General features: G+C 45.4%; 54 protein-coding genes, 5 tRNA genes and 1 pseudogene (1 of these 60 only partly in view). 45 read left to right on the top strand and 15 right to left on the bottom strand.

Going from position 1 to position 57671, the window contains the following annotated elements:
- Positions 1 to 96 precede the first annotated feature (96 nt).
- The 11 genes and pseudogenes from ETP43_RS13140 (at position 97) to ETP43_RS13095 (ending at position 10537) form a co-directional block, all read left to right on the top strand.
- On the top strand, positions 97 to 534 hold the full coding sequence (locus ETP43_RS13140) for a DUF4869 domain-containing protein (protein WP_022400165.1): 438 nt from the start codon (positions 97 to 99) through the stop codon (positions 532 to 534).
- 15 nt (positions 535 to 549) lie between these two features.
- A complete protein-coding gene (locus ETP43_RS18105; protein ID WP_330546538.1) occupies positions 550 to 1065 on the top strand; it encodes a Fis family transcriptional regulator in 516 nt (171 codons plus the stop codon).
- Between the two features lie 45 nt (positions 1066 to 1110).
- Complete coding sequence (locus ETP43_RS18100) at positions 1111 to 1557, top strand: hypothetical protein (protein WP_330546537.1); 447 nt, start codon at positions 1111 to 1113, stop codon at positions 1555 to 1557.
- Positions 1558 to 1765: 208 nt separating this feature from the next.
- Positions 1766 to 3168 (top strand): annotated as a pseudogene (locus ETP43_RS13130) (transposase).
- A 542-nt stretch (positions 3169 to 3710) separates the two neighbouring features.
- Positions 3711 to 4994, top strand: coding sequence for an MFS transporter (locus ETP43_RS13125; protein WP_129258553.1), 1284 nt, complete (start codon positions 3711 to 3713; stop codon positions 4992 to 4994).
- Positions 4995 to 5420: 426 nt separating this feature from the next.
- Positions 5421 to 5912, top strand: coding sequence for a hypothetical protein (locus ETP43_RS13120; protein WP_164979714.1), 492 nt, complete (start codon positions 5421 to 5423; stop codon positions 5910 to 5912).
- A 157-nt stretch (positions 5913 to 6069) separates the two neighbouring features.
- Positions 6070 to 6555: a sigma-70 family RNA polymerase sigma factor gene (locus ETP43_RS13115; protein WP_129258549.1), complete on the top strand. Its 486-nt coding sequence runs from the start codon at positions 6070 to 6072 to the stop codon at positions 6553 to 6555.
- A complete protein-coding gene (locus ETP43_RS13110) occupies positions 6552 to 7973 on the top strand; it encodes a DUF4367 domain-containing protein (protein ID WP_129259616.1) in 1422 nt (473 codons plus the stop codon). The genes ETP43_RS13115 and ETP43_RS13110 overlap by 4 nt, the downstream gene beginning before the upstream one ends.
- A 572-nt stretch (positions 7974 to 8545) precedes the next feature.
- Complete coding sequence (locus ETP43_RS13105; protein ID WP_207668925.1) at positions 8546 to 9217, top strand: stage II sporulation protein R; 672 nt, start codon at positions 8546 to 8548, stop codon at positions 9215 to 9217.
- 38 nt (positions 9218 to 9255) lie between these two features.
- A complete protein-coding gene (gene murI, locus ETP43_RS13100) occupies positions 9256 to 10074 on the top strand; it encodes a glutamate racemase (RefSeq protein ID WP_129258545.1) in 819 nt (272 codons plus the stop codon).
- 4 nt (positions 10075 to 10078) lie between these two features.
- The gene (locus tag ETP43_RS13095) at positions 10079 to 10537 is read left to right on the top strand and encodes a DUF1934 domain-containing protein (protein ID WP_129258543.1); all 459 of its coding nucleotides are present in this window, start codon (positions 10079 to 10081) and stop codon (positions 10535 to 10537) included.
- 138 nt (positions 10538 to 10675) lie between these two features.
- On the opposite strand, the gene ETP43_RS13090 is transcribed toward ETP43_RS13095, so the two are convergent.
- A complete protein-coding gene (locus ETP43_RS13090; RefSeq protein WP_022400182.1) occupies positions 10676 to 11131 on the bottom strand; it encodes a hypothetical protein in 456 nt (151 codons plus the stop codon).
- 275 nt (positions 11132 to 11406) lie between these two features.
- Between ETP43_RS13090 and ETP43_RS13085 the strand changes: the two genes are divergently transcribed.
- The 7 genes from ETP43_RS13085 to ETP43_RS13055 all read left to right on the top strand — a co-directional run bounded on the left by ETP43_RS13085 (position 11407) and on the right by ETP43_RS13055 (position 18486).
- Positions 11407 to 12885, top strand: coding sequence for a polysaccharide deacetylase (locus ETP43_RS13085; RefSeq protein WP_243114284.1), 1479 nt, complete (start codon positions 11407 to 11409; stop codon positions 12883 to 12885).
- Positions 12886 to 12943: 58 nt separating this feature from the next.
- Positions 12944 to 14296, top strand: coding sequence for a hypothetical protein (locus ETP43_RS13080; protein ID WP_129258541.1), 1353 nt, complete (start codon positions 12944 to 12946; stop codon positions 14294 to 14296).
- Positions 14297 to 14395: 99 nt separating this feature from the next.
- Positions 14396 to 15589 (top strand): trigger factor, encoded by a 1194-nt coding sequence (gene tig / locus ETP43_RS13075; protein ID WP_022400185.1) that lies wholly within the window; start codon positions 14396 to 14398, stop codon positions 15587 to 15589.
- A gap of 154 nt (positions 15590 to 15743) precedes the next feature.
- Entirely contained in the window at positions 15744 to 16181 is a 438-nt protein-coding gene (locus ETP43_RS13070) for a GatB/YqeY domain-containing protein (RefSeq protein WP_129258539.1), read from the top strand.
- Positions 16182 to 16206: 25 nt separating this feature from the next.
- Positions 16207 to 16737, top strand: a complete 531-nt coding sequence (locus ETP43_RS13065; protein WP_106491729.1) for an O-acetyl-ADP-ribose deacetylase — start codon at positions 16207 to 16209, stop codon at positions 16735 to 16737.
- 101 nt (positions 16738 to 16838) lie between these two features.
- Positions 16839 to 18227 carry an MATE family efflux transporter gene (locus tag ETP43_RS13060; protein ID WP_129258537.1) on the top strand — a complete coding sequence of 463 codons (1389 nt, stop codon included), beginning with the start codon at positions 16839 to 16841 and terminating at the stop codon, positions 18225 to 18227.
- Position 18228: 1 nt separating this feature from the next.
- The gene (locus tag ETP43_RS13055; RefSeq protein ID WP_022171054.1) at positions 18229 to 18486 is read left to right on the top strand and encodes a hypothetical protein; all 258 of its coding nucleotides are present in this window, start codon (positions 18229 to 18231) and stop codon (positions 18484 to 18486) included.
- A gap of 321 nt (positions 18487 to 18807) precedes the next feature.
- Here the strand turns inward: ETP43_RS13055 and ETP43_RS13050 are convergent, their stop codons facing one another.
- A complete protein-coding gene (locus tag ETP43_RS13050; protein WP_022171055.1) occupies positions 18808 to 19188 on the bottom strand; it encodes a 4Fe-4S binding protein in 381 nt (126 codons plus the stop codon).
- 116 nt (positions 19189 to 19304) lie between these two features.
- The gene (locus tag ETP43_RS13045) at positions 19305 to 19769 is read right to left on the bottom strand and encodes a GNAT family N-acetyltransferase (RefSeq protein ID WP_243114283.1); all 465 of its coding nucleotides are present in this window, start codon (positions 19767 to 19769) and stop codon (positions 19305 to 19307) included.
- Between the two features lie 532 nt (positions 19770 to 20301).
- Here ETP43_RS13045 and spoIIID point away from each other — a divergent pair.
- From spoIIID to ETP43_RS12970, 15 genes are all read left to right on the top strand, one after another.
- A complete protein-coding gene (spoIIID, locus tag ETP43_RS13040) occupies positions 20302 to 20556 on the top strand; it encodes a sporulation transcriptional regulator SpoIIID (protein WP_181951947.1) in 255 nt (84 codons plus the stop codon).
- 128 nt (positions 20557 to 20684) lie between these two features.
- Positions 20685 to 21650 (top strand): phosphotransferase, encoded by a 966-nt coding sequence (locus ETP43_RS13035; RefSeq protein ID WP_164979711.1) that lies wholly within the window; start codon positions 20685 to 20687, stop codon positions 21648 to 21650.
- Between the two features lie 144 nt (positions 21651 to 21794).
- Positions 21795 to 22070, top strand: a complete 276-nt coding sequence (locus ETP43_RS13030; RefSeq protein WP_022171059.1) for an HU family DNA-binding protein — start codon at positions 21795 to 21797, stop codon at positions 22068 to 22070.
- Positions 22071 to 22077: 7 nt separating this feature from the next.
- A complete protein-coding gene (locus ETP43_RS13025; protein WP_022171060.1) occupies positions 22078 to 22317 on the top strand; it encodes an RNA-binding S4 domain-containing protein in 240 nt (79 codons plus the stop codon).
- Between the two features lie 88 nt (positions 22318 to 22405).
- Positions 22406 to 22684: a sporulation protein YabP gene (gene yabP / locus ETP43_RS13020; protein WP_129258529.1), complete on the top strand. Its 279-nt coding sequence runs from the start codon at positions 22406 to 22408 to the stop codon at positions 22682 to 22684.
- Positions 22685 to 23170 (top strand): spore cortex biosynthesis protein YabQ, encoded by a 486-nt coding sequence (yabQ, locus tag ETP43_RS13015; RefSeq protein ID WP_129258527.1) that lies wholly within the window; start codon positions 22685 to 22687, stop codon positions 23168 to 23170.
- 7 nt (positions 23171 to 23177) lie between these two features.
- Positions 23178 to 23435 carry a septum formation initiator family protein gene (locus ETP43_RS13010; RefSeq protein WP_164979709.1) on the top strand — a complete coding sequence of 86 codons (258 nt, stop codon included), beginning with the start codon at positions 23178 to 23180 and terminating at the stop codon, positions 23433 to 23435.
- 156 nt (positions 23436 to 23591) lie between these two features.
- Complete coding sequence (locus ETP43_RS13005) at positions 23592 to 25070, top strand: SpoIIE family protein phosphatase (RefSeq protein WP_129258524.1); 1479 nt, start codon at positions 23592 to 23594, stop codon at positions 25068 to 25070.
- Positions 25071 to 26525, top strand: coding sequence for a tRNA lysidine(34) synthetase TilS (gene tilS, locus ETP43_RS13000; RefSeq protein WP_129258522.1), 1455 nt, complete (start codon positions 25071 to 25073; stop codon positions 26523 to 26525).
- Positions 26518 to 27054, top strand: coding sequence for a hypoxanthine phosphoribosyltransferase (hpt, locus tag ETP43_RS12995; protein ID WP_129258520.1), 537 nt, complete (start codon positions 26518 to 26520; stop codon positions 27052 to 27054). Before tilS ends, hpt begins: the two co-directional genes overlap by 8 nt.
- Before the next feature lie 118 nt (positions 27055 to 27172).
- Positions 27173 to 29041, top strand: a complete 1869-nt coding sequence (ftsH, locus tag ETP43_RS12990; protein ID WP_279222202.1) for an ATP-dependent zinc metalloprotease FtsH — start codon at positions 27173 to 27175, stop codon at positions 29039 to 29041.
- Between the two features lie 409 nt (positions 29042 to 29450).
- Complete coding sequence (locus tag ETP43_RS12985) at positions 29451 to 30110, top strand: YczE/YyaS/YitT family protein (protein WP_129258518.1); 660 nt, start codon at positions 29451 to 29453, stop codon at positions 30108 to 30110.
- 112 nt (positions 30111 to 30222) lie between these two features.
- Positions 30223 to 32391: a glycoside hydrolase family 13 protein gene (locus tag ETP43_RS12980; RefSeq protein ID WP_129258516.1), complete on the top strand. Its 2169-nt coding sequence runs from the start codon at positions 30223 to 30225 to the stop codon at positions 32389 to 32391.
- Between the two features lie 97 nt (positions 32392 to 32488).
- Positions 32489 to 32570: transfer RNA gene (locus ETP43_RS12975), tRNA-Tyr, on the top strand.
- Positions 32571 to 32790: 220 nt separating this feature from the next.
- Positions 32791 to 32876: transfer RNA gene (locus ETP43_RS12970), tRNA-Leu, on the top strand.
- 83 nt (positions 32877 to 32959) lie between these two features.
- Here the strand turns inward: ETP43_RS12970 and ETP43_RS12965 are convergent.
- The 3 genes from ETP43_RS12965 to ETP43_RS12955 form a co-directional block, all read right to left on the bottom strand.
- On the bottom strand, positions 32960 to 34216 hold the full coding sequence (locus tag ETP43_RS12965; RefSeq protein ID WP_129258514.1) for a tyrosine-type recombinase/integrase: 1257 nt from the start codon (positions 34214 to 34216) through the stop codon (positions 32960 to 32962).
- Entirely contained in the window at positions 34209 to 35042 is an 834-nt protein-coding gene (locus tag ETP43_RS12960; RefSeq protein ID WP_181951946.1) for a rolling circle replication-associated protein, read from the bottom strand. Before ETP43_RS12960 ends, ETP43_RS12965 begins: the two co-directional genes overlap by 8 nt.
- Positions 35043 to 35185: 143 nt before the next feature.
- Positions 35186 to 35506, bottom strand: a complete 321-nt coding sequence (locus ETP43_RS12955) for a hypothetical protein (RefSeq protein WP_005330993.1) — start codon at positions 35504 to 35506, stop codon at positions 35186 to 35188.
- A gap of 162 nt (positions 35507 to 35668) precedes the next feature.
- On the opposite strand from ETP43_RS12955, the gene ETP43_RS12950 reads away from it, so the two are divergent.
- The 4 genes from ETP43_RS12950 to ETP43_RS12935 all read left to right on the top strand — a co-directional run bounded on the left by ETP43_RS12950 (position 35669) and on the right by ETP43_RS12935 (position 38410).
- Positions 35669 to 36085 (top strand): helix-turn-helix domain-containing protein, encoded by a 417-nt coding sequence (locus ETP43_RS12950; RefSeq protein WP_055150624.1) that lies wholly within the window; start codon positions 35669 to 35671, stop codon positions 36083 to 36085.
- 255 nt (positions 36086 to 36340) lie between these two features.
- Positions 36341 to 36718: a hypothetical protein gene (locus tag ETP43_RS12945; protein ID WP_105309479.1), complete on the top strand. Its 378-nt coding sequence runs from the start codon at positions 36341 to 36343 to the stop codon at positions 36716 to 36718.
- 114 nt (positions 36719 to 36832) lie between these two features.
- The gene (locus ETP43_RS12940; protein WP_117657612.1) at positions 36833 to 37675 is read left to right on the top strand and encodes a MerR family transcriptional regulator; all 843 of its coding nucleotides are present in this window, start codon (positions 36833 to 36835) and stop codon (positions 37673 to 37675) included.
- A 216-nt stretch (positions 37676 to 37891) separates the two neighbouring features.
- Entirely contained in the window at positions 37892 to 38410 is a 519-nt protein-coding gene (locus ETP43_RS12935) for a hypothetical protein (protein WP_129258512.1), read from the top strand.
- 52 nt (positions 38411 to 38462) lie between these two features.
- On the opposite strand, the gene ETP43_RS12930 is transcribed toward ETP43_RS12935, so the two are convergent.
- From ETP43_RS12930 to ETP43_RS12920, 3 genes are all read right to left on the bottom strand, one after another.
- A tRNA-Gly gene (locus ETP43_RS12930) sits at positions 38463 to 38534 on the bottom strand.
- A gap of 24 nt (positions 38535 to 38558) precedes the next feature.
- Positions 38559 to 38629: transfer RNA gene (locus ETP43_RS12925), tRNA-Gly, on the bottom strand.
- A gap of 115 nt (positions 38630 to 38744) precedes the next feature.
- Positions 38745 to 38817 (bottom strand) — tRNA-Phe (locus ETP43_RS12920).
- Between the two features lie 182 nt (positions 38818 to 38999).
- On the opposite strand from ETP43_RS12920, the gene ETP43_RS12915 reads away from it, so the two are divergent.
- The 5 genes from ETP43_RS12915 to trmL all read left to right on the top strand — a co-directional run bounded on the left by ETP43_RS12915 (position 39000) and on the right by trmL (position 44807).
- Positions 39000 to 40745: a B12-binding domain-containing radical SAM protein gene (locus ETP43_RS12915; protein WP_129258510.1), complete on the top strand. Its 1746-nt coding sequence runs from the start codon at positions 39000 to 39002 to the stop codon at positions 40743 to 40745.
- Between the two features lie 21 nt (positions 40746 to 40766).
- Complete coding sequence (locus ETP43_RS12910; protein WP_022398543.1) at positions 40767 to 41495, top strand: 3'-5' exonuclease; 729 nt, start codon at positions 40767 to 40769, stop codon at positions 41493 to 41495.
- A gap of 127 nt (positions 41496 to 41622) precedes the next feature.
- Complete coding sequence (locus ETP43_RS12905; protein WP_129258508.1) at positions 41623 to 43293, top strand: VanW family protein; 1671 nt, start codon at positions 41623 to 41625, stop codon at positions 43291 to 43293.
- A 20-nt stretch (positions 43294 to 43313) separates the two neighbouring features.
- Complete coding sequence (locus tag ETP43_RS12900) at positions 43314 to 44300, top strand: AIR synthase family protein (protein WP_129258506.1); 987 nt, start codon at positions 43314 to 43316, stop codon at positions 44298 to 44300.
- A gap of 6 nt (positions 44301 to 44306) precedes the next feature.
- Positions 44307 to 44807 carry a tRNA (uridine(34)/cytosine(34)/5-carboxymethylaminomethyluridine(34)-2'-O)-methyltransferase TrmL gene (trmL, locus tag ETP43_RS12895; protein WP_022398547.1) on the top strand — a complete coding sequence of 167 codons (501 nt, stop codon included), beginning with the start codon at positions 44307 to 44309 and terminating at the stop codon, positions 44805 to 44807.
- A gap of 33 nt (positions 44808 to 44840) precedes the next feature.
- On the opposite strand, the gene ETP43_RS12890 is transcribed toward trmL, so the two are convergent.
- Genes ETP43_RS12890 through ETP43_RS12880 form a run of 3 tightly spaced genes read right to left on the bottom strand, consistent with a single transcriptional unit; the run spans position 44841 to position 49373 of the window.
- On the bottom strand, positions 44841 to 46259 hold the full coding sequence (locus ETP43_RS12890; protein ID WP_129258504.1) for a HAMP domain-containing sensor histidine kinase: 1419 nt from the start codon (positions 46257 to 46259) through the stop codon (positions 44841 to 44843).
- Positions 46259 to 46960, bottom strand: coding sequence for a response regulator transcription factor (locus ETP43_RS12885; protein WP_022398549.1), 702 nt, complete (start codon positions 46958 to 46960; stop codon positions 46259 to 46261). The genes ETP43_RS12890 and ETP43_RS12885 overlap by 1 nt, the downstream gene beginning before the upstream one ends.
- A 34-nt stretch (positions 46961 to 46994) precedes the next feature.
- The gene (locus tag ETP43_RS12880; protein WP_129258502.1) at positions 46995 to 49373 is read right to left on the bottom strand and encodes an endonuclease MutS2; all 2379 of its coding nucleotides are present in this window, start codon (positions 49371 to 49373) and stop codon (positions 46995 to 46997) included.
- Between the two features lie 243 nt (positions 49374 to 49616).
- Here ETP43_RS12880 and ETP43_RS12875 point away from each other — a divergent pair, with 243 nt between their 5' ends.
- The 3 genes from ETP43_RS12875 (at position 49617) to rlmD (ending at position 53564) form a co-directional block, all read left to right on the top strand.
- A complete protein-coding gene (locus tag ETP43_RS12875) occupies positions 49617 to 50921 on the top strand; it encodes a S1C family serine protease (protein WP_164979708.1) in 1305 nt (434 codons plus the stop codon).
- Positions 50922 to 51053: 132 nt separating this feature from the next.
- On the top strand, positions 51054 to 51998 hold the full coding sequence (locus ETP43_RS12870) for a 3'-5' exoribonuclease YhaM family protein (RefSeq protein WP_129258498.1): 945 nt from the start codon (positions 51054 to 51056) through the stop codon (positions 51996 to 51998).
- 15 nt (positions 51999 to 52013) lie between these two features.
- Positions 52014 to 53564, top strand: coding sequence for a 23S rRNA (uracil(1939)-C(5))-methyltransferase RlmD (rlmD, locus tag ETP43_RS12865; RefSeq protein WP_129258496.1), 1551 nt, complete (start codon positions 52014 to 52016; stop codon positions 53562 to 53564).
- Positions 53565 to 53652: 88 nt separating this feature from the next.
- On the opposite strand, the gene ETP43_RS12860 is transcribed toward rlmD, so the two are convergent.
- The 3 genes from ETP43_RS12860 to ETP43_RS12850 all read right to left on the bottom strand — a co-directional run.
- Positions 53653 to 56301, bottom strand: a complete 2649-nt coding sequence (locus tag ETP43_RS12860; protein ID WP_129258494.1) for an ABC transporter permease — start codon at positions 56299 to 56301, stop codon at positions 53653 to 53655.
- Positions 56302 to 56316: 15 nt separating this feature from the next.
- A complete protein-coding gene (locus ETP43_RS12855; RefSeq protein ID WP_129258492.1) occupies positions 56317 to 56988 on the bottom strand; it encodes an ABC transporter ATP-binding protein in 672 nt (223 codons plus the stop codon).
- A 135-nt stretch (positions 56989 to 57123) separates the two neighbouring features.
- Positions 57124 to 57671 carry the 3' portion of a sensor histidine kinase gene (locus tag ETP43_RS12850; protein WP_129258490.1) on the bottom strand. Its footprint extends 352 nt past the window's final position, so the window shows 548 of its 900 coding nt (coding positions 353–900); the start codon falls outside the window, past its right edge; it ends in the stop codon at positions 57124 to 57126.

The raw sequence follows: 57671 nt of genomic DNA, 5'->3' as shown, positions 1-57671 counted from the left end.
CACCGAAGGTTTAAATGCATTTTGGCTCGTAACTGTGAAGGTACTGAACAGTTACGTTGCAGGAAAGGTTTACATGCAGAAAAAGGAGACAATCGTATGCTGAATATTTTTTATGGTGATATGAAAGAAGCTGTGTATAATACGGCAGCTTATTTTAAATATGATTACGAGGACAGCTGGATCATAGATCCGTTTGTGAAAGAAATGATTCAGGATGTCGATCGGTCGACGGTCTTAGACAGTGGAGTCATCGACAGTCCGGTCCTTGGGAAGATACCACCAACCGGGCTATCCGGTGGAGTGAAAACATTGATTCTTGTTAAATTTGAAAAAGATAAGATTTTTAATGCTTCGACATGCGGTGACAATTGCGCAAAATGGTTGTTGAAAATTGCTGCATCGCAGGATCGCACAATTAATCTGCATCATTTGATGGAATTTGGGGAAGAACCATTTCAGATCCGTATTCTGAATACGGATCAGGTGGTGTGTTCCATGAGAGAACTGATATCGATAGCCGGTGAATTTGTCTGACAGGAGATAGGGAGAATGAAGGGAAAACATAAAATTGTTGTTTCAACCAAACGCTTAAAATATGAGTTTGAACTGCACCGCAATCTGACTGTCATTCGTGGAGACAGTGCAACCGGAAAAACCACGCTGGTAGATATGATTCGGGATCATATCAATAACCCGTCTGGCACACCGGTGGAGCTGGTTTGTGATAAAACATGCTATGTGCTGGAGGGAAACTTATGGAAAGCACAGTTATCGGAGATCTCAGATGGTATCGTATTCATAGATGAAGGTAATGAATTTATCAAAACAGAAGAGTTCGCGGGAACTATTCAGAAAACAGATAATTATTATGTAATTGTAACAAGGGAATCTTTACCTGCACTGCCATACAGTGCAGAGGAAATTTATGGTATCCGAACATCTGGAAAATATGGGACGTTGAGACAGAGTTATCATGAGTTTTACAGAATATATGGAACAGATACCTGGACCAACCCGGTAAAACCGGAGATGGTTCTCACAGAGGACAGTAATTCGGGTTATTAGTTTTTTTCTCACATATGCCAGGCGAATGGGTTGAAATGCGAGTCTATGAATGGAAAATCGAATGTTTTCCACTATATCAATGAACATAAAGATCAGAAAATCCTTGTAATAGCAGACGGTGCGGCGTTCGGTTCGGAAATTGACAGAGTATTGAAACTGATCCGGGAAAATGAAACAGCAGCTCTGTATCTGCCGGAATCCTTTGAATGGCTGATTTTAAAGTCTGGGGTATTGAAAAATAATCAGATAGACCAGATGTTGGATGAGCCGGCAGAATATATAGAAAGCAGGGAGTATTTTAGCTGGGAACGATTTTTCACATCTGTGTTAATTGAGAACACCAGGGATAGCTATCTGGCATATGCCAAAAAGAAGTTGAATGAGGCTTATCTTGGGGGAATGATAGAGGATGCAATTCTTAAGCAGATGGAGAAGATAGAACTGGGGTGGAAGAAAGAGATACAGGAAAATAAAGAAGAAAAAGAATTGTAAAATATTTTGATGGTATATATAATGGTATGGCAAAGAAATTTGTGAAATGTCAGGTGTTTTGGAAAAGGATATCTGTGAGTTGAAAAAAATGTTTATGTAATTTCATTTAAGGGGGCTGTCGCACTAATTAGTGCGCAGCTCCTTTTCTTGTGCAAAAAAATAACTGCCAGACCTCGAAAGAATCCGGCAGTTGGTGTAAAATCAAGTTATGCTACTAACTAAATTATTACAAAAAGATTATACAAAAAATTCAGACGGATATCAACTTAAACTTCCGTTAAATCTTGAAACAATCATTCCGGATAATGATTCTGTTCGATTACTAAGTCAGTTTGTGGAGGCTATGGATTTGACTGACCTATATTCTACTTATGAAAGAATAAATTCTGTATCGCCCAGAACACTTTTGAAGATCGTGCTCTATTCTTACATGAACGGGGATTACTCCTCTCGTTCCATGGAACTAAATTGTAAAAGAGATATCAATTTTATGTTTCTTCTAGAAGGTTCCCCGGCTCCTGATCATGCAACATTTGCAAGGTTTAGAAGTATCCATTTTGCTCCCTGTTCTAAACGTATCCTTGCAGAAATGTCTAATGCATTGTTTGATATGGGAGAAATTTCCGGAGAGACCATTTTTATTGATGGTACAAAAATTGAAGCCAGTGCCAATAAGTATACTTTCGTCTGGAAGAAGGCAGTAACAAAAAACCAGGCAAAACTTTTGCAGAAACTTGCTGATTTTGTGGCTGAGTGTGAGTTGCTTTATGATATAAAAATCGTTTATGGAAATACGATAAAAATAAGGCATGTAAAGAAGCTCCGCAAAAAACTGTATGCATTAAAAGAAACTGAAAATATAGTGTTTGTGCATGGGATCGGGAAAAGAAAAACTTCACTTCAAAAGAGTATTGAAACTCTTGAAAGTTATTTGAACCGGCTCAAAAAATATAACCAGCAGATACATATCTGTGCGGAACGCAACAGTTATTCAAAGACAGATCATGATGCTACTTTTATGCGAATGAAGGAGGATGCCATGGGAAACGGACAGTTAAAGCCTGCGAACTATGAGATTTCCAAGACCCGTAAATATAAAAATGATATCGGTAAGATAGAAAATATGGAGTATGATGTAAAAAAGATATCTATACCTGCAAAAATGGTAAAAAATTAGGTGTAGATCATATCCGCCACTCAAAAAGCAAAACAGGATATGTAAGCGAAAAAACGATTTATAAATGTGAGGACTGTAATGGATGCCCTTACAAAAGCGAATGCATCAAAGGGAATAACTGCAAAACACCCTTAGAAGAACGGACAAAGACACTTCAGGTTGCGAAAACATTTCTAAAACATAGAAAAGAAGATTTAGACCGGATACTCTCAGAAGAAGGGATCCTCTTCAGGACAAACCGAAGCATACAGGCGGAAGGCTCCTTTGGCGATTTAAAACAGGATATGCAGTTCCGCAGATATTTGAGCAAATGAAATGCAAATGTTCTTGCAGAAAGTACGTTGCTTGCCATGGCAAGAAACATAAACAAACTGCATAATAAGATTCAAAATGGAAGAACCGGAACACATTTATTTCCGATAAAAAGTGCCTAAATTTTGACTTATCAAAACAATTTTTCAAGCCATCAAGAATGGCTTATTAAAGTGCGTCTTTAATAATAGCCTGTAACAATGAAAAGCGTTTTTTGATGGATTTTATCCTTAGAACAGCAAAAAGAAAGCTGCCGCTTCACGAAAATTCATTCGTTAAAGCGACAGCCCCGTGAGTTGAAATTTGAAACAGAAGCAAAATTTGTTAAGGCAGGAAAAAGTCAGCCTCCTTGTGAGAATGTGAGTTGAAAGGACGATTACGATGATGAAAACGGGTACGATGATGAAGTCATCCTATTTGAGAGGATGAGAGTTGAAATGTTACCACGGTCAGCATGAAGAAGAAACAGGAGTTGTCAGCCTCACTATGAGGCTGTGAATTGAAAAGAAGAATATGGTGTTATAGTTGTTGCGGCGAGAAAATTAACAATCATTTTACACAGAGAAGATTGTGAAATTAACCATTTTCATATATAATAAAACATATAATATGTCGTGAAAAAAAAAAATTTCAGAAAAAATATATAGGGAATGGAGGATGTCGTATGAAGAAGAGAAGGATATTCCGCAATCTGAACAACAAAGAATTTGCCTGGGTGCTCTATGATGTGGGAAATTCGGCGTATACGATGCTGGCGTGTGCGTTGATACCGATCTGGTTTAAGGCGATGGCGATCGGGACGAGGCCGGGGCAGCTGACTTCGGATCAGGCAACGGCTTATTATTCGATGGCGATTGCGGTGATTACGATTGTGGTTGCGCTGCTTGGTCCGGTGTGCGGGGCGATTTCGGATCATAAGGGGATGAAAAAAATCTTTTTTACCACGACCGTAGCAGTTGGCGTTTCCGGATGTATCCTGAATGGATTTGCGTATCAGTGGATCGCATTTCTGCTTCTGTTTGCGGTGACCAAAATATTCTATAATATGTCGCTGATGTTTTATGACTCCATGCTGAACGATATCACGACAGAAGAGCGGATGGATGAAGTCTCTTCCTACGGTTTTGCGTGGGGATACCTTGGCTCCTGCATACCGTTTCTGATAGCACTGGTGGCTTATGTACTTGGTCCGGATATGGCGGGAATGATTCCGGGCAGGGTATCGATGGCGATCGGATTCGCAGTTACCGGACTCTGGTGGCTTCTGGTAACGATTCCACTGATGAAAAACTATAAGCAGCTGAACTATGTAGAGCATCAGGGGCATGCAGTGGGAAATGCATTCCGCAAGATTTTTCAGACAGTAAAATTTATCGCAACCGAAGACAAAAAAGTATTTTTCTTTCTGATCGCATTTTTCCTCTATATCGATGGTGTGGGAACGATCATTGATAACTGCATTAATATAGGAACAGATCTGAACTTGAGTACCGTCGGACAGGTCATCTGTCTGCTGGCAACGCAGGTCGTTGCATTTGGCGGATCACTGGTGTTCGCAAAACTGTCAAAAAAATACGATACCGTTTGTCTGATCCTGGTATGTATCGTGGGTTATTTTGTCGTCTGTCTGTATGCGCTGACGTTAAAAAATCTGCTGGGATTCAGCTTTCTGGCATTCGGTGTAGGATGCTTTCAGGGGTCGATCCAGTCCCTGTCGAGATCCTATTTTTCCAAAATTATTCCGCCGGATAATTCAGGAGAATATTTCGGTTTATATGATATTTTTTCAAAAGGTGCCTCTTTCCTCGGTTCTGCCGTGATCGCAGGCGTCAAACTGGCAGGCGGAACGATTAACATTGCGGTAGCATCGCAGGCAGTATTTTTCTTCCTGGGATTTATATTCCTGAAGATTGCGGACGGAAAAGAAAAAAGAACAGCAGAACGATAGAAAAAATATGGTCGAAAAACAGAGAAGTCATCAACCGGGCTTCTCTGTTTTTTTACTTTACAGGAAATTGTTCCCCTGTAAAGTAAAAAACGCTCCGCGAGGATGCGCACTGCGGCGTATAAGGTAGATGCCGCAAGCGGTCTACGTTCCACTTCGGTCGTTGCTAAACAAGTGCCACTGGCACATTCTTTGTTAAAATTTATAAAAGAAAAGAAGAAAAAAGTCGATGAATGTGTTAGGATATTTGAGTAAAGGTAACAAAAAGAAACAAGGGATACAGACAATGAAGAAAAAACAATCTACAAAAAAAGAGTAGGAAAACAGATTGTATGTCTTCTGGGCGCAGCGGCAGGAATTCTTGCGCTGGTAAACCGGGTGCTGAAGGCGAACAGGGAAAAGAAGGAACAGTTTGCGGTTCTGGCATCAATGTCGGAGATTTACCACAGTATGCATTTGATCCGGCTGGATGAAAATTCCGTAATGGAATATTCCGGCACAAAAGAAGAATCCGAGATGGGAAAAAACAGAGAAAATGCAGATCAGGTGATCGCAGAACTGATGAAAGAAACCGCGCTGGAAGTGTACGGAGATCAGGCAGAAGCTTTTGTGGATTTTACGACACTGGCGAAGCGAATGGAAGGAAAGAAGATTATTTCCGCAGAATTTGTAGGAAAAGATCTGGAATGGTTCCGGGCTTCGTTTATTGAGATCACAGAAGATCAGAATAAACATCTGGAATATCAGAAGCAGACAGCGTTTGACTATCTGAGAAATCATCTCGATGAGGATCATAAGAGAATCAGCATCACATATCGAAGAAAAGAAAATGAGAAATATAAAGTTGTGACGATGGAAGTGATTCCGGCAGATGACTATACAACAGAGAACCGGGCAGGTGTTCTGTATGTGAAAGGATAAAGGACAGGAACTGTGAGATTCCAAACAGGATTTCACAGTTTTTTTCATATGTGATAAAAAAAGAAATCCGGAACGGGATATTTTCCGGACTTCTCCGTCTAATCTATGTAAACAAAAAGAGCCGGCCGGCGAACCAACCAGAAAAGGTGGTGCAAAAGTGACAAAAGAACAATTAGGGACACTGATCCTGGATACGGAGAGGCAGATGTACTGCACTGCCAAATCCATGTTATACAGCGATCAGGACTGTGCGGATGCCATACAGGAGACGATTGTCAAAGCATTTTCCAGACTTCATACGTTACGGAATGACAAATACGCAAAGACATGGCTGATGCGGATCCTGATCAACGAGTGTTACACCATCCTGAGAAAAACAAGCAAAGTGATTTCTCTGGATGAGATGTGTGAGACGACAGAGATCGCGGCAGATGAAAAGACCGATTACAGTGAACTGTACAAGGCAGTCGGTTCCCTGAAAGAAGATCTGCGGATGCCGGTGATCCTGTATTATATTGAAAAGTTTAATATCCGGGAGATCGCACAGATCATGGATATTACCGAGGGCGCAGTACAAAAAAGACTCGCCAGAGCAAGAGAAAAATTACGGCAGGATCTGCAGGAAAGTGAGGCATGGACATGAGATTAGAAGATATGAAAAACAATATCCCGGAAACACCAGATTTTATTCATAAAATGGTACAGGAAGAGGTAAACAGACAGCTTCAGGATACCAAAGTTGTGTCAATAAAGAAGAGAAAATGGAACAAAATGCAGGTGGCAGCGGCAGCAGCCGTGTGTCTTCTGGCAACATCCACTGTTGCCTATGCCGGCAGCCGACTGTACCATATGTATGTGGAAAAACAGGGAACCTACAGCGTGGCAACCGGACTTCAGGCCGATGGCAACACAACCCTCCAGCTCCCGGAACAGGTACACGATGTAACCATATCAACGAGCTATATCCCGGACGGCATGACTTGGACGGATGATGAACACCTGCAGTATACTGCACAAAACGGTGGCTTCAGCTTTACCTCTGTCCTGCTTGACAGTGACGATTTTGCGCAGGTAAAAGAAGATAAAAATATCGTAGAGAGCGAAGAGCGGACGTTCGGTCAGTATGAAGGTGTCTACCTGAAATACCATGAAGTTATGCAGGATGGTTTCTTTAACCAGCGCATCTACCTGCTCTGCCCGGAAGCATACCGTGTGATCACGATTTATGTGGGTGACGATGTATCGAAAGAAGATGCCATCAAAGTAGCAGAAAACCTTCAGATCACCGAAAAAGATACGATGATAGACACCGCCAATATGTACACCTGGAGCGACATCGTCTCCCCGGAAGAAACACCGGGCGATGAAGAGATAACCAGTATAGCAGCAGACAAACTCCCGATCGCGAAAGTCGGCGAAACCATAAATTTGACCGCCAGCGGCGAAGATACAGATGGAAACTATGTATCCGACATCCCGCTTCAGGCAACCGTAGACTCCGTCCAGATCGCAGATGACCTCCAACTCCTGAACGGCCAGATTCCGGAAGACTGGAAAGATGCCACTGACGCAGACGGAAAACTGAAAGAAAACACCATCTCCTACATCAAAGAAGGAGACGGCGTAAACACTCTGGATGAAATCGTAAAAACAAAAACCGAACAGCAGAAACTGGTTTACACCACTGTCACTTACACCAACACCTCCGACCAGGAAGTAAACCACATCCTCTACATCGGTTCCCTGATGAAGCTTCACAGCGATGGCAGCACCTATGAAGCCTATGTACCTGAGGAAGAATCCGGAGACGGCTACGATCGCACCACCTGGGACAGCGCCGCCAGAACCGGCGAAATGAAATACTATAGCGTAACCGACAACTACGGCAACGGCGGAAACTACATCCCAACCCTGAAACCAGGCGAAAGCATTCAGATATCCATGGCATGGATCGTCAACGAAAGCGACCTGACCGAAGCCTACCTGAACCTCAATGGCAGCTCCTACCAGTTCAACGACGAAACCCTCGCCAGCGGCGTAATCGATATCCGCCAAGAGTAAGAAACAATAAATTTGATACTAACACAAATATTCAGTGGTGTCTAAGAAGTTCAAGTAAAACTTGCCAGAATATACTCAGGCACCCATAAAACAGTCAGGAGAACAGAGATTAAAAAGCCTCTGTTCTCCTGATTATTTAGGCGAGCAACGATCCAAAGTTCATGCTTGCATGAAACCATTCCAAACTTATAGTATATATCTTGAGCTTAATGTGAGTATGAATCCCTATACAAATCCATTTAAATATGTACAATACATGATTACAAATTAAATACTTATAAAACACATCCCTTCCACTCGGAACAAATATCATCTTTCCCAATACCTCCCAACTCTATGCGTACCTCCCACCTCCAATACCCAGAAACCATGCCCAAGATCCAGCTCCTCAGACAGCCTTATGCTGGCGCCCTTAGCAAAGATGAGATCCAGTCCTTAGAAGAACTTGACAGTGAGCGGCTCTCCGCGAACTGGCATATAGTTCTTCTTAGGACTTGGCTCAGATTTGCGTTGCCAGCGGTTGTCTGTGGGGCTGGATCTTGGGCATGGTTTCGTCCGTTTGCAGAAAAAACATGAATAACACCAAGAATTTCCGTCAAACATCTAAAAAAACAAAAGGAGTCCATAAAAAAATGAAACATCACAAACATATATCCCCCGCAACCCTAACCGCCCTTCTCTTCCTAGCCCTCCTGCTCCTAATAGAGTACCCGACCCGACAATCCACCCTCCAGCACGAAATCTCCACCCAAGTCCTCCGCTTCCACATAAGAGCCAACAGCGACACCCCCGCCGACCAGCAAAAAAAACTCCAGCTAAAACAAACTCTCCTGACCTGGCTCACCCCCATCCTCTCCACCGCTGCCAGTAAACAGGAAACCATAAAAACCATCCAACAAACCCTACCGGAGATCACAAAAGAAGCCAACCGCCTCGCAGCCCCCCAGACCGCCACCGTAACCCTCCAAAAAGAATGGTTCCCCGAAAAAAACTACGGCACCTGCACCTTCCCCGAAGGAACCTACGACGCCCTCCGTATCGACATCGGAGCCGCAAAAGGCCATAACTGGTGGTGCGTCCTCTATCCGTCCCTGTGTTATGCAGATACCCTCGATCCAACCATGACCGAAGAAGGCGAACAAAAACTCCAACAGGTACTCGACGAAGATGCCTACGACCTCCTCCTGCACCCGCAAAAGCTGAAAATCCGGTTTAGACTTGAATTCTTCTTACGAAACAGGTAGAATATGATAAGTATGAAAACCTGAATGGGAGAAAAAACATGAAAATAGATCGTAACGCACCGATAGGTGTATTTGATTCCGGTGTGGGCGGACTCACCGTGGCAAGAGAAATCATGAGAAACCTGCCCATGGAAAAAATCGTATACTTCGGAGACACCGCCCGCGTTCCCTATGGAAGCAAATCCAAAGAAACCGTACTCCGGTATTCCCGACAGATCGTCCGCTTTCTGCAAAAACAGGGCGTAAAAGCAATCGTGATCGCATGTAATACAGCCAGCGCACTGGCACTTGATGCCCTCGAAAAAGAAATCGATATCCCGATCATCGGTGTGGTAAAACCGGGAGCCAAAGTAGCGGCAAGAGAGACTACGAAAAAAAGGGTTGGCGTCATCGCAACCGAAGCGACCATCAACAGCCATTTGTATAAAGAACTGATTCAGCAGATTGATCCGGAGATCACCGTGATCGGAAAACCATGTCCGCTGTTCGTGCCACTGGTGGAAGAAGGATGGCGAAAAGATCCCGTCACAGAGATCGTGGCTCGCAGATATCTGAAAGAGATGCAGGATGAAAAAGTAGATACCCTGATCCTTGGCTGCACCCACTATCCATTGCTTCGCGGCGTGATCGGCTCCATCATGGGCGATCAGGTACAGCTGGTAAATCCGGCATACGAGACTTCACTGGCATTAAAACAGCTGCTGACCGAAAAAGACCTGTTAAATCAGGGATCCGTGGAAGAAGAATTTCCATACCGCTTCTATGTAAGCGATGCAGCAGAAAAATTCAAAAACTTTGCAAACTCCATTCTCCCCTACGATGTGGAGATGACAAAACAGGTAAATCTGGAGGAATAAAAAGATGACAAAAGAAGTATTGATCCATCTGAAAGGCATGCAGACCACGGATGAAACCCATGGTCCCGACGAACCTCTGGAACTGATCACCACCGGAGAATATTATTACCGGAACGATACCCATTATCTGCTGTATGATGAACAGATGGAAGGACTTGACGAACCGGTACATAACATGGTCAAGATCCGTCCCGGTCATATGGAAGTACGAAAAAAAGGACCGGTACAGACCAATATGGTCTTTGAAGAGGAAAAACAGAACCTGACCTGCTACCAGACACCATACGGTCCGATCCAGATGGAGATCACAACTACCGGAGTAAATTTCGGGGAAGAAGAGGAACTTCTGGAGGTAAAGACAGAGTACGTTCTTGGGATGAACGGTCAGAAAGTAGCGGACTGCCGGATGCATATCCGCGTAACTCCGAAGGGCAGCAAGGGAACTACATTTTTTGAATCATAACGCGATAAAATATGCTTCGCGAATGTTATCGCGGCAGTCGTCAAGGTCTCGTGCAAGCACGGACTTTGGCTCGTTGCTCGCGTAAAAAAACGGAACTTATCATCCATCACTGGAAAATAAGTTCCGTTTTTTCATTTCTTATTTGTCTTTTTTTGCGATTTTATTTTTCATTCTCTGGAAGAATTTTTCCTTTGGTTTCGGCTGTTCCAGAGGACCTCTGACTCCGCGTACATCGGTGATATAGATACCACTGATCGTAGCTTTGACTTCTTTTTTCAATGGGATCAGATCAAAAATCTTTTCGTCAGCAACCATCGTCATGATTCTCGGACCGATCTTTGCTTTTACGATAGGAAGCTTTGTTCTGCGCATCAGCTTCGGCGTCTGATCGATTACCATCTGCGGGAGTCCGGATTCTTTGATCCGAAGTCTCTTCTTATCAATAATCAGCATATTGACGGTCTGCTTAGCAGCCTCAATCTGTGCCTGATTTTCATCCTGTTTTTTCTGTGCACGTTTGCCGAGAAAATAAAGGGCAACCAGTACGGCAATCAAAATCACTAAAATAATTAATAATACCTGCCAGACTTTCATACTTTTCCTCCTGTCCTGTAATCCAAGCACGAATCAAACATTTCATGCCTGTCTATTTTATCACTGATATCGGCAAAAGGCAATCAGAATCGGGGAAAATCTCAGGAAAATCCGATTTTGCTATAGCTTTCAAACAGATTCATGCTATAATATCTGAGAGACGCGATCCTTTTTCGACAGAGAAGGAAAATGCGGAAAATATGGAACAGAAACCGAAGAATGAAGTCAGAATATCGTCTTTTTCGGAAAACCATACAAAACAAAGGAGTAGAAACATGAGTGAGGGACAAAGAAGAACAAAACCGCCCATGACAGAAGAAGAAAGACAGCGGCGGATGGAACGAATGAGAAGAGAGCGGAGAAGAAAGAGACGCCAGCGGGCGATGATCATGCGTGTATCTGTTATGGGTGTACTGCTTCTGATCCTGATCGGATCCATCGCGCTGGTATCCGCCCAGGTGCGCCGTTCGAAGGCAAAGAAAGCAGAAGAAAAGGCAAGACAGGAAAAACTGATCCAGGAAGAAGAGGCAAAGAACAAACAACGGCAGGAATCCATTGAGCAGGCAGAAGTCATGGCACAGGGATATGACTATGACGGCGCGATCGAGCTTCTGAAATCGCTGGAAAACTATGATAAAGATGCGGATATTATCGCTAAGATCGCAAGCTACGAAGCGGACAAATCCACACTGGTAGCTGTCAATATGAATGAGATCACCCATATTTTCTATCATTCACTGGTAGTAGATCCGGAACGTGCTTTTGTGGGAAATGACAGCACAGCTGCCGGATTCAAACAGTGGATGACAACTGTCGATGAATTTAACAAGATCACACAGGCGATGTATGATAACGGCTATGTGCTGATCGATCTTCACGATATGGTGACAGAGACGGTCGATGAGAATGGAACGGTTCATTTTACCACAAACCAGATCATGCTTCCGGAAGGAAAGAAACCGTTTGTATTATCTCTGGATGACCTGTCTTACTATCACAGCTACGACGGTCGTGGTATCGCATCGAAGCTGGTACTGGATGAGAATGGAAAACCAACCTGCGAATATATTCAGGCGGACGGAACTACCGTGACCGGAGCGTACGACTGTATTCCGCTGTTAGACCAGTTCCTGGAAGAACACCCGGACGGTGCGTACCACGGAGCAAGAGGAACGATCGCACTGACCGGATATAACGGTATTCTGGGATATCGTACGGATATTGCCTATAAGACAAGAGAAAATCTGACCGCAGACCAGCAGGCATGGCTCGATGCCAACCCGGATTTTGACTATGACAAAGAATGTGAAGAGGCAAAGAAAGTGGCAGATGCCATCAAAGCAGACGGATGGAAATTCGCCAGCCACACCTGGGGACATATCCGCATCGGTGATGCAAGCCTGGAGAGCATCCAGACAGATACAGAAAAATGGCTCAGCTATGTAGCACCGCTGGTGGGTGGTACGGATACCATTATTTTTGCACACGGACAGGATCTTGCCGACTGGCACGACTATTCCAGTGACAATGCAAAATTCACCTATCTGAAGAGCCAGGGATTTAACTTCTTCTGTAATGTAGATTCTTCTCAGTATTTCTTACAGATCCGTGATAACTATGTGCGTCAGGGAAGACGAAACCTGGATGGTTACCGTCTGTGGAATGATGTACACGGAGAAAAGAACAGAACCAGCGATCTGTTTGATGCAACACAGATTCTGGATCCGGCACGTACAGATATGCCGTCATTATAAAGGTAAGTGAGGATGAGGCTGACGGTTGCAGAAACAACCGTTACGATAAAGGGAAAACATGGACGATACAAAGCGACAGAATGAAAAGGAAACGCCTGAAGAGCGTCGCCGCAGGATGCGTCGGAAACGCCTGATTCAGGAGCGCCGCCGCAGACGCAGGAGAAAGGCGCTGATTTTGAGGGGCATTCTGGTAATATTTTTTGTACTGATACTTGTGGGGATCGGTTCTGCCGTCTCCTGCGGAGTAAAACAGTACAACCGGTCAGCAAAGAAAAAAGATAGCGGGAAACAGGAGACACAGATCGAGGAAGAGCCTGTACAGCTGGAATCTGTGGATCTTACGAATGTGCTTTATCTGTCCTTCGAAAGTCTGATTGCAGATGCCGATCAGGCATTCGGACAGGAAAACACACGGGCAGCAGCGACACTGGATCAGACCCGTGTGACCGTGGATGAATTCAATGCCATCCTGGAACAGCTGTACGAAGACGGATACATCCTGGTGCGGTTTTCTGATCTGGCAGCGGTTAATGAAGACGGGGTGATGGAAGCCAAAGAACTGATGCTTCCTTCCGGAAAGAAACCGTTACTGCTGTCGGAGACCAATGTAAATTATGATCTGAAACTGTCCGGGCAGGGACTGGCATCGAAGCTGGTGCTGGATGAAAACGGAGCACTTACCTGTGAACGGCAGACTTCCGATGGAAGTACCGTGACGGGGGCTTTTGATGTGGTTCCGTGCGTGGAAGCATTTGTCCAGGCGCACCCGGATTTTTCCAACAATGGAGCCAGAGGTATCCTGGGACTTACCGGTTACAACGGTATTCTCGGCTACCGGACGGATGACGCGCTGGCAACATCAATCGATAACCGCTATGCGGCGACATACGGTCTGTTTGATACCGCAGCGGAAAAAGAGGAGGCAGCGCCTGTTGTGGAAGCACTGAAAAATGCAGGATGGGAATTTGCATGTAACGGATATGACGGAAGCAGTTACGGAAGTGATGCGGAAGCGGTATCTGCCGACCTCGCAAAATGGAACGAAAGTGTGGGAACACTTGTGGGGGATGTACCGATCCTGCTTTATCCATCCGGTGCGGACAGCCATGGATGGAAAGCGTATGACGAGACAGATCCGGTGTATCAGGTACTGAAAGAACAGGGATTTGTATATTTTGGCAGTATGGATATCAGCGGCACAAAAACGCAGATCACAGACCAGTATCTGCGGTGCAGTTATAAGAATGTGGACGGCTACCGGATGTATCAGGATCTGTGCCATAACACCGGACGGTTTGCAGGAATTCTTGATTTTCAGGGGATCTATGACAGCAGACGTCCATCGATAGCAGCGGAGACCGAAACAGACACAACGACACAGGATGCAGAGACAGAAGAGGGAAAAGTCTGAAAAAAATGTGAAAACTGACAGATATACTTTTCATTTAAGAAAAAATATGATATAACCAAAAGGTATTATGCCTGTCAACGGAATGAAAATGGAGGATTTATGAAGAAAAGAGCGATAATGATCAGTATGCTTCTGGTAATGGCACTTTCCGTAACGGGATGCAGCCAGAAGACAGCTACAAAAAATGATGATACAAAGACAGAAGAAACAGCAAGCACAGACGATGCAGAACAGACAGATTCTGACAGCGAGGAAGATACATCCGAGGATTCCCCGACTACCGCAGAACTGATGGCAGATATTGACGTGGAAAAATGTGTAACTCTGGGTGATTATAAAGGAATTACTGTAGAAAAAACTATCCAGTCTGTAACGGACGAAGATGTACAGAATGAGATTGACGATGCACTGGCAAGCTATCCGGTAGAAGTAGACCGGACAGCAAAAGAAGGTGACACCGTAAATATTGACTATGTGGGTAAGATTGACGGAACAGAATTTGATGGCGGAAGCGATCAGGGTGCAGACCTGAAACTGGGTTCCGGAAAATTCATCGATGGATTTGAAGATGGTCTGATCGGAGCAAAGAAAGGTGAAACCCGTACGCTGGATCTGACATTCCCGGAAGATTATACACAGGATCTTGCCGGAAAAGCGGTAGAATTTACCGTTACAGTCAATGCAGTCAAAGAGCCGTTGACTGAGCCAACCGATCAGTGGGTGGCAGATAACATCGAGGGATATGACAATGTAGCAGATTACAAAGCAGGTATCCGTTCTGATCAGGAAGAAAACAACGAGCAGACAGCAGAAAACCAGGTGCGTTATTCTGCATGGACACAGGTGGTAGAGAACTGTACGATCAACGAATATCCGGATTCTCTGGTTGAAATCGGAAAGAACCTGTATGTGCAGCAGGTGGAAACCTATGCAAAATATGCAGGTATGGAACTGGATGCTTATATTGAGTCTTCCGGACTGTCTCAGGATGAATATGAGTCCAATAAGGAAGAATATGGCAAAAATGTAGCGGCACAGGCTCTGGTTTGCCAGGCAATCTGTGACAAAGAGGGCTTTGCTATCGGTGATGATGCATATAAGGAAGCACTGGACAAGATGCTGACAGAATATGGATGTACCGAGGACGAACTGATTCAGACCTACGGTCAGGACAATGTAGAACAGAGTATTATGCTGAACCGTGTCAGTGATCTGATCCTGGCAAATGCCAATGTGACAGAAGTACAGGCAGACAGCAGCAGTGACAGCACAGAAGACAGCAGCGCTAACTAAAAAGGATTGAAAAACGAATCGCAAAGAGAGAAAAAACGACGGAAAAGCCCCGCCGGTTTTTCTCTCTTTTTTTATATGTCCCGGACTTGAAGTAAATGTCGATTAGAGGTAAAATAGGAGACAGCGATAATTGTATATACAGGAGGAGAAGACAATGGAATTAGCAGTATTGCAAAAAGACATGGTGGCAGCTATGAAAGCAAAAGACAAAGTAAGAAAAGAGGCTATTTCTTCTTTGATCTCTGCAGTAAAAAAAGTAGCAATTGACGAAGGCCACAGAGATGACATAAAACCGGAACTGGTGGATCAGGTGATCTTAAAAGAACTGAAAACCGTAAAAGAGCAGATTGATACCTGCCCGGCAGAACGTACCGATCTGATCGAAGAGTATCAGACCCGTTATAATATTATCAATGAATATGCTCCGCAGCTGATGTCTGCAGAAGAAGTAAAGACCTGTCTGCAGGAGAAATTTGCAGAAGTTCTGGCAACAAAAAATAAAGGACAGATCATGAAAGCTGTCATGGGAGAACTGAAAGGCAAAGCTGACGGTAAGGTTATTAATCAGGTAGTGGGGGAACTGTGTAAATAACCAAAAAACGGGAGGATTTGTTATTATGGGAAAATTTAAGATTGAAATGGGCGATATTACCACCTATGCGGTAGACGGAATTGTTAACGCTGCCAACACGACGCTTCTCGGTGGCGGAGGTGTGGACGGTGCGATTCACCGGGCAGCAGGACCGGAATTGCTGGAGGAATGCAAGACATTAGGCGGATGTGATACCGGTAAGGCCAAGATTACCAAAGGGTACAATCTGCCGGCACATTATGTGCTTCATACGCCGGGACCTATCTGGCATGGTGGATATAATTATGAGGATGTGCTGCTGCAGGGGTGTTATGAGTACTGCCTGAAACTGGGAGAACAGCATGGTCTCAAGACGATTGCATTTCCATCGATCAGTACAGGGGTGTACGGCTATCCGGTGGAAGAGGCAGCGAAGATCGCGGTGCGGACAATCTGTGATTTTCTGAAATGGACACAGGTAGTGGAAGAAGTGACCATGGTGTGTCACGGTGAAGGTACCTGGAAGGTATATCAGGAAGCGTATCGGGAGTATCAGGCTGCTGAGAGCGAAAAGTAGAAAGAATGAAACGGGCAGAGAGGAGTATGTACAGCGGGGACTGTGCAGGACTTCATCTGTCCGCTTTTTACACAGCAAAACTATGGGAGGTTTTGGGGAAGATGAAAAAGTCATATGAGATGGACATGTGTACCGGGCCATTATTGAAGAAACTGCTGATCTTTGCGGTTCCTTTGATCTTGTCCGGGGTACTGCAGCTGTTGTTTAATGCTGCAGATATTGTAGTAGTGGGAAAATTTGCGGGAAGTCATGCACTTGCCGCAGTGGGATCTACAGGTGCGCTGATCAACCTGTTTACCAATGTATTTATCGGTTTTTCTATTGGTACCAATGTACTGGTTGCCCAGTATTTTGGGGCAAAGGATGAACAGAACATCCAGGATACCGTACATACCTCGATGGCGATTGGCATCATCGGCGGAATGTTTCTGATTGTGGTAGGTATGATTTTTGCACCGATGATGCTGGAACTGATGGCAACACCGGAGGAAGTGCTGGGACAGGCTGCATTATATATCCGGATATATTTTATCGGTATGCCGGCGATGCTGATCTATAACTTTGGGGCGGCGGTGCTGCGTGCCATCGGAGATACCAGAAGACCGTTGTACTATCTGCTGGAGGCAGGTGTGGTCAATGTGATTCTGAATCTGATTTTCGTGATCGGATTTCAGATGGGAGTTGCAGGTGTCGCTATCGCGACCGTAGTTTCACAGTGTATATCAGCGGCACTTATCGTACGTTGTCTGATGAAAAGTGAGGGAATGTACCGGTTGTATCTGAAACGGATCCGGATTCACAAAGAGAAGATGATCCGTATTATCCAGATCGGACTTCCTGCCGGGTTGCAGGGAGCGATTTTTTCAATCTCTAACGTGTTGATCCAGTCATCCATCAACTCTTTCGGAGCGATTGCCATGGCGGGCAATACGGCAGCCGGTAACATAGAGGGATTTGTTTATGTTTCCATGAATGCTATTTACCAGACGGCACTGAGCTTTGTCAGCCAGAATGTGGGAGCCGGTCAGCAGAAGCGGATTCCCAAAATTTCCATATACTGTATGGCAATTGTATTTACTGTCGGACTTGCGCTTGGTACACTGGCATATCGTTGCGGAGGCACCTTGCTTGGCATCTATTCGTCCGATCCGGAAGTGATCGCATATGGTCTGGATCGTATGAAGGTTATCTGCCAGATTTATTTTCTCTGCGGAATGATGGACGTGGCGGTAGGTATTCTGCGAGGTATGGGATATTCCATCATGCCGATGCTGGTATCTCTTGCAGGTGCCTGTGGACTGCGAATCGTGTGGATCTTTACTGTCTTTGTATGGAAACATTCACTGTTTGTCCTGTACCTGTCGTATCCGATTACCTGGATCATCACACTGAGTGTTCATCTGATCTGCTTTGCAGTAGTATGGAAAAGAAAAAAAGGGATCTGGGCGACCGTAAAACCGCATCCGGATCTTGGAAAAACGGAGGAATAACATGCGTTTGAAAAAAATACAGGAAGCGCTGAAAACAAAGAATATTATATTTACCTATACAGAAGAGGACAATTGCGGAAGTCTTGATTTTCAGTTCCGTGGACTGCGGTATCATATCTGGGAATTTGTGGATGGTGACATCTGGGGCGTGGAGACAAATGTATATCATGCCGGAAAAAGTGAGGATATTACCGGAGATTACGAAAAAGAGATCAGCGAACTGATCTTAAGCTGGCCGGATATGGCGATTCCGGGATAAATCTAAAGCAGGTATTTTTGTAGCGGACAGAGGCTTTGGAGAAGTAAGAAGTGTATAGTTACAAAAAACAGATTCGATTCAAATTGGATATTTCTCAGAAAGTATCCGGTTTGAGTCGAATCTGTTTTTGATTGTAACTGTTCAGTACCTTCACAGTTACGAGCCAAAATGCATAAAAAATCACCTTCGGTGATGGCATTTTGGCTTGTATGTCTCGGGATTTTGACATATTCATGTCAAAACACCTCGCGGGACAGTGGCTACTGAATAGTTACTTTTGATTTACATAAATAACGGACTAAAATCCGTGTTTACAGAAAATTACTCATCAACAACTTCCAGTACATCCATCGGACATGCTTTTGCACAGATGCCGCAGGCAATACATTTGGATGCCGGGTTGCCCTCTGTTTTTACGATCAGACCAAATGGACAGGCTTCTGCACATTTGCCACAGCCGGTACATTTTTTCTTATTGATCATATAAACACCCTTTGGATTCTGTGTGATTGCACCTTCCGGACAGGCTTCCGCACATTTGCCGCACTGTGGGCAGGCCATTGGACGAACAGATTTTTTCTCTACGATCTGGATGCAGGATTTGTCCGGGTCGAATTCTTTATAGAAAGACTCGGAACAGGCTCTGACACATGCCAGACATGCCATACAGGTACTGCCTTTTTTTACTTTCAGTTTCTTCATAGTATCGTATCCTCCGCTTTATCAGTAATGTTACCGAGAAATATTCTCAATAATATTATTGTACAGCAAACGGTAAGAAAGTAAAGAGAAAGTTAGTGAAAATCGTTTAAAAATAGTCAGATTTTCTTACAGAAAATATACCGCGGAAGCCCACCGTATTTGAGGGCTTTTGTAACAAGTTTATACCCCAGCTGCTCAAAATTATGTACACTGTACACATTATCCGGATGTGCGGTTCCCATCAGCCAGCGAAAACCGGCAGAACGAAGCTGCTCTTCTGCGGCTTCCATTAGTTTCTTTTGCAACCCATTGCCACGATATGCACTGCGCACCATGGCAATCTCCATATGTGCCACCAGGGAAAGCTGCGTATCATCCAGTTCCAGATAACTCCCCAGGTTTTCATCACCGAGATCGGAAGTTCGTGCCACAAAAACCGCCGCCAGTTCCTTTCTGCCATCCGCAGCAACTGCCTCCGCTTTCAACCCAAACCCGGAGACTGTCATATAACGAATCAGATCTTCCCGTTCATCCATACTGAACCAGCTTTTTTCAGGAAGCTCCCGGTAGACTTCAGTCATACAGTCAAGTACCGTGGGGAGATCGCTGGGTTCTATTTGGGAGATAGAGAAGCTAGGAATGGAAGATATGTTGAATTGATCAGACATAGTAAATACTCCTTTTAGTTTTCTGTGTAAAATTAAAATAACTATTATAAATATATAGGGGAGAAGGCATGGTTGTAAAGAACATTTTCTTTCGACATCCGGATAAAAATAAGTTATATTAGAGTCAGATGAAAAAGGTAAATGGGGTGATTTCGTACAATTTACGGAAACAGGACTCCACCAGCAATAAAAGGTGTATAATTTTGTCAAAATCGCGGAAAATAAAATTATAATTAAAAATATGAGAAATTATCGCGGAAAAGATATTGAAAAAATAAAAAAGCGAGACGCTGATGAATGGTGGAAGAACTGGCGAAGTATTTGCCGGAGGAACAGAAAAAGTTTTTTAGTTAGATATCTGTAGTTTATAGAATCAACATACACAGACATACCACCAAAACCCCCCGCATACATTGTAAAAATAATGTACGCAGGGGTTTTTAGCGTGAAGGATTATATCGAGGAGCGTGCAGTAGAAATTGCGGATTATATCATAGAAACAAAAGCAACCGTGCGGCAGACGGCAAAGAAATTCGGGATCAGTAAGTCTACGGTACATAAGGACTGTACCGACCGTCTCCAGCAGATCAACCCGTCCATGGCGCGGGCGGTTCGGAGTGTGCTGGATATCAACAAGCAGGAGCGCCATATCCGGGGTGGAATGGCAACAAGAGAGAAGTATCTTCATTTTGGAGAATAAGATTACAGGACGGGAAAAGAAAAATATCCGCCAGAGAAACTGAAGCGAAGGAAAAACGCAGATGGACATAATCCCTCCCGCCTTTACATAGAATAGACAGAACGGCGAGAAGTAAAGGGGGAACAGGATTGTACGATCGTGGTTTGGGGGTGTTGGAACAGTATGGTCTGACAGCGGAGACGGTTCTGCGGGGCAGAGGTGCGCTGATCTGTCAGACGGAGGAAGGATGGAAGAGCATCCGTGAATATTGGGGCTCCCCCGGAAGGATGGAGCAGCAGCGAAAGGTGCAGAAACACTGCCGGGAAGCCGGATTTTTACTGGTGGATCAGGTGCTGGAAAACCGGGAAGGACAGGTGGTCACGACCGGGGAAGACGGGATTCCTTATGTGGTGAAAGAATGGTTTCAGGGAAATGAATGTAACACCAGATCCCGGGAAGATATTTTAAAAAGTCTGGAAGCAATGGCCCAATTACATACGGTGATGCAGATGGAGAGGGAAGACGGGATGCCGGGAACGAACCTTCTGGAAGAGTGCCGCAAACACAACCGGGAACTTCGGAAGACCAGAAAATTCGTGCAGAAAAAGAAGATGAAAAATCCTTTTGAAGAGCTTCTGGCGGCCAGTATTACGCCTTTTCTGGAAGCAGGGGAAATGATGGTACGGGAACTCGAAAACTCCGGTTATGAGCATTTTCGGGAAGAACACAGTCAGGCAGTCTGCCACGGAGACTGTAACCAGCATAATATTATCTTTTCACGGGAAGGTGCCGGTTTTATGAACTTTGAGCACTGTCACTACGAACCGCAGACCGAAGATCTGTGCCTTTTTATGAGAAAAATCCTGGAAAAAAACAACTGGGATCCGGCGCTTGGCAGGCAGATGGTGGAACAGTACAGCCGAAAACGTCCACTTTCCGATGGGGAATTTCGAAATCTGAAACTGCGGCTTTCCTACCCGTGGCGCTACTGGAAACTGGTGAATTATTACGCGGCGAATCAGAAAGTATGGATATCCAGAAAGAACATTGAAAAAATAGAACAGGCGACAGCGCTCTGGAAACCGTGGCAGCACTTTTTGCGGAGTTTTTCCTGAAAATACCTAAAAACCTTGACAAAACGGGAGAGGCAGTATATAAATAGGTGTAGCGTTGTAACCGGTCAGCTTGGAAATGCTGGGAAGGTACGAGAAAGCTATAAAGTATGTAAAATTGCTAATTTACGAAACAGGAGGAATATCATGAACAAAACAGAATTAGTTGCAGCTATGGCTGAACAGACACAGTTATCTAAAAAGGATGCAGAAGCTGCTTTAAAAGCGTTTATTGATGTAGTATCTGAAGAAATGAAAAAAGGAGAAAAAGTACAGCTGGTAGGTTTCGGTACTTTCGAAGTATCTGAAAGAGCAGCAAGAGAAGGAAGAAACCCGGCTACCGGCGAATCCATGGTAATCAAAGCTTCCAAAGCTCCAAAATTCAAAGCTGGAAAAGCTCTGAAAGATCTGGTAAACGAATAATTCACATATGAGATTAGATAAATATTTGAAAGTTTCCCGCCTGATCAAACGCAGAACCGTGGCAAATGAGGCATGTGATGCAGGAAGAGTCCTGATCAATGACCGCCCGGCGAAAGCATCTGCACAGGTGAAGGAAGGCGACGTTCTGGAGATCCAGTTCGGCAGCAAGGCTGTCAGAGTAGAAGTGCTGAATGTACAGGAAACTGTCAAGAAAGAAGAAGCACAGGAACTGTATCGATATCTGTAAAAGAAAACAGAAACGGTTGCAGAAATAACATGAGAGATGAGATCCCTTCATATAATGTATCAGTACATTGTATGGAGGGATTTTTGGTATGGAAGAAAAGAAGGGAGCGACGCACAGCCTCCATCTGGAACAGCGAAGCCGGGGGATGATCACCGGAGTTACTGAGATGAAATCGTTTGATGAGGAGAATATCCTGATGGAGACGAGTCAGGGGACTCTGGAGATCCGGGGAAGCAGCCTCCATGTATGCCGGCTGGAACTTGATAAGGGAGAGGCGGAAATTGAAGGGAAAGTGGACAGTCTAATCTATACGCAGGGAAAAAATGGAAAGAAGAAAGGCAGCCTGTTAAAAAGGCTGTTTCAGTAGATGAGTGCCTATATGGGAAGAGAGCTGGAACTGTTTGTAAAAAGCATGGGATGCGGCGCTCTTCTCGTTTTGCTTTATGACGGGATCCGGATCCTGCGGATCATAGGAAAACGGATGAAATATCTGGATGCTGCGGTGGATCTTCTGTTTTGGAGTGCAGCCGGACTTTTTTTATTTTTTACGTGCCTGAGAGAGAACGAAGGGAGAATGCGGGCGTACCTGCTCTGCGGAATTTTGCTGGGAGCAGGTGTCTGGTATTGGGGAATCGGGCATTTTTACAGAGAATTTGCATTTATTTTGGCAAAAAGGTTGCATTTTTGTTTACAAAGAGTTACAATTTTTTTACTTGTAAAAATGCGCAAATTCTGGTTAAAAATGCGTAAAGACCTGGGGATAGATAAAAATAAGGGAGCGTGGAATGAGAGGAAAGAAAAGTGCTGCGCGAAGAAAAAACGCAGGAGCACGTCGGATAAAAGTACAGAATAGAATCGCGATGATTTCTATCAGTCTGGTAGTCTGTATGCTTGTGGTACTGCTTGCTTTCAAGGAACATTCGTTACAGGTAAAATATCAGGCGAATGAGAATCGGAAAGCTCAGCTGGAAGAGGAGCTGAAGACGGAAGAAGCCCGTACCAAAGACATCGAAGATATGCAGGAATACATGCAGAGCGACGAATATACGGAAAAGATTGCAAAAGAAAAGATCGGTCTGGTAAAGGACAACGAGATTATCTTTAAAGAAAATAAATAAGCAAAAAATGGCTGTTCGTGTCAAAAATTTCTGACCGGACAGCCTGTCTGTTTGACAAGTTTTTTGCAGCATGTCATCTATAATAAGTCTTCAGGAGTAACTGTGAAAAGAGGAAGCAGTTATCAGCGTAAGATGCCGTAAGGGGGTTATGGATGTATGCAGATATGGATGGTTGCCATGCTCGCAGTCAGTGCAGTGCTGATACTACGGGACATGGCAAAACTTGTTTTCACGGGGAGAAAAAAAGGTCGTCCGGTATACGATGTCTATCCACAGAAAGAAAAAATTGACCGGTATGCGAGATCGTTGCAGAAACTTGCCCATACATTTTATGAGATGCCCGGCAGGCAGGAGCAGCTGAGCCAGGCAGAAGTACAGGATATGTTTGTGCAGGTGCAACAGCGGGTGTGTGTAGAATGTAACAGGCAGGAGAAGTGTTGGTCGGATCTGGATCCGCGTACCAGCCAGCAGGTGTTTGAGATGTTGCAGATCATCGAGGAGGGCAACCCCGACCGTTTTCTGCGGGCACAGAGTGAATGGCTGGGGCAGTGTCCACAGGCGTTTCGGTTTACGGAGGAACTGCAACGGATCTTTTTTGAGACCAGAGAGGAACTGTTGTATCGAAACCGTCTGATCGAAAATCGGATCGCCGTGGCGGAACAGCTGCAGGAAGTGGCACGCACGATCCAGAAGATCTCTTCGGATGTCAGTGCGGTATGTACCCTGCCGGATGAGGAAGAAGAGCGGATCCGGAAATACATGCAGAAACAGAAAATCCTGGTGAAGCAGATCTGGTTTCTCGACCGGCCGGACGAAAAGCAGCGGATTTCGCTTACGATGCGCACGAGAGGCGGGCAGTGCCTGACTATGAAAGAAGTGGCGAAACATTTGTCACATATATGTAACTGTCGGATGATCCCATCAAGAGACAGCAAGGCGGTACTGAACAGCGAATGGCGCACGGTACTGTTCTGTGAGGATGTGAACTACAAAGTGCTCTACGGTGTTGCCAGAGTGACGAAAGAGCGGGAGACGATCTCCGGAGATAATTATGCCTGTGCGGCCACCGATGAACAGTTTACCATGTGCCTCTCGGATGGCATGGGTTCCGGTATGGAGGCAAGCAAAGAGAGTGAGACGGTGGTGGAGCTGTTAGAACAGTTCGTGACCTCCGGATTTTCCAGAGAGACGGCGGTACGCATGGTCAATTCTGCCTTGATCTTACAGCGAAAAGGTGGGATGTTTTCCAGTCTGGATGTGTGTTCGCTCGATCTGTATACCGGTGTGTGCGAGTTTTTGAAGGCGGGAGCCGCCACGACATTTATCCGGAGAGGGAACTGGGTGGAGGCGATCACTTCGACCAGTATGGCAGCAGGACTGATGCAGAAGCTGGAATTTGAAAAAACGACGAAGAAACTGTATGACGGGGATTATCTGGTGATGGTCACGGACGGTGTTCTGGACGCGTTCGGGGACGAGCCGGGAGAAGAGATTTTAAAAGAGATGATATTGCAGGCGCAGGAACAGATGCCGAAAGAACTGGGACGGCATCTGCTGGAAAAAACATTGCAGTATGCGGATTATCGGGCAAAAGATGACATGACCGTACTCGTTGCGGGAATATGGAGAAAATAGATGACTACAAAAGGTGGAAGTGGACAAACTAACAGACAGATGTGGAAAACAGAACAGAAAGTGAAAGTATATGTGGAAAGATTCCATATGATCGAACCAAAAGATACGATCGTGCTGGGTATTTCCGGAGGGGCAGATTCCGTGTGTCTGCTGAAGATTCTCGCACGATGGAAAGAAGCGTGGGGGATTTCCCTGCGGGCAGTGCATGTGCATCATCAGCTGCGGGGAGAAGAGGCGGATGCGGATGAGAGATTTGTGCGCGAACTTTGTGAGAACGAAGGGATTCCCTGTAGGGTATTTTATGAAGATGTGCAGGGAATGGCGCAGAGAGAAAAAATCGGTTTGGAAGAGGCTGGAAGAATCGCACGGTATCGCTGTTTTGCAACGGTCTGCGAAGATGTCGGTGGAGGAAAAATTGCTCTCGCCCATCATCAGGACGATCTTGCGGAGACGATGCTCCATCATCTGGTAAGAGGAACCGGCATGGCAGGTCTTTGCAGTCTGAAACCGGTATCCGGCAATCGGATCCGCCCGCTGCTCTGTCTGGAAAAAGAAGAGATTCTGGTGTATCTGGAAGCGGCAGGACAGCCCTGGCGCACGGACAGCAGCAACCTGGAAGACGATTACACCAGAAACCGGATTCGTCATCATGTGTTGGAAGAGCTGAAAACAGAGGTAAATCCGCGGGCGGTAAGGCATATGGCACAGCTGAGTGAAGAACTGGAAGAAACCAGGGCGGTACTTGCACAGGTGGCAGCGAAAAAAAGAAGACAGTATGTCAGAAAAAGCGAAAAGGGTATGCTTCTTGCTGAAGAGTTGAAAAAGGAACCGGATCTGATCGGCAGACAGATCGTGCATGATCTTCTGAAAGAGATTTCCGGGAAACAGAAGGATTTTACCAGGATCCATGTAGAAGCAGTGCAGGAACTGTGGAACCGGAAGGTCGGAGCCAGACGTGATCTCCCTTATGGGATGCAGGCGATACGGACGTATGACGGGATTTATCTGGAGAGAAAAGCAGAAAAATGCGAAACGCGGGATTCTGAAAAAAACGCAGGGATCCAGATAAACGTACACAGCGAAGGGACGGAATCTTTTCAGATTGGAGAACTGACACTTACAGTAAGCCGGACTGCCCGTGATTTTGGGGAAATACCGGAAAAAAAGTATACGAAATGGTTTGATTATGATAGAATAAAACAGACACTGGTGATCCGGCACAGACAGCCGGGCGATCGGATCTGCCTTTTTGACGGGGGCGGCAGTAAAAAGCTGAAAGATTATCTGATCGACCGGAAAATCCCGGCACAGAAACGGGATCAGCTGTGGCTTCTGGCGGACGGGTCCGACATCCTGTGGATCATAGGAGACCGGATCAGCGCAGCCTATAAAGTGACGGCGGAAAGTCAGAGGATCTTACAGGCAGAGATTAAAGGAGGAAGTACTCATGAGTGATAAAATTAATGTATTAATCAGCGAAGAAGATGTAGAAAAGAGAATCCAGGAGATCGGAGCAGCCATCAGCAAAGAATACGAAGGAAAATGTGTACATCTGATCTGCGTATTAAAGGGCGGCGTATTTTTCGCATGCGAACTGGCAAAAAGAATTACCGTACCGGTAACCATGGACTTTATGTCCGTATCCAGTTACGGAGATGACACCAAATCAAGCGGTGTTGTAAAAATCGTGAAAGATCTGGATCAGCCGCTGGAAGGCAAAGATGTTCTGATCGTAGAAGACATCATTGATTCCGGACGTACCCTGAGTTATCTGATCGAGATCCTGAAAAAGAGAAATCCGGCAAGCCTGAAGCTGTGTACCCTGCTTGACAAACCGGAACGTCGTGTGAAAGAAGTACATGTGGATTATACCTGCTTCAATATTCCGGATGAATTTGTCGTAGGTTACGGTCTGGATTATGCACAGCGTTACAGAAACCTGCCATTTATCGGTGTTGTGGAACCGGGCGCAGGAGAAGACTAAAAATACAAATGAATAAAAACAGTCACAGACTGAATGAAGTATAAAAAGTACTCCCGGCGGCTTTCTGAACATCAGATACAGAAAGATTCCGGGAGTACAACCCGAAAGGAGAAACAACGTGTCAAAACAACTGAAAGGGATAGTAGTCTGGCTGATTGTATTGGTGCTGATGGTTGCCGGATTATCCTATCTTGGCGAGAAGCTGCAGACGCAGAACAATTATTCCTACAAAGAACTGGAACAGGATCTGGAGAATCATCAGGTGTCGGAAGCAGTGATTCATCAGAATCAGCAGACCCCGACGGGACAGCTGATCGTGGTTCTTACCAATGGAAGAAACAAAGACATGTACATCGATGACGTCAAAGAAGTGCGTCAGATGCTGGAGAATGCCAACGTATCCTACCAGATGACGGATGTGCCGAAAGAAAGCAAACTGCTCAGTGTAGGTGTTCCGATCGCATCGCTGGGTGTGATGGTGATCCTGCTGTTTATGCTGATGGGAAGAAATGCCGGAAGCAGCGGTGGTGGAAGTAAAATGATGAACTTCGGCAAGAGCCGTGCACAGATGACTACAACATCGGGCAAACGTTTTACCTTCCGTGATGTTGCCGGTCTGCAGGAAGAAAAAGAAGATCTAAAAGAGATCGTCGACTTCCTGAAAAGCCCGGACAAATACAACAAAGTAGGTGCAAGAATCCCGAAAGGCGTGCTTCTGGTAGGCCCTCCGGGTACCGGTAAGACGCTGATGGCAAAAGCAGTTGCCGGGGAAGCGGGTGTTCCGTTCTTTTCCATCTCCGGATCTGATTTTGTGGAAATGTTCGTAGGCGTGGGTGCATCCCGTGTCCGCGATCTTTTTGAAGAGGGAAAACGCCACAGTCCATGTATCATTTTCATCGACGAGATCGATGCCGTGGCAAGACGAAGAGGAACCGGTATGGGCGGCGGTCATGACGAGAGAGAACAGACGCTGAACCAGTTACTGGTAGAGATGGATGGTTTCGGTGTCAATGAGGGAATCATCGTGATGGCAGCAACGAACCGTGTGGATATCCTGGATCCTGCGATCCTGCGTCCGGGACGATTTGACCGTACGATTGCGGTAGGTGCACCGGATGTGCGCGGAAGAGAGGAGATCCTGAAAGTTCATGCCAAGGGGAAACCGCTCGGTGACGATGTGGATCTGGCACAGATCGCTCAGACCACTGCCGGATTTACCGGAGCAGAACTGGAAAATCTGCTGAATGAGGCGGCTATTCTGGCAGCAAAAGAGGATCGCCAGTTCCTGTGCCAGAAAGATATCCAGAAAGCATTTATCAAAGTCGGTATCGGAACCGAAAAACACAGCCGTGTGATCTCGGAAAAAGAGAAGAAGATCACGGCATATCACGAAGCCGGTCATGCGATCCTGTTCCATGTACTGGAAAAGATGGATCCGGTCTATACGATCTCAATCATCCCGACAGGAGCAGGGGCAGCAGGTTATACGATGCCGCTTCCGAACCGGGATGAGATGTTTAATACCAGAGGAAAGATGCTGGAAAATATCCAGGTATGCCTGGGCGGACGAATCGCCGAGGAACTGATCTTTGATGATATCACCACCGGTGCATCGGAAGATATCCGCCGTGCCACAAGCATCGCCAAAGCGATGGTGACAAAATATGGCATGTCTGCGAATATGGGTATGGTGACCTACGGTGATGATCAGGACGAAGTCTTCATCGGCAGAGATCTGGCGCACAGCCGTGGCTTCAGCGAGACGACAGCGGCAGCGATCGACCGGGAAGTGAAAGAAATTATTGATGACTGCTATGTAAAAGCGAAAGCAAGTATCCAGGAACACAGTTATGTGTTGGAACACTGTGCACAGCTTCTTTTGGAAAAAGAAAAAATCGGAAGAGCAGAATTCGAAGAATTATTCGAAGAGGAAAAAAATACAGCCGCTTCCGGGGAAATTGTACAAAATTCCGAAGATGAAAAATAAGAGCTTTTTTATCCGCAAAAAAATGAATAAAAAACCACACAAAAAAAATCCATGTTTGTGCACACTTTTCGGGGGCTACATGCTATTATAATAACTGTAAAAACCCCCCAATACATTATATAGTTTTTGCTACACCCCATAAGAGAAATACCTTCTCCAAAAAAGGCAGCTTCGGCTGTCTTTTTTTCTTGCACTGCATATCAACAATTGGTCCAGTGGACCAATTTTGATGCTCTGATATAAATATCAGGAAAATCGTGGTTTGCAGGACAAAAATAACATTTGCAATTCAAGGAATTCTATACTAAAATGGGAAAGTATTTGTTGATGCGGCACACAGACATGGATTCGGGCAGGAATCATTTGCTGTGATCTGCGTAGTTCAGAAGATGAAGGAGTTTTACGATATATGAAAGCGATTTTGCAGGGATTTTATCAGAAAGAACATTTCTGGCTGAGACTTGGCGTAGTGCTGCTGGCGGTATTCGGAATGGGATTTGCGTTGTCGCTGTTACTGCTGGTGGATATGGGAACAGATCCCTGCAGTATGATGAGCAAGGCGATTTCCACACAGATCGGTATGAGTTTCGGAAACTGGCAGGCAATGATGAATACGGTACTTCTTGTACTGGTAGTGATCTTCGGAGGAAGAAATCTTGGATTTGGAACACTGGCGAATATGTTTCTCGTCGGATACTTTGTGGATTTTTTCACCTGGATCTGGAATCGGGTGCTGCCGGCAGACTTTTTTACGACTCTGCCGGTTCGGATCGCGGTACTGATTCCATCGGTGGCACTGTTTATTCTGACAGCAGCTTTATATATGGATGTGGATATGGGCACGGCACCGTACGATGCGATTCCGATCATTATCTCCGGGCATTTGCCGAAAGTACCGTTCAAAGCGGTGCGAATCACGTTTGATTTTGTGGTGACTGTGATCGGATTTTCTTTCGGCGGAAAGATCGGAGCGATGACTGTCATTATGATCGTAGCGCTCGGACCGGTGATCCAGTGGCTTGGAGAGATCATGAAAGAACATTTTCCTGCGTTGACAGGAGAAGCCTGAGAACAGAAGATACAACCCGGACATTTGGCGGAAAATCCAAGGTCCAGGTTGTATTTTTTTTTGCAGTAGGATAAAATAAAATATAAGCGACTGCGAGAAGGGAAGGGAAAACATGGAAGATTTGAATAATGTACTTCGCGTACAGGAATATATCAATAAAATGCGTCCGGTATTTAACAAACGGGCATTATACAGCGACGAGACAGCACAGTACAGAACTCCGATGGAGCCGGAAGCGGGAGATGTTGTGACGGTTCGATTCCGGACGATGAAAAACAATGTGGATGCCGTTTATTTTATCAGCGGCGCGATCCGAAAAGAGATGAAAGTGGCGGAGAGTCGGGAAGGATTTGATTATTATGCGATCGAGATCCCGGTAGGAAACGATCCGATCCACTATTATTTTGAGATTCAGGCAGGCAAGATTGTCTGTTATTATAATGAACTGGGTGTGACCAGACAGTTACAGGAACAGTATTCGTTTGGTATCGTTCCTGGATTCCACACACCGGACTGGGCAAAGGGGGCGGTGATGTATCAGATCTTTGTGGATCGTTTTTATAACGGCGATTCTTCAAATGATGTGCTGACAAATGAGTATTTTTACATTTCCAGCCACAGCAGACGGATCGAGGACTGGAGCAAGATTCCGGACAATATGGATGTCAACAATTTCTACGGCGGCGATCTGCAGGGTGTCATGGATAAACTGGACTATCTGCAGGATCTTGGCGTGGAAGTCATCTACCTGAACCCGATCTTCGTCTCACCGTCGAACCACAAGTACGATATTCAGGATTATGACTATGTGGATCCGCATTTTGGAAAAATTGTTCATGATGAGGGAAATCTGCTGGCGGACTGGGACAAAGACAATACCCATGCCAAACGGTATATTGACCGTGTGACCAACAAAGAAAATCTGGAAGCCAGCAATCAGCTGTTTATCGAGCTGGTGGAGGAGATCCACAAGAGAGGCATGAAAGTGATCCTGGACGGTGTATTTAACCACTGCGGATCCTTTAACAAATGGCTGGACAGGGAACGGATCTATGAGAATCAGCCGGGATATGAAAAGGGTGCGTTTATCAGCAGTGACAGTCCGTATCATCACTTTTTCAAGTTCCATAACGAACACTGCTGGCCTTACAATGAATTCTATGACGGCTGGTGGGGGCATAATACGCTTCCAAAGCTGAATTTTGAGGACTCCGAGGAATTACAGAAGGATATTCTGCGTATCGCGAAAAAATGGGTTTCTGCGCCGTTTAACGTAGATGGATGGCGTCTCGATGTGGCAGCAGACCTGGGATACAGTGCCGAATACAATCATGAGTTCTGGAGAAAGTTCCGTAAGATGGTAAAAGAAGCCAATCCGGAGGCAATCATCATTGCCGAACATTATGGAGATGTGAGCCCGTGGCTGCAGGGCGATCAGTGGGATACCGTTATGAACTACGATGCGTTTATGGAGCCGGTTTCCTGGTTCCTGACCGGTCTTGAGAAGCACAGCGATCAGTACCGGCAAGAACTGAAAGGAAATGCAGAGAGCTTCCGTGATTCCATGCGTTACAACGGCTCCCGGTTCTATGCACCGTCTCTTCTGACGGCAATGAACGAGCTGGATAACCATGATCACTCCAGATTCCTTACGAGAACTAACAGCCGGGTAGGACGTATCAACACAGTGGGTGCGAGAGCGGCAGAAGAAGGAATCAATAAAGCGATTTTAAGAGAAGCCGTTGCCATTCAGATGACCTGGCCGGGTGCACCTACAGTTTATTATGGCGATGAGGCCGGTGTCTGTGGATTCACCGATCCGGATAACCGGAGAACGTATCCGTGGGGACATGAAGACCAGTATCTGTTACAGTTCTACCGGGATGCGATCCGGATGCACAGAGAACTTCCGGTGTTAAAATATGGATCTCTGAAAATGCTCAAAGAAGATTATAATCTGATTTCTTTTGGCCGATTCAATGAGAACGAACAGGTAGTTGTTGTCATCAATAACAACAACGAAAACAAGAAAGTAGAAATCCCAGTATGGGAAACCGGTATCAGCAGAACCATCGACACCACCATGACACGGATTCTTGACAGCAATGCTATCGCCTACGACATGGAACAGAAAGAATACCAGGTAGTGGCAGGTTATCTGGAACTGGAGATGTCCCCACTGGAAGCCATTATCCTGTGCAGGGGATGTGAACTTCCACAGAAGAAAGAGGAAGAAGCTGCTGAGAAAGAGAGAGATGCATCCACAGTTTCCAATAACTAAAAATATCTTGCAAATCAGTTAGAAAAGACTTGCAATTTAAAAAAGATTGCGCTATAATTCTATCTTGTCAGAGCGTGTGAATGCTTTGACAAGATATGGATGGATTCCCGAGTGGCCAAAGGGGACAGACTGTAAATCTGCTGCAAATTGCTTCGGTGGTTCGAATCCACCTCCATCCATTAGGATAAAGGTAGTTCAGAGTTGAAATTGCTGAAATGATAGCAAAAAGGCTCGAATCCACCTCCATCCATCGGATAAAGGTAGTAACGAATCGAAACTGTCTGAAATGATAGCAAAAAGGTTCGAATCCACCTCCATCCATTAGTACGTATGAAAGTTAGCTAGCTGGGACAGTGCTTGCATGTATGCCCACGATGGAAGCCGTATTCATATGTATACGCCGCAGTGGCGGAACTGGCAGACGCCCGGGACTTAAAATCCCGTGGGTAGTGATACCCGTACCGGTTCGATTCCGGTCTGCGGCATTAGGTAAAAATGGGAGAAACGTTGAATTTACAGCGTTTCTCTTATTTTTTTGTTTTAAAATGTTTGAACACCTTTGAACACTTTATGATGAAATACCAAGATTCTGAAAAGCAAGCCTGTCATTCTTCCTCTTATTGACATTCCGCAAGTAATGCAATGTTGTAGCTGTCTCACTATGTCCCATTAAATAACTAAGGGTTGTAAGATTATTTCCGTCAAAAGCTGTTGAAGCATTGTAAAAGCGGATTTTATGACTGGAATGATAAGGAACACCGGCTTCTTTGCAATATTTCTTCAAACGGCGATTAAAGCTGTCTGTTGTCATAATCTCGCCGTTGGGTTCAAAGACATATATTCCATTTGGATTTAATTCCTTTGCTTTGTGAAGAATTTTAAGTGCTTCGTCTGTAAGGAACTGTTTACGGAATCCATGAGAAGTATTTCCTTTCATTTGATTTACTACTTTTACTTTTCGGCTTGAGAATGTTAAATCATCATTCAATGTACGTTCACAGGTCGCCTGTCTGTGAAGATATACAAGCCTGTTATTGTAGTCAATATCTTCCCAACGGATAGCTTTTGTTTCTCCAACACGGATAAACAGATAGAAAGATAACTGTATTGCAAGAGAATATGGCTCTATGATACACCGAAGATAATTTAATAACTTATGCGTATCATCACGGGAAAATACATTGTCACTTTGTACTTCTAATGGCTTATAGGTAAACTGTTTGAAATTCACATCAGAGACAGGATTATGTGATATAATTTCTTCTTCGATCGCATAACTCATTATTCCATTCAAAACAGAACGGGCATTACTGACTCGCTTGTGCGTGAACTGTCGGTCTTTTGTAGCTTCTCTGAAAAAGCGGATAAGCGTGATTGGTTTGATTTCGCCTATCTTCATTTTAACAAGTTCTGTATCTTTGAAAAATCTATTCCATTCAGATACATATTCTTGAATTGTTTTTGCTTTTACGGAAGTATAATCTCTTTTATACAAAAGCCATTCAGCATATAATTCTTCCAGTGTGATATTCTGACAGTTTTCAGCTTTCTGCTTTTCAATATAAAATCTGATGATTTCTTTTTCAAGGTTCTCTTTACTCTTCCTCTTAACAGGACGGCGTTTGTTAGGTTTGGTTTCATCGGGTAAATAAGTACGCCAGCTTTTTTCTGATTCTGAGTAATAAATTTCATATTTGTGATTCTCCAAGATTTTTTTATTTGCCATAATTTTAAAATCTTTGAAGACTTCATCTGTGGTCATGTTAGCACAGGTGGCTAACGTATTCAATAATGTTATATCTGAGAACGTAACGGGATTATCCATAAGATTCCCCCTTTACGCAAGGATTTTCTTTTTTTATTTTGATGTAGATAACACGGCTGTCCTTTAAGCATGAACCAGTAGATAAGAAAGCGTTGGTATCGTAAATTTGCCTTGTGTATTCTTTCTGAAAGACGATATTTTCTTTTTGTAAGTCATGTAAAATGTCTTCGGTCAGCATGACTTTTGTTTCGTGTGGAACTTTCAGATTTTGAGATTTAAAAAAGGCTTTTTTCTTATGTTCTTTCAAATCAAGGTCTTTTCCAAAATACTTGCTAAGATAACGACCTCTGTTTTCTTTGCTGTCTACATCAATGCGATTGATTTTAATAAATCCATGTGACCATAAATTCTGTAATTTTTCTTTTGCTATATACGGAAAATCAAAGAAAATAACATGATAATGGATTGCTCCACGCTTCTGTTTCTCCCACGTTGCAAGGTATTTTAATAACTGGGTTTTGGTATGGTACAAATAATAATTTAATCGCTGGATAAAATACTTAAATTCTCGGTTAGTTATCAGGATTTCCTGAATGTTTTCTTTAAATGTCAGCGTTACAAATTTTGTTTTGTTATCAAAGTTGCAGTCAACAATACGGGCAATATCCCAACGAGCCTGTTCGTAATGCTTCTGCTTGCGTTTTAAACTGTCATATTGCTTATGAGCTGACATTTCATCAAATTTTTTTTGGTTACTTGTGTCTGTTAAATCTACCTTTTCTTTCGAGTGAATAAAAATAGGGTTTTCGTAAATATATACTTCTTTTGTAGTAGGAGTTTCAATGATTTTCGTATTGTATGCAAAACACTCTTTTGTTTTGCTCACGAATCTCACCTCATATCCCAATTTTTGTAATGAATGTTCCGATTGTTTTCGGAAGATGTTGTTTTATATATCAAGTATAGAGGTCAGCCAGTTCAGCACCTATGACGTTGTCCGGCACTGACTGGCTGACATAATGGGAAAAATTATTTCATTCCCACTTTTCTGATATTGGAAGCTTCTGCTTTGACAGAAAGACGTCCATTATAGAGACTAGCCCAAGTATGTAAGCCATCAAATGAGACTGGAATCTGCCCTTTTTGTTCAAGTTCCTCGTTGGTAACAATCGCTGTGTTGGCTTTAATGCCTACTTTGACTTTCTCAAACTTTAATTTTGGAAGAAGAACTGTATAGTAGAATCCTAATTTTTCTTTTGTAGAAAAGTCTACCCAGTCAGAAACTTCTACTAACTGAAATTCCTCTTGCAGTTTGTCTGGATTTAAAATAAAGTCATTTCCTCTAATCATCGTTTCACCTCCTTATGGATATCTGATTATCAGATATTAAGATAATCTTATGATAAAACAAGCATTGCAGAATGTCAATAGAAAATATCTGAATATCCGATAAAAAGATTGACGGACGGAAAATCTTGAAATATAATGTGCTTATGAAGGAGGTGCTTGAACGTGAACAAAATAAAAGAATTGAGAAAAGAAAGCAATATCACGGTTGCGGAACTGGCAAAAGAACTGGGTATTTCGCAGAGTATGCTGACAAACTATGAGAACGGCAATGGAACACCGAGAGATGAATCTATATGGGAAAAGCTGTCGCAGATATTTGGAGTAAGTAAAAGCCATGTCATGGGACTGACTACGGATATTGAAACTACACAGAAAACCAATCGGCTGAAAGTAGTGGTTGATATGTCCCAGCCAGTATCCGTACATCCAAAGAACCAGACAGAACTTGATATACTGGTGAAAATGGATTTACTGGACGATGATGACACGGAGAAACTGCTGTGTTTTATCAATGAACTTCTTGCGAAAGACAAATATGAGGGAAGAAGAGAATCGGCGATAGAATATCTGGCAGAATAGGGAATGTGTAGAGAACCGTCCACTTGCCCAGCCGACCCTCCGCCCTGTTAGGAACCGTCGCTCTGGGCATCCTGCGGAACGTTAGTCTTTGAAAGATACGGACAGCAAATGAATAATGGTGGTAAGTCGAAAAGGATAGCAGACAGCACAGGTGGTGTGTTGTTATGTTATTCTTTTTTATTGAATTGCTTAGAAAATGGAACTATAATGTGGGGGGAGAATTAGACAATCTTGAAGTTATAAAGGAGAAACACTATGGGATTATTTGGTAAAAACAAAAAAGAGCGAGAAAAAGAGTATATGAACAGATTAGATGTTCCATTATGTTTAAAAGAAGACTTTGAATTGATTATTGATGATGTATTTACAATTATGGGGGTTGGAACAGTTGCCACAGGAAACATATCAACAGGAATGTGTAGAGAAGGAGAAAATGCGTGTGTTTATAAAACAAATGGAGGTGTATTAGAGACTATAATTACTACCATCGATATACATACAAAAGAACGAAAATCAAATGGTTGTGGATATAAAACAGAACATGTTGGACTTGGGTTAAGAGGAGTTTCTAAGGAACAATTAGAAAAAGGAGATAGAGTGATTGTAAAGAATGCCAATATGTATGGAATGTAATTACAAATTCCAGCTTGTTGAGATGAAAAATCAATTTATTGAACTGAAAACTATTGACTCTCACGGAACGTCATAGATTAAAGTTATCTTATCAGGAACAGGAGGTCAGCAGTTATGAGGACAGTAAAAGAAATATCAGATTTAACAGGTATCAGCGTTCGCACGCTTCACTATTATGATGAAATTGGATTGTTAAAGCCAACAGAAAAAAGTGATGCGGGATACCGGCTTTATGACGATAAGGCATTGGAAACATTACAGCAGATTTTGTTTTTCCGTGAGTTTGATATTCCATTGAAAGAAATCAAAGCTGTTATGGATAACCCGGTTCTTGAAAGAAACCAGCTTTTGCAAATGCAGAGAAAAATGTTGGTAGCAAAAAAAGAACGTATGGAACGTCTGATTACCAGCATTGATGATATTCTGAAAGGAGAGAATAAAATGGATTTTGCAATTTTCAGTAAAACAGAAGTGAAAGAAATGTTTCAAACTATGCTTGAACATATGCCCGACAATATGAAAGAACTTGCTGTCAAAGAGTTTGGAAGTGTTGAAGAATGGAAAAAGCATTATATTGAGGCAGTCTCATCAGAAGAAATGCAAAAAGGCTATGCCAAAGTTGTTGAGTGGTATGGAGGAAAAGAAAAATATTTATCTGTAGTCAACAATCCTATTAGCAAAGACGTAGCTGACAGTTACAACAAACGAATAGAAGCAGTTTTGCAAAAACTAATTGCAAAAAGAAATTGTGATGTAAATTCTTCGGAAGTTCAAGAAGTTGTTGAAGAATATGGCTTACTTATGAAGCAGTTTTCACAAATAAAAGAAGAACAAGGTTTTATGATGGCACAGGCACAGTATTATCGCAACGAAAGAATTAAGTCTATGACTGATGAGAAATATGGTGAAGGTACTGCTGATTTCTTAGCACAAGCTATTGAAGCATTTTACAAGTAAAAATACGGTTTGTGAATGAGAAACATTTGAACACTTTTTGAACACCCAGACCGTGATGAAGTCCTCAAAGCCCCTTTCTATCAGTATTTGTGATTGCTTAAAACGGTTCGATTCCGGTCTGCGGCAGTAGTCGAAGAGAAGAGAAACGTTGAAGATACAGCGTTTCTCTTTTTTTAATAAAAAGTTTGAACATTGGGGAGCTGAAAATAGGTTACCATGAGTAATAAGCTGGTTAAGAACAAAAAACAAAAAGAAATATTAAATAGAAGACAGAAAAAAATTCTCTTTTTTGGAATTCTTATTATTTTAATGATAGCTTTCCTGGGTGTATGGGGAAAGATAATTGTAACGTCAAATGCCTTCAAGACACAAATGGAATCTATGGTAGAGGGAAAAGATTATTTTTTAGAAGACATTGAGATCACAGATAAAAGAAGCGAAGCTGTTACTACGGACGATTCCATATCAGAAAATTATTTCTTCTACTATCAAAATGGAAGAAGATATGATTATGATAAGCGGATGCAAGTGCCGGGAAAGATATATTCAGAGTATCATGTGGGAGATACGATAACGGCATATACAACGGATCATGTCAGTTATTCTTACTATAAGTATGGAATTCTTCCGAAGAATGAGTATACAAATAACGAAATAATGAAATGTGTTGGAGTGTTATTGGGAGTGGGGATACTTAGTTTGCTGTTAGTTGGAATAGTAAGCAGAAATGAATAATTTAAAAACAGGAGCGGCAAAGTTTACCGTTCCTGTTTTTAGATAACAAAAAAGCACGAGACGGGATTCGAACCCGCGACCCTCGCCTTGGCAAGGCGATACTCCACCACTGAGCCACTCGTGCATAAATAACTGATATTCAGTTAAAAGCGGGTGATGGGAATCGAACCCACGTATCCAGCTTGGAAGGCTGGTGTTCTACCATTGAACTACACCCGCAAGTGTTTGTCGCTGACAACATAATGTATTATATATTAGTCAGTCGAGATTGTCAAGAACTTTTTAAAACTTTTTTGAAAAAGTTTTAAGTTCTTTCTATCGGATCAACCGATAATGCCCAGAACCGGAATCGAACCAGTGACACGAGGATTTTCAGTCCTCTGCTCTACCAACTGAGCTATCTGGGCAAGCTCGAGATATATATTAGCATACTTTTTTTGAAAGCGCAAGATATAAAATTCGAATTTTGTAAAAAAATACAGGGGCAGAGACATAAAATTCATATATTTGCAAACCGGAAACGGCGAGTGGCTATTGAGATAACCGGAGAGATACAGTATAATAAGAGCCATTCGGAGGTTACAATGCAATGGCAGAAAGAAAACATATCTTGTTGGCAGCAATCAATGCAAAATATATCCATTCCAATCTGGCGGTATACAGCTTAAAGGCGTATGCGAAAAAATATCAGGACCGGATCGGTCTGGCGGAATATACGATCAATCAGAATCTGGATGATATTTTAAAGGGAATCTATCGTGATCATCCGGAGGTTTTGTGCATTTCCTGTTATATCTGGAATATTTCCTATGTGAAGAATCTGATCCGGGAAGTGCATAAAGTGCTTCCCGACACTGCGATCTGGCTGGGAGGACCAGAAGTGTCCTATGATGCGCGGAAGGTGCTGGAGGAGCACCCGGAAGTGACAGGTGTGATGAAAGGCGAAGGAGAAGTGACGTTCCTGGAACTGGCTGGATTTTATCTGGAAGGCATCTCAGAACTGGCGAAGATTGATGGAATTACCTACAGGGACGGGGATCAGATTCAGGAAAATCCGTGGAGAGGAATCACGGATCTGAGTACGATTCCGTTTGTCTACAAAGATCTGAAAAAATTTGAAAACCGCATCATTTATTATGAGTCGAGCAGAGGGTGTCCGTTCTCCTGCAGCTACTGTCTTTCCTCAATCGACAAGAAACTGCGGTTCCGTGATCTGGAACTGGTAAAAGAGGAATTACAGTTTTTCCTGGATCATAATGTGCCGCAGGTGAAATTCGTGGATCGAACCTTTAACTGCAAGCACGATCATGCGATGGCAATCTGGAAGTATCTGATCGCTCACGATAACGGAATTACGAATTTTCACTTTGAGGTGGCAGCGGATCTGTTAAATGAGGAAGAGATTGCACTGATCCGCACAATGCGTCCGGGAATGATCCAGCTGGAAATCGGTGTGCAGTCGACGAATCCGGATACGATCCGGGAGATCCACAGGAAAATGGATTTTGCCCAGGTATCCGAGGTGGTGACACGGGTGCAGGAAGGGCATAACGTACACCAGCATCTGGATCTGATCGCGGGACTTCCCTATGAAGATTATACTTCCTTTGCAAAATCCTTCTGCGATGTCTACCGTCTGCGGCCGCAGCAGTTGCAGCTGGGATTTCTGAAAATGTTAAAGGGATCCTTTATGTATCAGGCGGCACCGGAGTACGGTTGTGTCTGCCAGAGCCGGGAGCCTTACGAGGTGCTGTATACCAAATGGCTGCCATATGAGGACGTTCTGCGGCTGAAACTGGTGGAAGAGATGGTGGAAGTCTACTATAACAGTAATCAGTTCGGGAAAACCCTGCTTGCGATAGAAAAATTATTTGACAATCCATTTGCGCTGTATGAAGCGCTGGGGGTATTTTATGACAAAAAGGGGTATATGAACATTTCACATACCAGAATCCGCCGATACGAGATTTTGCAGGAATTCCTGCAGGAATATGTAGAGGAAGAGCAGATGGAATATTACCGCCAGCTGATGATTTATGATCTATACGCAAGAGAAAATATGAAGACCCGGCCGGCATGGGCGAAGGATCTGAAAGCGTATAAGAGAGAGATCCGGCAATTTTATCTGAAGGAAGAAGAGACACATGCGTATCTGCCGGAATATGCAGGATACGATGAAAAACAGCTGGCGCGTATGACGCATCTGGAACGGATGGACTATGATCCGGATACCGGTGCGAGGGAAGCGTGCTGGATCCTGTTTGATTACCGGAGCAGGGATGTACTGACGTACGATGCGAAAACGGTAAAATTACCGGTAGTTGACATAATGTAAGAGAAAGGAAAAGAAAACACGATGGAAAAAACAGCATGTCCGTCCAGCTATGTGGTTGTGGATCTGGAGACCACGGGGCTGTATCCGTCTCAGGATCGGATCCTGGAGATCGGAGCAGTCAAGGTTCTGGACGGAGAGGTGACCGATACGTTTTGTATGTTTGCAGATCCGCAGATGAAGATTCCGGAGCGGATCCGGGAACTGACGGGAATTACACAGGAAATGGTGGAAGGACAGCCGACACCGGCAGAAGCAGTGCGGGCATTTCTGGATTTCTGCGGGGAACAGGATCTGATGGGGCATAATCTGATCTTTGATTACAGCTTTCTGAAACATCAGGCGGCGGATCAGAAAATCCCGTTTGAGAAAAACGGGATCGATACGCTGAAGATCGCAAGAATCCTGCTTCCGGATCTGGAGAGCAGGAGTCTGACGAATCTTTGCGGCTATTTTCAGATTGATCGGGCGCACGCCCACCGTGCATATCACGATGCACTGGCAACGCATGAATTGTATCAGCATCTGGTGCGGATCGCAGAAGAAGGACAGGAGCGGATCTTTCAGCCGAAACAGTTACAGTATAAAGTAAAACGGCGTGGTCCGATCACTCCGGCACAAAAAGCATACTTGAATGATCTGGTGAAATATCATAAAATAGAACTGGATGTGTCTATTGACAGCCTCACCAAAAATGAGGCATCCAGGAAAATCGATACGATTATTGCCCGGTACGGGCGCATGAAGAGGTGAATGAAAAATGAATATGTGGAAGAAAAACGGAAGACAGATCGTAGCGGGAATTATTGCAGTCATACTGGTACTTGCAATGGTGGTTCCGATGATTCTGGAAGTAATGTTATAAGGGATTGACATACAGATGAAGAAGAAAATAATGGCGGCCCTGCTGGCGGGAGTAATGATGTTACAGCAGCCGGTCAGCGGATGGTGCGCGCAGAATACAGACAGCGCCCAGCAGTCGGAAACGACGCAGGAGGGCGACAGTAGCGAAGATGCCGCCGCAGGAGATACAGAAGACAGCGCGGCAGGTGAAGGAACAGCTGTGACAGAGGACGGAGAGAACGGCGGGAAAGCTGCGGATACGGATCAGGATGTGCAGGAGGAAGATGAGATTCCGACCTGGCAGGCGGAAACCGATGAAGTAACCCTTGACACCGGTACATCCAACAATGCTGTCACCGGAGAACGGACGATTCTGGATCATATTTATCTGGAAAGTGTGGATCTGTCCGGCATGACGAAAGAAGAAGCACAGGAAGCGGTGCAGTCCCGTGTAGACGAGATTACCGGATACCAGATCATTCTTCACATGGATGACATGTCCACCGGAGTGACAGCAAAAGAACTGGGTGTTACCGGGGATAATGACGGTACGATCCGGCAGGCGATGGATGTGGGACAGGTTGGTAATGTGATCCGACGCTATAAAGTAAAGAAAGCTCTGGAAAAAGAAGACCTTCAGCTGGATATTTCCTGGCAGGTGGACAGTGACAGCATGCGGACAGCACTGGAACAATATTGTGTGCCGATGAACCGGGAAGTAGTGGATTACAACCTGACAAGAGAGAATGATCAGTTTCAGATCACGAACGGTGTCCGTGGGGTTTCTCTGAATGAGGATGCCTCTGTGGATAAATTAACGGATTATCTGGAACATGTGTGGAGAGATGGTCCGGGGAACCTGGATCTCGATGTGGAGATTACCGAGCCGAAAGGTTCTCAGGAAGAACTGGAAAAGGTAAAAGATATCCTGGGACAGGGAAGTACGGATTATTCTGCCAGCAGTGCTGCGAGGGCGACAAATGTAAAAAACGGAACCTCCAAACTGAATGGCAAAGTTATTTATCCGGGCGATGAGGTTTCCGTCTGTGATAATATGGTACCATTTACCGAAGAAAACGGGTATGAACCGGCAGCCTCTTATGCCAATGGTACGGTGGTGGAATCGTTTGGCGGAGGTATCTGCCAGGTATCTACAACGCTGTATCAGGCGGTTTTGCAGGCAGAACTTGAAGTGACGGAACGCCACAATCATTCAATGATCGTAAAATACGTGGAACCATCCATGGATGCGGCGATCGCGGAAGGAGCGAAGGATTTTCGGTTTGTGAATAATACGGAAGCGCCGATCTATATTGAAGGTTATGTTTCCGGTGGAAAGATCTATTTTAATCTATATGGACAGGAATATCGATCTGCGGACAGAACCGTTACCTATGAAAGCGAAACGCTGGAAACGATCAATCCGACAACAGAGCTGACAGCAGACTCGGAAAAAGCATTTGGCAGTATCACACAGACACAAAGTGCCCATACAGGTTACAAAGCACGCCTGTGGAAAATTGTCACGGAAAACGGGCAGCAGGTCAGCAAAGAAGAAGTAAATAACAGTTATTATCAGATGACACCGAATAAATACAAAGTCGGTGTAAAAACAAGCAGTACAGAGGCGTCCAGTGCCATGTATACGGCAATAGCAAACAACGATCTGAATCAGGTCTATGTGGTGCTGAACCGGTATGGCGGCTGACAGATGTAGAGGAGAAAAACATGAAGATAGGTAAACTGCCGGAACCGGTATTGATCCGTTCGGTATTAAAACAGGTAAAACACAGAAGAGAGGAAGTCCTGGTTGGTCCGGCGGTCGGACAGGACTGCGCTGCCCTTGAGGTGGGCGAGGATGAAGTTTTGGTGATGTCCACAGATCCGATCACGGGAACCGCAAAAGATCTGGGGCATCACAGCATCCACATCACGGCAAATGATCTGGCTGCAGCCGGTGCAGATCCGGTGGGTGTGATGCTGACCGTAATGCTTCCGGATACCGTCGAAGAGCCGGAGATCCGGAAAATGATGCAGGATGCGGAAGAAACCTGCGAAAAACTGCATATGGAAATCCTCGGCGGACATACCGAGATCACAAACGTGGTAAAACAGCCACTGATCTCTGTGACCGGTGTTGGCAAAATGAAGAAAGAAAATCTGCGCACGGTATCCCAGATCCGCCCGGATCAGGATATCATCGTGACGAAATGGATCGGTCTCGAGGCAACGACGATTCTCGCGAAAGAAAAAGAAGAAGAACTCAAAAAAAGATTTCCGGCAGTTCTGGTCGATACGGCAAAAGATTTCGACCAGTATCTGTCGGTGGTACCGGAGTCACGGATCGCAGTGAAACATGGTGTATCTTCTATGCATGATATAACAGAGGGCGGCGTCTTCGGCGCGTTCTGGGAGATGGCGAGCGGAGCCGGTGTTGGTCTGGAAGTGGATCTGAAGAAAATCCCGATCCGTCAGGAAACCGTGGAAATCTGTAATTATTTCGGTGTCAATCCTTACCAGATCATGTCCAGCGGTTCCATGATGATCGCGGCGGACGATGGTCACGAACTGGTGAGAAAACTGGAACAGGCAGGTATCCATGCCGTTGTGGTAGGCCGTACCAACAGCGGTAACGACCGGATCCTGCGAAACGGTGAGGATGTCCGTTATCTGGATAAACCGCAGCCGGATGAGTTATACAAAGTAATGGGGTAAGAGAAAATGGCAAAGTTAAATATTGTTCTTTATGAGCCGGAGATCCCGTCAAATACAGGAAATATCGGACGAACCTGTGTGGCAACAGGAACGAGACTGCATCTGATCGAGCCGCTGGGCTTCCGGTTAAATGAAAAATCAATCAAACGTGCAGGAATGGACTACTGGGATGATCTGGATGTCACCCGGTATATCGATTATCAGGATTTCCTGGAGAAGAATCCGGGAGCGAAGATCTATATGGCATCGACAAAAGCACCGCAGACCTATACGGAAGTGCAGTATGAGGAAGATGCCTACATTATGTTCGGAAAAGAAAGCGGCGGGATCCCGGAAGAAATCTTACTGGAAAATCAGGAGACGGCGATCCGTATTCCGATGATGAACGATATCCGTTCGCTGAATCTGAGCAATTCCGTGGCAATCGTGCTCTACGAGGCACTGCGGCAGCACAATTTTGATCATATGCAGTTGGGCGGTCATCTGACCAAGTATGAGTGGAAATAAAAAAATAATCAAAGAAAAGGTAAAGCAAGGGAATCAGCCGGTTCCCTTGCTTTTTTCTAATGTAAAGATAAATTCGGTACCGACTCCCTCGGTACTGATGACATTGATATTCTGATTGTGTGCGGCAATGATCTCGCGGACGATCGAAAGTCCGAGACCGGTACCTTTGCGGTCCTTGCCGCGGGAAGAATCGATCTTGTAGAAGCGATCCCAGATCTTGTGCTGTTTTTCTTTTGGAATCCCCATACCGGAATCTTTCACAGATACAAAAACCGTACCGTGCCGTTCGGAGGTTTCCGCTTTGATGATCGAGTTATCGGAACTGAACTTGATTGCATTGTCGATCAGGTTATACAAAACCTGCTGGATCTGTTCCATATCGGCATGTACCATCAAAGTTTCCGATTCGAGATGCAGTTCGATCGTGATCATTTTCTTGCGGCAGATCGCCTCGAAAGTGGCTACCGTATTTTTGATCGTGCGGTTGATATCGAAGTCTTTCATATGCAGAGGCCGTCCTTTGGAATCGAGTTTATCCAGCGTCAGAAGGCTCTGCGTCAGCTTTTCTAGGCGTTCGGTCTCATCAACGACGATTTTCAGGTAACGATCCTGCATCTCCGGCTGGATCGTTCCGTCCATGATCGCTTCTACAAATCCCTTGATCGAGGTCAGCGGGGAGCGGAAATCATGCGAGACATTTGCAACGAACTTATGCTGATATTCTCCCGATTTGCTTAGCTCTCCGGACATATAGTTCAGGGTATCGGCGAGATAGCCCATCTCGTCATTGGTGGTGACGGGGATGTTATAGTCCAGATTTCCGGCGGCGTACTCATTGGCTCCGGCGGTGATCTTTTTCAGCGGCTGGTAGACGGAATGAGAAAAGAGTGCCAGGATCAGAAGAGAACAGAGCAGCAGGATCGCAAACACGATATAAACCGGACCGAGAACCGATTCTTTCTGATCAATGATCACGGTCATGGGAAGGTGGATCGACACATACCCTTTGGTGGACAGATTTTTGGTGATCGGAACCAGGGTACTGACCATGTCTTCCTTAAAATACCCGTGAAAAGTGCCTGTGATATAACTGTCTGACCCCATGATCGCCGGATCAAAGTTTTTGATTGCTTTTTGTGCCTCGGAACTGTAAGCTTTGCTCGTATCGATCAACGGCTGCCCGGACGGATTCAGGATGAGAATCCGGGAATCCTGAAAGGCAGAGAGCGTTTTTAACTGATTATAGGCAGCTTCCACAGCTTCACTGTCGGAATAATCGGTATTTGCCTGATAGGAGGCGAGAGAGATCGCTTCTTTATACAGGGCGGCGCCGGTATCTTCCAGGATGTGATTCTGGATCAGAGAAGATCCCAGTGTGGCGATCAGAACCGTTCCGAGAACGCCCAGAAGAATATACGCCATAATAAATTTGGAATACAGTGTTCGTTTCATCAGGATTTAACCTCGAATTTGTAACCGATGCCCCAGACGGTACTGATGGACCATGACGGATGATCTTTGATCTTCTCGCGCAGTCGTTTGATATGTACGTCCACGGTACGGGTATCGCCGATGTACTCATATCCCCAGATATGGTCTAACAGCTGTTCCCTGGTAAATACCTGGTTTGGTGAGGAAGCAAGAAAATACAAAAGTTCCAGTTCCTTTGGCGGCATATCGATCGTCACACCCTGATAGACAACGGAATAGTTGGTCAGATTGATGATCAGATCCGGGTATTCCACGTATTTTCCTGCCGGTACTGCCGGAGCAGAAGGGGCAGGCTGGAAACGGCGGAGAACCGCTTTGACGCGGGCAACCAGTTCCTTGGAATCAAATGGTTTGATCATATAGTCATCCGCGCCGAGTTCCAGTCCGAGTACCTTGTCAAAGACTTCTCCTTTGGCGGAGAGCATGATGATCGGTACATTGGATTTGTGGCGGATCTCCCGGCAGACCTGATAGCCGTCCATACCGGGAAGCATCAGATCCAGGAGGATCAGGTTTGGCTGAAAGGAAGGAAACACACTTAAAGCTTCCTCACCGTCGTTTACAATCTTACATTCAAAACATTCTTTGGTAAGATAAAGAGATATCAGTTCGGCGATGTTGTTGTCATCGTCTACAATCATTATTTTCTGTTTGGATACCATAAAAAACTCCTTGTCGTACTATAGCGACTTATTTTTATTTCTTAAAGTTAACAATCGTAACACCGGCATCTCCCTCGCCAAATTCAGCGAGATGGAAAGAAGAGACGTATTTTACCCGGCGTAGATAGTTATGGATGCCTTTTCTGAGGGCACCGGTACCTTTTCCGTGAACGACACGGACACTTGGAATATGTGCCAGATATGCATCATCCAGATATTTATCCAGTTCCGCGATGGCTTCGTCGACGGTGCGGCCAAGCAGGTTGATCTCAATGCCGACAGAGGAAGATTTGGACATCTTGATCTTACCGGCGCTGGTGCGCTGCATATTCGGTGCGGAGATCACGGTTTCTTCCTGTAACAGTATCAGATCGGAGATATGGATCTTGGATCGCATAATACCCATCTGTACCAGAAGATACCCTTTCGCATCCGGGAGGGTGCTTACGGTTCCCTTGAGGTTCAGGCTCAGCACTTTTACGCCGTCGCCCAGATGCAGATCGGAAGGTTTCAGATTGCCTGTGACCTTCTTTTCTTTCTTGGACATATTGCTTTCGACCTTGTTCATCTTCTTACGGAGATTCTGTCGTTTATTTTCCATTTCTTTAATGGAAATATTGGCTTTTCCGAATTTGTTAAAGTCTTTGATCGTCTGATCCGCGTATTCTTTCGCATCACGCAGGATCGCGTGCGCCTGCTCATTGGCTTCGCGGAGGATCCGGTCACGCTGCTGGTTCAGCTTTTCCTGCTTGGTCTCCAGTTGTTTTTTCAGATCTTCTACTTCGGACTTGTAGCGGGCGATTTCCATGTGTTCTTTTTCAATAGTGATACGGTTTTCTTCGAGGGTGGAGATCACATCCTCGAAGGATTCGTCTTCCTGGCTGATCTGCTGTTTCGCATCGTCGATAATATACGACGGCAGCCCCAGCTTGCTGGAAATGGCAAATGCATTACTCTTGCCCGGAACACCGATCAGTAAACGGTAGGTAGGACGAAGCGTCTCCACGTCAAATTCACAGGAAGCATTTTCCACACCCGGAGTAGAGAGGGCATAGACTTTTAACTCGCTGTAATGGGTGGTTGCCATGGCGCGGATGCCCTGCTTTTGCAGATAGTTCAGGATCGAGATTGCGAGTGCGGCACCTTCCGTCGGGTCGGTACCCGCTCCCAGCTCATCGAAGAGAACGAGGGATTTCGGATCAGCCTTTTCGATAAAGGAAACCACGTTGGTCATATGGGAGGAGAAGGTACTGAGCGACTGCTCGATACTCTGCTCGTCTCCGATATCCGCATAGACTTCCTCAAAAACAGACAGTTCGGAACGGTCAAGTGCAGGAATGTGAAGACCTGCCTGTCCCATCAGGGTAAGAAGACCGACCGTTTTTAAAGAAACGGTCTTACCACCGGTATTCGGACCAGTGACGATCAGCAGATGAAATTCTTTTCCCAGATGAATGTCGATCGGCACGACTTTCTTCTTATCAATCAGCGGATGACGGCCTTTGCGGATATTGATATAGCCTTTGGTATTAAAGATCGGCCGTGTGGCGTTCATATCCATGGCGAGGGCAGCGCGGGAGAAAATAAAGTCCAGTTCTACCAGATTTTCCAGGTTATAGCGAAGGTTTTCACGTTCCTGGGCAGCCATGTTACTCAAAGAAGCAAGGATGACTTCGATTTCTGCCGCCTCTTTCATTTCGAGATCGCGGATTTCATTGTTCAGTTTTACGATTGCCATCGGTTCGATAAAAAGAGTGGAACCGGTGGAGGACTGGTCGTGGATCATACCCGGAACCTGTCCTTTGTATTCGGCTTTGACCGGGATACAGTAACGTCCGTTTCGCATGGTGATCACGGCATCCTGCAGGTAGGTTCTGGCGGAACCGTTGACCATACCGGCAAGCTGTGTATGGATGCGTTCGCCGGTTACTTTCATCGAACGGCGAATCTGTTTTAAGGCAGCACTTGCGTCATCGGCGATCTCATCTTCAGAGAGGATGCAGCGGCGGATCTCTGTATTTAACAGTGGCAGAGGTTCGAGTGCATCAAAAAGATCGTCCAGAGAATCCCGCTGTGCAGTTTCTTTTTCCCGGCGTCCGTAGGATTTTACCCGGGAGGTGTTGTCCAGAAGGGCACAGATCTGCAGAAGTTCGGTGATACCCAGGGTACTTCCGATCTCCAGACGTTTCAGGGAACCGCGGATATCTTTGGCACTGCCGAAGTTGATGTTTCCTTTCTGAAACAGACGGGACAGCGCGTCCTGGGTCTGTTCCTGCTTATATTCAATCTCTCCCAGAGAACAGGAGGGAAGGAGATCTTCGCAGCGGATCTTTCCGAGAGGGGAAGAAGCGTGGGCTGCGAGCATCTCGATGATTTTCGTGTATTCGAGTGTTTTTAAAGCTTTGTTGTTCATAATGTTAAATCCTTTCTATACGCTTTATTTTACCCTATCTGCCAGGGAAAGGAAAGGCAAAAAAGGGAGGCGGAAAAAGTTTTTTCTCTATGTCATAAAATGTTCATATCTATTTGATAAAATATTAAGGAAATTTTCAGGCAGCAGCTGTCTTTTCGATGTGTTCCGAATATGGGAAGAGATATCCGGATACAGGGAAAACGGCGCAGTTACAGTTGGAGTCAGAAACAGGAGACTACGCGTATGGATAAAAAGAAAGATCACAAGCAGGACGAGTACGATTTTTACCGGGAAGTGATGAAAAAGAAGCCTCTGGATAAACGAAAAATCGCGATAAGTATGGCGGGAGTGGCAGCAGGTGCTGTGCTGTTCGGTGTGATTGCGGCTTTTGTATTTGCAAAGGTGGAGCCTTATTTCGAACCGGAAGAAGAGCAGCCGAGAGTGAGTATCGTGGACGGAACCGGGACGGATGAGGACGAAGAAAAAGAACCGCAGCAGGAGATACCGGAAGAGGAAAACGGGGACGATCAGACCGATGAAAGCGACACAACAGCTGCGGATACATCCAAAGAGCCGATGACGCTGCAGGAGTATTCGGACCTGTATCAGCAGATCTCGGAGGCGGCAAGTGAGCCGAAGCGTTCCGTGGTGATCGTACAGGGATTTACCAATGATGTAGACTGGATGAATAATTCTTTTGAGGATGAGAAACAGGCATCCGGCTTTGTTGTGGCAGACACAGGGAAAGAATATTATGTGCTGACGGAATACCGGGTTGTGGATACGGTGAACCGGATCCTTGTGACCTTCTGTGATGGCAATACGGTGGACGGTCATTTCGTCAAACAGGATGCAGCCACAGGACTCGCAGTGATCCAGATTGCGAGAAATGATCTTGGCAAAGAGACCAGGGATGCAATCGCAGTGGGTGAACTGGGAAGCGCATCTTCGGTGAATCAGGGAGATCTGGTACTGGCACTGGGAAGTCCGTCCGGTTATCCGGATTCGGTAGTCTGCGGCCGGGTGACTTCCACAACAAATGTGAAAAGTACGGTGGACAGTGAATATCATCTGCTTACGACGGATATTATGGGAAACAGCGAGGGAAGCGGGGTTCTGGTCAATCTGGACGGAAAGATCGTGGGTGTGATCGCGCAGTCTTTTTCCGGGGAGGCGGATACCGGGGTGGTGACGGCATTATCAATCTCGGATCTTCGGAAACTGATTGAGCAACTGTCAAATAATGAAGATCTGATATATCTCGGTGTCCGGGGACAGGATATCAGCAGCAGTCTCTCACAGAAAACCGGAATTCCTACAGGTATTTATGTAAACTCCGTGGAGGAAGATTCTCCGGCGATGAACGCTGGGATCCAGAACGGAGATGTGATCGTGAAAGTGGGAAATGAAAGTGTCGAGACGCTGTCGAGACTGCGAACACGCCTGGATCAGTCGAAAAAGGATCAGAAGATCAAAGTGACGGCGATGCGAAAAGGTGCGGAAGGATATGTGGAAATAGTGTTTGACGTAACGCTGGATGCGTTATAAACTATAAAAGAGTCTGTAAAAAAGAATAGTGAGATAAAAAATGTGGTATAGGGACGATGGCTTTCTATACCACAAAACTTCTGCGGAATTTTCACTGACAGAAAATCAGGCAGAAAGACGGAAGGAGATTATATGAAATTTATTCAGGAATTTTTTGAGGGATGCCGGGTGTCCGGAATTTACCTTTGTAAACATAAACAGGCAGCAGTGACAAAAAACGGAAAACCATATGAAAATGTGATTCTGCAGGACAAGACCGGGACGATCGATGCCAAGATCTGGGATCCGAATTCGCTGGGGATTGATGAGTTTGATTCACTGGATTATATTGAAATCATGGGAGATGTCACCAATTTTGCAGGCGCACTGCAGCTGAACATCAAGCGTGCAAGAAAAGCCCGTGAGGGAGAGTACGATCCCACCGATTATCTTCCGGTGAGCAAATGTGATATCGACGAGATGTACGGAGAACTGATGGCGATTATCAAAACCATCCAAAATCCATACCTGTCCCGTCTGTTAGAACTGTTTTTTGTGGAGGATGAAGCATTCATCAAACGCTTCCGCTTCAATTCCGCAGCCAAGACAGTACACCACGGTTTTGTGGGCGGACTGCTGGAGCATACGTTAAATGTGACCAAACTCTGCGATTTTTATACGAAAGCCTACCCTGCACTGAACCGCGACCTGCTTCTGACCGCAGCAATCTTTCATGATATCGGAAAGACGAAAGAAATTTCTGCATTTCCGATGAATGATTATACCGATGACGGACAGTTGCTGGGCCATATTATGATTGGAGCGGAGATGCTCCACGATGCGATCCGTGAGATCCCGGATTTCCCGGCAAAAGTGGAGAGTGAGTTAAAGCATTGCATCCTGGCACACCATGGAGAACTGGAATACGGTTCCCCGAAGAAACCGGCCCTGATGGAGGCGGCAGCGCTGAATATGGCGGACAACACGGATGCCAAGATGGAAACATTTACCGAGCTTTTCGACAATGCGAAAGATCCGAACGAATGGCTTGGCTACAACCGGCTGTTTGAATCAAATATCCGTAAAACCAGTATGTAAAGAAAGGGCAGATCCATGGAATACAAAAAGAATGATCTTCTGACTGTAACCATCGAGGATATGGGACATGACGGGGAAGGAATCGGAAAAGTGGACGGTTATACCGTATTTGTAAAAGACACAGTGATCGGCGATAAAGTACAGGCAAAGATCATGAAGGCGAAGAAAAATTACGGTTATGCCAGACTGGTGGAGATCATGGAGCCGTCGAAAGACCGGGTCGAGCCACGCTGTGCGTACGCCCGTCAGTGCGGTGGCTGTCAGATCCAGGCACTTTCTTATGAAAAACAGCTGGCATACAAACAGCAGAAGATTGAAAATAATCTGATCCGGATCGGCGGTTTTCAGAAAGAAGAGATTCCGATGCAGCCGATCATCGGCATGGAAGATCCGTACCATTACAGAAACAAAGCGCAGTTTCCGGTGGGATGCGACAAAGAAGGCCATCTGATCGCCGGATTCTATGCCGGAAGAACCCATTCGATCATCAGCAACCGGAAATGTTATCTCGGCGTGGAAGTCAACGAACAGATCCTGAATCTGGTGCTGGCGCATATGGAAGCATATGATATCCCGGCATATGACGAGACAACCGGGAAGGGTCTGGTGCGTCATGTACTGATCCGTTATGGATTCCAGTCGAAAGAGATCATGGTCTGTCTTGTCGTCAACGGCAGCCGCATCCCGGGAGCGGAAGATCTGATCGCAAAACTTCGCGAGATTCCGGGAATGACCAGCATTTCCCTGAACATCAACCGGGAAAAGACGAACGTGATTCTGGGAAGAAAAGGGAAAGTCTTATGGGGACAGGAATACATCACCGATACGATCGGACCGATCGCCTATCAGATCTCCCCGCAGTCTTTTTATCAGGTCAATCCGGTGCAGACACAGAAACTTTACGAAAAAGCACTGGAATATGCAGGTCTGGAAGGAAATGAGACGGTCTGGGATCTCTACTGCGGAATCGGAACAATTTCCCTCTTCCTCGCCCAGAAAGCAAAACAGGTCTATGGTGTGGAAATTGTCCCGGCTGCCATTGAGGATGCAAAACGAAATGCAACGCTGAATCATATCACCAATGCAGAATTCTTTGTAGGAAAAGCGGAAGAAGTGTTGCCGGAAAAATACGAAAAAGAAGGCATCTATGCGGATGTGATCGTGGTGGATCCGCCACGGAAAGGATGCGAAGAGAGCGTACTGGCTACGATGGTAAAGATGCAGCCGAAACGGATCGTGTACGTAAGTTGTGACTCTGCGACTCTGGCCCGGGATCTGAAATATCTGCGGGGGGAAGGATATGAAGTTAAGAAGGTGCAGGGGGTGGATCAGTTTCCTCATACGGTGCATGTGGAGACGGTTGTCTTGCTTTCCAAGGACTATGCGCTGGAGCATAGCGGGTTAAAGGTATCCAACCTGTATATCTCACAAATTAAGCGAAAATGTGGGATTGGGGGTGGTAAGAACTATAATTTGCCGAAGTCCGAGGATTCCAGACAGCCACAGTGCCCACTGGAAAAAGAGAAAGCAATCCGAGAAGCATTCAAATATTTTGGGATAAGCTAACATCCCGCAGAATGGAGGAATATAAACCCTTAGATTAAAACTCAGCCCTCTGCCTTTTCCTTGGCAGAGGGCCGTTTTTTGCTTAAAGTTATTGAGCATCCCTTAATTGCTCTACAACGCTGCATTTCGCTGCGTTATCATACATCATGCAAGGAATCAGCCACCCCAGCAGAAGAAATACCGGAATTGTCAACAGGACAGGCAGAATGGTGAATCGATATTCAAAGAACCAGAACATACTGCCCAGCATTTTTCCTGCAAGAGGTCCAAACACCAGTGACAGAATAAAGGCCGCTGCTACGGAGGACATTGCGTAAAACAATCCCTCGTAGATCAGCATGGTTTTGAGCTGCCGGTTCGTCATTCCTACAGCCTGAAGTACAGCAAATTCACGGCGGCGGGAAAGAATACCGGTCATCATGGCGTTGAAAAAATTTAAGAGTCCCACCAGCCCAATGATAGCACAGAGGATACCACCTATCAGAAGGAACATCTGCCGGAACTGAGCAAATTCAGAGCGAGCCGTGGCCTTGCTTTCATACATCAAGGGCGAAAACTCACCGGCAGTGAGCTTCGATAGATATTGCTCTGCTTCGGTCTCGTCAGCGTCGTCCGCTGTGTCGAACAGGTAAAGCATCGGAATGACTGCACCACCGCTGTCCCTCTGTGCGGTGTCCACAGACAAAACTACGTCATATCCAATACCACCATAACGATAACTCATGGAATTCGGAAGTTCTACCAAGGCGCAGACCGTGTACTCTACATCTCTGGCTCCATACAATTTTGCCTGAAGGTACTCCTCCGGTGTATCTTCGGTGCAGAGTTCTCCGGTGCGACTGTCGATATATTTCACATCATCCGCATAGGTAACGGTGATCGTGTCTCCCACCTTGGGGTAGTATTCAAGATTGGGCAGATTACCGTAATCATCCAAAGAAACCGCAATGGCAATGGCGTTATTGTCCGGCTCCAACATGGGAGAAATATCTCCGTCGAACACTTGCAGCTTGTCAAACAGACTGTTATCCAGAGCCTCGATTCTGGTATCTCCCATCACCATATTGCCCCGGTGCTCCAGACAGCTCATATGGCTGTCCAACTGCTCGGCGCTTTCGTACCTTGCATAGTCCTGCCGCAGAGCATCCTCCGCCATCCACAGATATGCGGGTTTTCGCACAGCATATCCCGTGCCGGAAAGACTGGCCTTTGTGTTTGCGGAGATATCCTCTATTTGTTCCTGGGTGATGAATTCATCTGCACTCGAGTTATAACGAAAATAGTCGGGAGTGCTGACGATAAAATCGGCGCAGGTCATGGCGGATACATACTTCTCCATGCTGAAGCCGCCCACAAAGGCACACAGCGCATTGAACAGTGTCACCGACAGTGCCAGAGACACCACCACCAGCACCGTCTTTTTCTTGTTTCGTCCCAGATTGGCAAAGGCCATCTGATGGAGCTTCGCTCCCCGGGTACTGCGCTGTTTTTTCTTAGTCTGCATCGCATCTGTATATTTGGTAGCCTCCACCGGAGAGACCCTGGCTGCCATTTTTCCGGGCTTGGAACAGGACAGGAGCACCGTCAACAGGGCAAACAGCATGGAGCCAACAAAGATCACAGGCGAGGTGCTGATGGTCGTGATGCCCACCTCTAACTGGGTGGAGCGCAAGACAACCGGCACCAGAACAGCGCCGATGCCGTAGCCCAGCAGCAGCCCTGCCGGAATGCCGATCAGACAAAGCAGAAGTGCCTGCTGGCGAATGATACGTTTGATCTGCCGGGGCGTTGTGCCAATGGTTTTCAGAAGTCCGTAAAACCGGATATCCCCTGCAACAGAGATCTGGAAAATGTTATAGATGATAAGATACCCGGTAAAAATCACCAGCAGTAAAAAAGCTGCTATGGCGATCACAAGTTCCGGATCAAGTTGCGACTCCAACTGGGATGAGGTATATCCCCAATTGACACCGATTCGGACGCTGTTGGGATCGGTATAGCTGTCCCATGTGTAGCCAAGATCGGTATCCACCTGCTCCATCTGCCCTTGAATGTTTGTGCCGGAAGCCATCATGACATTCAAATCGGTGCGGAAGGGCTGTAACCCTGTTTTCACTGCCTGCGCTTCGATGTCATCTGCGTAATCACTGCTGATGTTGATGTAGTGAACAGGCATTAGTTCATCATAGTCCCAATAGCCCACCAACGTAAAGGTATCCGTTACAGCAAAGGCGGTTTGATCCTTGTCCGTGATGGAATAGGAAACCGTGACCTCTGCGCCCAGTTTCGGTGTCACGCCAAGTAGCTGCAACGCTGCCGTATCCATGGCAACTTCTTTGCCGCTTTTGGGCATCCGCCCGGTAGTGGGGGTGGCATAGCTCCATTTGGTGCAATTGGCGTCCATGTAGCTGATCTCTGCCGGCGTTTTGGCAAAGACACCTTCCGCAGTGATACCAATCGCCTTCCGTGCCCCCGCAGCCTTCACCTTCGGGTGGGCAGCGATGCGTTCCGCCTGCTCGGGGGAAACATCCTTAAAGGTGCCGTGTGCATAGCCGCCTACCTGCCGGAACTGGTAGGTTTCATAACTGGCGTTCAACGACAAGACAATGGTGAACATGGACGTAAATAGCAGCGTTGTCAGCGCAATGGCAAAAATGGCGATCAGATTACGGCGGCGGTTCGCATAAAGAGATTTTAAGCTGAGCTTTCGAATACATTTTCTGTTTTTGACATTCATCGTAGCCACCTCCCGTTAGTTCTGGGAGACGATCCGACCATCTTCGATACGGATAATGCGGTCTGCCATCTGCGCAATTTCTTCGTTGTGAGTGATCATTACGATTGTCTGGGCGAACTTTTGACTGGTGACTTTCAAAAGGCTCAATACATCCTGGCTGGTTTTGGAATCCAGATTGCCGGTGGGTTCATCTGCCAGAATGATAGCGGGTGCTGCCGCCAGCGCACGGGCAATGGCTACTCGCTGCTGTTGACCGCCTGAGAGCTGATTGGGCAGCGCATCCAGACGATCATCCAGCCCAAGTGTCTGTACAATCTGCTGTACGAAATCCTTATTGACCTTGCCACCGTCCAGCTCAATGGGTAGAACAATATTTTCATACACATTCAGCACCGGAACAAGATTATATGCTTGGAACACAAAGCCGATTTTCCTGCGGCGGAAGATGGTCAGCGCTTCCTCCTTTAGGGAGAAAATATCCTGTCCGTCCACCATGACCGTGCCGCTTGTAGGGCGATCCAGCCCGCCCAGCATGTGCAACAGCGTGGATTTGCCGGAGCCGGATGTGCCGACGATTGCAACAAATTCGCCCTTCTTTACACTTAAATCAACTCCATCCAACGCATGAACTGCGTTATTGCCGGAGCCATAAATTTTTCTCAGGTCTTTTGCCTGTAAAACATCCATAAATGAGTACCTCCATGAAAAAATCTGTATGTATGCAAAGAAATCATCCTTTGATACATACAGATTATCGCATAGGAATCTTTCCACATTCTTTCCGGCGGAAAATGAAATCTAACAGTTTTGATAGAATTGTTGTTATTTCGGCAGAAATATGGAAAACGTACTTCCTTTTCCCGGAACGGAAGCAACCTTGATATAACCGCCCTCGCCGGATATGATCTGTCGGGCAAGGTATAAGCCGATGCCAACACCTTCTTGTTTCTGCACACTATTTGAGCGGTAAAAGCGAGCAAATATCTTCGCTTGCTCACTTTCCGGGATGCCTGAACCGGTATCCGATATATCGATCCTTGCAAACATTTCATAGCTTACAGCAGAAATCCTGATTGTGCCATGCTCTGTATATTTGATGGCATTGTCTACGATATTAGCCAGTGCTTCCGCTGTCCATTTGAAGTCGAATACAGCAAAAGCATCAGTATCTTGCAGTTGCAAAGACAATCCTTTTTCAGAAACCTTGGCGGCATATTGTTCTGCAATACCTTGAAGCAGTGGCTGTAATGCTGAGCGCTGCGGCGATAGTGAAATAATTCCGTTTTCCAGCCGGGACAGCTTTATAAGCGAGTCAATCAAAAATCGCAATTTCTCCGATTGATTGTACAGCGCCTCCACATTTGCCTTCG

The organism is Blautia faecicola (assembly GCF_004123145.1).
Taxonomy (GTDB): Bacteria; Bacillota; Clostridia; order Lachnospirales; family Lachnospiraceae; genus Oliverpabstia; species Oliverpabstia faecicola.
This window is presented reverse-complemented; position numbering and strand designations above follow the sequence as displayed.

What these genes read in the sequence shown, in the direction of transcription:
- ETP43_RS13110 (WP_129259616.1), top strand. Translation starts at nt 6,552, where the DNA reads ATGAGATTAGAAGATATGAAAAACAATATCCCGGAAACACCAGATTTT.
- ETP43_RS13085 (WP_243114284.1), top strand. Translation starts at nt 11,407, where the DNA reads ATGAGTGAGGGACAAAGAAGAACAAAACCGCCCATGACAGAAGAAGAA.
- ETP43_RS12940 (WP_117657612.1), top strand. Translation starts at nt 36,833, where the DNA reads ATGAGGACAGTAAAAGAAATATCAGATTTAACAGGTATCAGCGTTCGC.
- ETP43_RS12885 (WP_022398549.1), bottom strand. Translation starts at nt 46,960, where the DNA reads ATGGTATCCAAACAGAAAATAATGATTGTAGACGATGACAACAACATC.
- ETP43_RS12910 (WP_022398543.1), top strand. Translation starts at nt 40,767, where the DNA reads ATGGAAAAAACAGCATGTCCGTCCAGCTATGTGGTTGTGGATCTGGAG.
- ETP43_RS13005 (WP_129258524.1), top strand. Translation starts at nt 23,592, where the DNA reads ATGCAGATATGGATGGTTGCCATGCTCGCAGTCAGTGCAGTGCTGATA.
- ETP43_RS18105 (WP_330546538.1), top strand. Translation starts at nt 550, where the DNA reads ATGAAGGGAAAACATAAAATTGTTGTTTCAACCAAACGCTTAAAATAT.
- ETP43_RS12965 (WP_129258514.1), bottom strand. Translation starts at nt 34,216, where the DNA reads ATGGATAATCCCGTTACGTTCTCAGATATAACATTATTGAATACGTTA.
- rlmD (WP_129258496.1), top strand. Translation starts at nt 52,014, where the DNA reads ATGGAATACAAAAAGAATGATCTTCTGACTGTAACCATCGAGGATATG.
- ETP43_RS13045 (WP_243114283.1), bottom strand. Translation starts at nt 19,769, where the DNA reads ATGACTGAAGTCTACCGGGAGCTTCCTGAAAAAAGCTGGTTCAGTATG.
- ETP43_RS13055 (WP_022171054.1), top strand. Translation starts at nt 18,229, where the DNA reads ATGCGTTTGAAAAAAATACAGGAAGCGCTGAAAACAAAGAATATTATA.
- tig (WP_022400185.1), top strand. Translation starts at nt 14,396, where the DNA reads ATGAAGAAAAGAGCGATAATGATCAGTATGCTTCTGGTAATGGCACTT.
- ETP43_RS12905 (WP_129258508.1), top strand. Translation starts at nt 41,623, where the DNA reads ATGAAGAAGAAAATAATGGCGGCCCTGCTGGCGGGAGTAATGATGTTA.
- ETP43_RS12900 (WP_129258506.1), top strand. Translation starts at nt 43,314, where the DNA reads ATGAAGATAGGTAAACTGCCGGAACCGGTATTGATCCGTTCGGTATTA.
- ETP43_RS12935 (WP_129258512.1), top strand. Translation starts at nt 37,892, where the DNA reads ATGAGTAATAAGCTGGTTAAGAACAAAAAACAAAAAGAAATATTAAAT.
- ETP43_RS13080 (WP_129258541.1), top strand. Translation starts at nt 12,944, where the DNA reads ATGGACGATACAAAGCGACAGAATGAAAAGGAAACGCCTGAAGAGCGT.
- ETP43_RS12980 (WP_129258516.1), top strand. Translation starts at nt 30,223, where the DNA reads ATGGAAGATTTGAATAATGTACTTCGCGTACAGGAATATATCAATAAA.
- ETP43_RS13060 (WP_129258537.1), top strand. Translation starts at nt 16,839, where the DNA reads ATGAAAAAGTCATATGAGATGGACATGTGTACCGGGCCATTATTGAAG.
- ETP43_RS12855 (WP_129258492.1), bottom strand. Translation starts at nt 56,988, where the DNA reads ATGGATGTTTTACAGGCAAAAGACCTGAGAAAAATTTATGGCTCCGGC.
- ETP43_RS12955 (WP_005330993.1), bottom strand. Translation starts at nt 35,506, where the DNA reads ATGATTAGAGGAAATGACTTTATTTTAAATCCAGACAAACTGCAAGAG.
- ETP43_RS12915 (WP_129258510.1), top strand. Translation starts at nt 39,000, where the DNA reads ATGGCAGAAAGAAAACATATCTTGTTGGCAGCAATCAATGCAAAATAT.
- ETP43_RS18100 (WP_330546537.1), top strand. Translation starts at nt 1,111, where the DNA reads ATGAATGGAAAATCGAATGTTTTCCACTATATCAATGAACATAAAGAT.
- ETP43_RS12875 (WP_164979708.1), top strand. Translation starts at nt 49,617, where the DNA reads ATGGATAAAAAGAAAGATCACAAGCAGGACGAGTACGATTTTTACCGG.
- ETP43_RS13030 (WP_022171059.1), top strand. Translation starts at nt 21,795, where the DNA reads ATGAACAAAACAGAATTAGTTGCAGCTATGGCTGAACAGACACAGTTA.
- hpt (WP_129258520.1), top strand. Translation starts at nt 26,518, where the DNA reads ATGAGTGATAAAATTAATGTATTAATCAGCGAAGAAGATGTAGAAAAG.
- ETP43_RS13025 (WP_022171060.1), top strand. Translation starts at nt 22,078, where the DNA reads ATGAGATTAGATAAATATTTGAAAGTTTCCCGCCTGATCAAACGCAGA.
- ETP43_RS13105 (WP_207668925.1), top strand. Translation starts at nt 8,546, where the DNA reads ATGAATAACACCAAGAATTTCCGTCAAACATCTAAAAAAACAAAAGGA.
- ETP43_RS12870 (WP_129258498.1), top strand. Translation starts at nt 51,054, where the DNA reads ATGAAATTTATTCAGGAATTTTTTGAGGGATGCCGGGTGTCCGGAATT.
- ETP43_RS13095 (WP_129258543.1), top strand. Translation starts at nt 10,079, where the DNA reads ATGACAAAAGAAGTATTGATCCATCTGAAAGGCATGCAGACCACGGAT.
- trmL (WP_022398547.1), top strand. Translation starts at nt 44,307, where the DNA reads ATGGCAAAGTTAAATATTGTTCTTTATGAGCCGGAGATCCCGTCAAAT.
- ETP43_RS13050 (WP_022171055.1), bottom strand. Translation starts at nt 19,188, where the DNA reads ATGAAGAAACTGAAAGTAAAAAAAGGCAGTACCTGTATGGCATGTCTG.
- ETP43_RS12860 (WP_129258494.1), bottom strand. Translation starts at nt 56,301, where the DNA reads ATGAATGTCAAAAACAGAAAATGTATTCGAAAGCTCAGCTTAAAATCT.
- ETP43_RS12945 (WP_105309479.1), top strand. Translation starts at nt 36,341, where the DNA reads ATGGGATTATTTGGTAAAAACAAAAAAGAGCGAGAAAAAGAGTATATG.
- yabP (WP_129258529.1), top strand. Translation starts at nt 22,406, where the DNA reads ATGGAAGAAAAGAAGGGAGCGACGCACAGCCTCCATCTGGAACAGCGA.
- murI (WP_129258545.1), top strand. Translation starts at nt 9,256, where the DNA reads ATGAAAATAGATCGTAACGCACCGATAGGTGTATTTGATTCCGGTGTG.
- ETP43_RS13065 (WP_106491729.1), top strand. Translation starts at nt 16,207, where the DNA reads ATGGGAAAATTTAAGATTGAAATGGGCGATATTACCACCTATGCGGTA.
- ETP43_RS12985 (WP_129258518.1), top strand. Translation starts at nt 29,451, where the DNA reads ATGAAAGCGATTTTGCAGGGATTTTATCAGAAAGAACATTTCTGGCTG.
- ETP43_RS12890 (WP_129258504.1), bottom strand. Translation starts at nt 46,259, where the DNA reads ATGAAACGAACACTGTATTCCAAATTTATTATGGCGTATATTCTTCTG.
- ETP43_RS12880 (WP_129258502.1), bottom strand. Translation starts at nt 49,373, where the DNA reads ATGAACAACAAAGCTTTAAAAACACTCGAATACACGAAAATCATCGAG.
- ETP43_RS13120 (WP_164979714.1), top strand. Translation starts at nt 5,421, where the DNA reads ATGTCGGAGATTTACCACAGTATGCATTTGATCCGGCTGGATGAAAAT.
- ETP43_RS13010 (WP_164979709.1), top strand. Translation starts at nt 23,178, where the DNA reads ATGATTTCTATCAGTCTGGTAGTCTGTATGCTTGTGGTACTGCTTGCT.
- ETP43_RS13125 (WP_129258553.1), top strand. Translation starts at nt 3,711, where the DNA reads ATGAAGAAGAGAAGGATATTCCGCAATCTGAACAACAAAGAATTTGCC.
- ETP43_RS13140 (WP_022400165.1), top strand. Translation starts at nt 97, where the DNA reads ATGCTGAATATTTTTTATGGTGATATGAAAGAAGCTGTGTATAATACG.
- tilS (WP_129258522.1), top strand. Translation starts at nt 25,071, where the DNA reads ATGACTACAAAAGGTGGAAGTGGACAAACTAACAGACAGATGTGGAAA.
- ETP43_RS13090 (WP_022400182.1), bottom strand. Translation starts at nt 11,131, where the DNA reads ATGAAAGTCTGGCAGGTATTATTAATTATTTTAGTGATTTTGATTGCC.
- yabQ (WP_129258527.1), top strand. Translation starts at nt 22,685, where the DNA reads ATGAGTGCCTATATGGGAAGAGAGCTGGAACTGTTTGTAAAAAGCATG.
- ETP43_RS13070 (WP_129258539.1), top strand. Translation starts at nt 15,744, where the DNA reads ATGGAATTAGCAGTATTGCAAAAAGACATGGTGGCAGCTATGAAAGCA.